This is a genomic window from Nitratiruptor tergarcus DSM 16512, assembly GCF_027946175.1.
Classification (GTDB): domain Bacteria; phylum Campylobacterota; class Campylobacteria; order Campylobacterales; family Nitratiruptoraceae; genus Nitratiruptor; species Nitratiruptor tergarcus.
In genome coordinates, this window is record NZ_AP026671.1 from 229,474 (window position 1) to 287,144 (window position 57,671).

Annotated in this window: 59 protein-coding genes and 4 pseudogenes (2 of these 63 only partly in view); 29 read left to right on the plus strand and 34 right to left on the minus strand. The window is 33.9% G+C overall.

From position 1 onward, the window contains the following. A protein-coding gene (locus NITER_RS01205; RefSeq protein ID WP_084276452.1) for an Nmad3 family putative nucleotide modification protein crosses the window boundary here: on the minus strand, nt 1-329 show its start. Its footprint begins 505 nt before the window's first position; the window shows 329 of its 834 coding nt (coding positions 1-329); its start codon is at nt 327-329; the stop codon falls past the left edge of the window. Further along, the gene (locus tag NITER_RS01210; protein ID WP_084276451.1) at nt 329-1,165 is read right to left on the minus strand and encodes an Nmad2 family putative nucleotide modification protein; all 837 of its coding nucleotides are present in this window, start codon (nt 1,163-1,165) and stop codon (nt 329-331) included. The genes NITER_RS01205 and NITER_RS01210 overlap by 1 nt, the downstream gene beginning before the upstream one ends. An 87-nt stretch (nt 1,166-1,252) precedes the next feature. Here NITER_RS01210 and NITER_RS01215 point away from each other — a divergent pair, with 87 nt between their 5' ends. Both NITER_RS01215 and NITER_RS01220 read left to right on the plus strand, forming a co-directional pair. After that, nucleotides 1,253-1,942: a hypothetical protein gene (locus NITER_RS01215; protein WP_084276450.1), complete on the plus strand. Its 690-nt coding sequence runs from the start codon at nt 1,253-1,255 to the stop codon at nt 1,940-1,942. Between the two features lie 13 nt (nt 1,943-1,955). Next, nucleotides 1,956-2,342: a hypothetical protein gene (locus NITER_RS01220; protein ID WP_084276449.1), complete on the plus strand. Its 387-nt coding sequence runs from the start codon at nt 1,956-1,958 to the stop codon at nt 2,340-2,342. Nucleotides 2,343-2,344: 2 nt separating this feature from the next. Here the strand turns inward: NITER_RS01220 and NITER_RS01225 are convergent, their stop codons facing one another. From NITER_RS01225 to NITER_RS01240, 4 genes are read right to left on the minus strand one after another with little or no spacing between them, the layout of a single operon-like run. Next, nucleotides 2,345-3,037 carry a hypothetical protein gene (locus NITER_RS01225; RefSeq protein WP_084276448.1) on the minus strand — a complete coding sequence of 231 codons (693 nt, stop codon included), beginning with the start codon at nt 3,035-3,037 and terminating at the stop codon, nt 2,345-2,347. Between the two features lie 16 nt (nt 3,038-3,053). Beyond that, nucleotides 3,054-3,971, minus strand: coding sequence for a hypothetical protein (locus tag NITER_RS01230; RefSeq protein ID WP_143779652.1), 918 nt, complete (start codon nt 3,969-3,971; stop codon nt 3,054-3,056). Between the two features lie 12 nt (nt 3,972-3,983). Further along, entirely contained in the window at nt 3,984-4,514 is a 531-nt protein-coding gene (locus NITER_RS01235) for a DNA-processing protein DprA (RefSeq protein WP_084276446.1), read from the minus strand. An 11-nt stretch (nt 4,515-4,525) separates the two neighbouring features. Further along, entirely contained in the window at nt 4,526-6,625 is a 2,100-nt protein-coding gene (locus NITER_RS01240) for an AAA family ATPase (protein ID WP_084276445.1), read from the minus strand. Between the two features lie 170 nt (nt 6,626-6,795). Between NITER_RS01240 and NITER_RS01245 the strand changes: the two genes are divergently transcribed. The 5 genes from NITER_RS01245 to NITER_RS01265 all read left to right on the plus strand — a co-directional run bounded on the left by NITER_RS01245 (nt 6,796) and on the right by NITER_RS01265 (nt 9,998). After that, the gene (locus NITER_RS01245; RefSeq protein WP_084276444.1) at nt 6,796-7,770 is read left to right on the plus strand and encodes a virulence RhuM family protein/type II toxin-antitoxin system death-on-curing family toxin; all 975 of its coding nucleotides are present in this window, start codon (nt 6,796-6,798) and stop codon (nt 7,768-7,770) included. A 58-nt stretch (nt 7,771-7,828) separates the two neighbouring features. Then, nucleotides 7,829-8,656, plus strand: a complete 828-nt coding sequence (locus tag NITER_RS01250; RefSeq protein WP_084276443.1) for an SIR2 family NAD-dependent protein deacylase — start codon at nt 7,829-7,831, stop codon at nt 8,654-8,656. 169 nt (nt 8,657-8,825) lie between these two features. Beyond that, the gene (locus NITER_RS01255) at nt 8,826-9,146 is read left to right on the plus strand and encodes a transposase (RefSeq protein WP_084276442.1); all 321 of its coding nucleotides are present in this window, start codon (nt 8,826-8,828) and stop codon (nt 9,144-9,146) included. After that, nucleotides 9,143-9,415 carry an integrase gene (locus NITER_RS01260; protein WP_143779619.1) on the plus strand — a complete coding sequence of 91 codons (273 nt, stop codon included), beginning with the start codon at nt 9,143-9,145 and terminating at the stop codon, nt 9,413-9,415. The genes NITER_RS01255 and NITER_RS01260 overlap by 4 nt, the downstream gene beginning before the upstream one ends. A gap of 22 nt (nt 9,416-9,437) precedes the next feature. Then, the gene (locus NITER_RS01265; RefSeq protein WP_281847833.1) at nt 9,438-9,998 is read left to right on the plus strand and encodes an integrase core domain-containing protein; all 561 of its coding nucleotides are present in this window, start codon (nt 9,438-9,440) and stop codon (nt 9,996-9,998) included. Nucleotides 9,999-10,071: 73 nt separating this feature from the next. Here NITER_RS01265 and NITER_RS01270 read toward each other — a convergent pair whose 3' ends face one another. From NITER_RS01270 to NITER_RS01295, 6 genes are all read right to left on the minus strand, one after another. Next, nucleotides 10,072-12,162, minus strand: coding sequence for an AAA family ATPase (locus tag NITER_RS01270; protein ID WP_084276441.1), 2,091 nt, complete (start codon nt 12,160-12,162; stop codon nt 10,072-10,074). Between the two features lie 79 nt (nt 12,163-12,241). Further along, complete coding sequence (locus NITER_RS01275) at nt 12,242-13,201, minus strand: helix-turn-helix transcriptional regulator (RefSeq protein ID WP_084276440.1); 960 nt, start codon at nt 13,199-13,201, stop codon at nt 12,242-12,244. Then, entirely contained in the window at nt 13,198-13,884 is a 687-nt protein-coding gene (locus NITER_RS01280) for a hypothetical protein (protein ID WP_084276439.1), read from the minus strand. Before NITER_RS01280 ends, NITER_RS01275 begins: the two co-directional genes overlap by 4 nt. 1 nt (nt 13,885) lies before the next feature. Continuing rightward, complete coding sequence (locus tag NITER_RS01285; protein ID WP_084276438.1) at nt 13,886-14,563, minus strand: PDDEXK-like family protein; 678 nt, start codon at nt 14,561-14,563, stop codon at nt 13,886-13,888. A 211-nt stretch (nt 14,564-14,774) separates the two neighbouring features. Beyond that, nucleotides 14,775-15,410 (minus strand): hypothetical protein, encoded by a 636-nt coding sequence (locus NITER_RS01290; protein ID WP_084276437.1) that lies wholly within the window; start codon nt 15,408-15,410, stop codon nt 14,775-14,777. A 194-nt stretch (nt 15,411-15,604) separates the two neighbouring features. After that, nucleotides 15,605-16,153: a TrmH family RNA methyltransferase gene (locus tag NITER_RS01295; protein ID WP_084276436.1), complete on the minus strand. Its 549-nt coding sequence runs from the start codon at nt 16,151-16,153 to the stop codon at nt 15,605-15,607. Between the two features lie 344 nt (nt 16,154-16,497). On the opposite strand from NITER_RS01295, the pseudogene NITER_RS01300 reads away from it, so the two are divergent. Both NITER_RS01300 and NITER_RS01305 read left to right on the plus strand, forming a co-directional pair. After that, nucleotides 16,498-17,712, plus strand: a pseudogene (locus tag NITER_RS01300) (IS256 family transposase). 282 nt (nt 17,713-17,994) lie between these two features. Next, nucleotides 17,995-18,588, plus strand: a pseudogene (locus tag NITER_RS01305) (IS256 family transposase); the annotation flags it as partial. A 10-nt stretch (nt 18,589-18,598) separates the two neighbouring features. On the opposite strand, the pseudogene NITER_RS01310 reads toward NITER_RS01305, so the two are convergent. After that, nucleotides 18,599-19,775: pseudogene (locus NITER_RS01310) on the minus strand (IS3 family transposase). Between the two features lie 64 nt (nt 19,776-19,839). On the opposite strand from NITER_RS01310, the pseudogene NITER_RS01315 reads away from it, so the two are divergent. Then, nucleotides 19,840-20,460: pseudogene (locus NITER_RS01315) on the plus strand (IS256 family transposase); the annotation flags it as partial. A gap of 157 nt (nt 20,461-20,617) precedes the next feature. Here the strand turns inward: NITER_RS01315 and NITER_RS01320 are convergent. The 8 genes from NITER_RS01320 to NITER_RS01355 form a co-directional block, all read right to left on the minus strand. Beyond that, nucleotides 20,618-22,198: a DUF3987 domain-containing protein gene (locus tag NITER_RS01320; RefSeq protein WP_084276434.1), complete on the minus strand. Its 1,581-nt coding sequence runs from the start codon at nt 22,196-22,198 to the stop codon at nt 20,618-20,620. A gap of 9 nt (nt 22,199-22,207) precedes the next feature. Beyond that, a complete protein-coding gene (locus tag NITER_RS01325; protein ID WP_084276433.1) occupies nt 22,208-23,059 on the minus strand; it encodes a hypothetical protein in 852 nt (283 codons plus the stop codon). Next, entirely contained in the window at nt 23,052-23,339 is a 288-nt protein-coding gene (locus NITER_RS01330; RefSeq protein ID WP_084276432.1) for a hypothetical protein, read from the minus strand. Before NITER_RS01330 ends, NITER_RS01325 begins: the two co-directional genes overlap by 8 nt. A gap of 67 nt (nt 23,340-23,406) precedes the next feature. Continuing rightward, nucleotides 23,407-23,601 carry a helix-turn-helix transcriptional regulator gene (locus NITER_RS01335; RefSeq protein WP_084276431.1) on the minus strand — a complete coding sequence of 65 codons (195 nt, stop codon included), beginning with the start codon at nt 23,599-23,601 and terminating at the stop codon, nt 23,407-23,409. A gap of 98 nt (nt 23,602-23,699) precedes the next feature. Then, the gene (locus NITER_RS01340; protein WP_084276430.1) at nt 23,700-24,992 is read right to left on the minus strand and encodes a hypothetical protein; all 1,293 of its coding nucleotides are present in this window, start codon (nt 24,990-24,992) and stop codon (nt 23,700-23,702) included. A 40-nt stretch (nt 24,993-25,032) separates the two neighbouring features. Continuing rightward, on the minus strand, nt 25,033-25,308 hold the full coding sequence (locus NITER_RS01345) for a type II toxin-antitoxin system RelE/ParE family toxin (protein ID WP_084276429.1): 276 nt from the start codon (nt 25,306-25,308) through the stop codon (nt 25,033-25,035). Then, nucleotides 25,298-25,549, minus strand: coding sequence for a hypothetical protein (locus NITER_RS01350; protein ID WP_084276428.1), 252 nt, complete (start codon nt 25,547-25,549; stop codon nt 25,298-25,300). Before NITER_RS01350 ends, NITER_RS01345 begins: the two co-directional genes overlap by 11 nt. A gap of 50 nt (nt 25,550-25,599) precedes the next feature. Beyond that, on the minus strand, nt 25,600-26,838 hold the full coding sequence (locus tag NITER_RS01355; protein WP_084276427.1) for a tyrosine-type recombinase/integrase: 1,239 nt from the start codon (nt 26,836-26,838) through the stop codon (nt 25,600-25,602). Nucleotides 26,839-27,633: 795 nt separating this feature from the next. Here NITER_RS01355 and NITER_RS01360 point away from each other — a divergent pair. The 13 genes from NITER_RS01360 to NITER_RS01420 all read left to right on the plus strand — a co-directional run bounded on the left by NITER_RS01360 (nt 27,634) and on the right by NITER_RS01420 (nt 43,465). Further along, entirely contained in the window at nt 27,634-28,212 is a 579-nt protein-coding gene (locus NITER_RS01360; RefSeq protein WP_084276426.1) for a hypothetical protein, read from the plus strand. Nucleotides 28,213-28,265: 53 nt separating this feature from the next. Then, nucleotides 28,266-29,342 carry an IS21 family transposase gene (gene istA, locus NITER_RS01365; RefSeq protein ID WP_281847534.1) on the plus strand — a complete coding sequence of 359 codons (1,077 nt, stop codon included), beginning with the start codon at nt 28,266-28,268 and terminating at the stop codon, nt 29,340-29,342. Next, the gene (gene istB / locus NITER_RS01370) at nt 29,335-30,123 is read left to right on the plus strand and encodes an IS21-like element helper ATPase IstB (protein WP_143779667.1); all 789 of its coding nucleotides are present in this window, start codon (nt 29,335-29,337) and stop codon (nt 30,121-30,123) included. Before istA ends, istB begins: the two co-directional genes overlap by 8 nt. 107 nt (nt 30,124-30,230) lie before the next feature. Next, nucleotides 30,231-31,271, plus strand: coding sequence for a leucine-rich repeat domain-containing protein (locus NITER_RS01375; protein WP_345741523.1), 1,041 nt, complete (start codon nt 30,231-30,233; stop codon nt 31,269-31,271). 562 nt (nt 31,272-31,833) lie between these two features. Beyond that, a complete protein-coding gene (locus NITER_RS01380) occupies nt 31,834-33,492 on the plus strand; it encodes a TolC family protein (protein ID WP_084276424.1) in 1,659 nt (552 codons plus the stop codon). Then, complete coding sequence (gene pelF, locus NITER_RS01385; RefSeq protein ID WP_084276423.1) at nt 33,479-34,954, plus strand: GT4 family glycosyltransferase PelF; 1,476 nt, start codon at nt 33,479-33,481, stop codon at nt 34,952-34,954. The genes NITER_RS01380 and pelF overlap by 14 nt, the downstream gene beginning before the upstream one ends. Before the next feature lie 7 nt (nt 34,955-34,961). Beyond that, nucleotides 34,962-36,521 (plus strand): hypothetical protein, encoded by a 1,560-nt coding sequence (locus NITER_RS01390; RefSeq protein ID WP_281847841.1) that lies wholly within the window; start codon nt 34,962-34,964, stop codon nt 36,519-36,521. A 9-nt stretch (nt 36,522-36,530) separates the two neighbouring features. Then, complete coding sequence (locus NITER_RS01395) at nt 36,531-37,436, plus strand: hypothetical protein (RefSeq protein WP_084276421.1); 906 nt, start codon at nt 36,531-36,533, stop codon at nt 37,434-37,436. A 9-nt stretch (nt 37,437-37,445) separates the two neighbouring features. Continuing rightward, entirely contained in the window at nt 37,446-38,936 is a 1,491-nt protein-coding gene (locus tag NITER_RS01400) for a hypothetical protein (protein WP_084276420.1), read from the plus strand. Between the two features lie 182 nt (nt 38,937-39,118). Continuing rightward, nucleotides 39,119-39,631, plus strand: coding sequence for a hypothetical protein (locus tag NITER_RS01405; RefSeq protein ID WP_281847844.1), 513 nt, complete (start codon nt 39,119-39,121; stop codon nt 39,629-39,631). Between the two features lie 204 nt (nt 39,632-39,835). Further along, on the plus strand, nt 39,836-41,326 hold the full coding sequence (locus NITER_RS01410) for a hypothetical protein (protein ID WP_084276420.1): 1,491 nt from the start codon (nt 39,836-39,838) through the stop codon (nt 41,324-41,326). 182 nt (nt 41,327-41,508) lie between these two features. Continuing rightward, complete coding sequence (locus tag NITER_RS01415) at nt 41,509-42,036, plus strand: hypothetical protein (protein ID WP_084276419.1); 528 nt, start codon at nt 41,509-41,511, stop codon at nt 42,034-42,036. Then, a complete protein-coding gene (locus tag NITER_RS01420; protein WP_084276418.1) occupies nt 42,002-43,465 on the plus strand; it encodes an HD-GYP domain-containing protein in 1,464 nt (487 codons plus the stop codon). The genes NITER_RS01415 and NITER_RS01420 overlap by 35 nt, the downstream gene beginning before the upstream one ends. 3 nt (nt 43,466-43,468) lie before the next feature. On the opposite strand, the gene NITER_RS01425 is transcribed toward NITER_RS01420, so the two are convergent. The 10 genes from NITER_RS01425 to lpxB are packed head-to-tail and all read right to left on the minus strand — an operon-like array spanning nt 43,469 to nt 51,361. After that, nucleotides 43,469-44,461 (minus strand): efflux RND transporter periplasmic adaptor subunit, encoded by a 993-nt coding sequence (locus NITER_RS01425; RefSeq protein WP_084276417.1) that lies wholly within the window; start codon nt 44,459-44,461, stop codon nt 43,469-43,471. After that, a complete protein-coding gene (locus tag NITER_RS01430) occupies nt 44,458-45,273 on the minus strand; it encodes a DUF3473 domain-containing protein (RefSeq protein ID WP_159445336.1) in 816 nt (271 codons plus the stop codon). The genes NITER_RS01425 and NITER_RS01430 overlap by 4 nt, the downstream gene beginning before the upstream one ends. Further along, on the minus strand, nt 45,270-46,172 hold the full coding sequence (locus tag NITER_RS01435) for a lysylphosphatidylglycerol synthase transmembrane domain-containing protein (protein ID WP_084276415.1): 903 nt from the start codon (nt 46,170-46,172) through the stop codon (nt 45,270-45,272). Before NITER_RS01435 ends, NITER_RS01430 begins: the two co-directional genes overlap by 4 nt. Continuing rightward, nucleotides 46,169-47,053, minus strand: coding sequence for a GNAT family N-acetyltransferase (locus NITER_RS01440; RefSeq protein WP_084276414.1), 885 nt, complete (start codon nt 47,051-47,053; stop codon nt 46,169-46,171). The genes NITER_RS01435 and NITER_RS01440 overlap by 4 nt, the downstream gene beginning before the upstream one ends. Next, on the minus strand, nt 47,046-47,375 hold the full coding sequence (locus NITER_RS01445) for a DUF2304 domain-containing protein (RefSeq protein ID WP_084276413.1): 330 nt from the start codon (nt 47,373-47,375) through the stop codon (nt 47,046-47,048). Before NITER_RS01445 ends, NITER_RS01440 begins: the two co-directional genes overlap by 8 nt. Then, entirely contained in the window at nt 47,372-48,055 is a 684-nt protein-coding gene (locus NITER_RS01450; protein WP_084276412.1) for a glycosyltransferase family 2 protein, read from the minus strand. The genes NITER_RS01445 and NITER_RS01450 overlap by 4 nt, the downstream gene beginning before the upstream one ends. After that, nucleotides 47,979-48,683, minus strand: a complete 705-nt coding sequence (locus tag NITER_RS01455) for a tRNA threonylcarbamoyladenosine dehydratase (RefSeq protein WP_084276410.1) — start codon at nt 48,681-48,683, stop codon at nt 47,979-47,981. Before NITER_RS01455 ends, NITER_RS01450 begins: the two co-directional genes overlap by 77 nt. Beyond that, nucleotides 48,680-49,456: a 5'/3'-nucleotidase SurE gene (gene surE, locus NITER_RS01460; RefSeq protein WP_084276408.1), complete on the minus strand. Its 777-nt coding sequence runs from the start codon at nt 49,454-49,456 to the stop codon at nt 48,680-48,682. Before surE ends, NITER_RS01455 begins: the two co-directional genes overlap by 4 nt. Further along, on the minus strand, nt 49,453-50,361 hold the full coding sequence (locus NITER_RS01465) for an AEC family transporter (protein ID WP_084276406.1): 909 nt from the start codon (nt 50,359-50,361) through the stop codon (nt 49,453-49,455). The genes surE and NITER_RS01465 overlap by 4 nt, the downstream gene beginning before the upstream one ends. Beyond that, nucleotides 50,354-51,361 carry a lipid-A-disaccharide synthase gene (gene lpxB, locus NITER_RS01470; RefSeq protein ID WP_084276404.1) on the minus strand — a complete coding sequence of 336 codons (1,008 nt, stop codon included), beginning with the start codon at nt 51,359-51,361 and terminating at the stop codon, nt 50,354-50,356. Before lpxB ends, NITER_RS01465 begins: the two co-directional genes overlap by 8 nt. 48 nt (nt 51,362-51,409) lie before the next feature. Between lpxB and greA the strand changes: the two genes are divergently transcribed. Genes greA through NITER_RS01485 form a run of 3 tightly spaced genes read left to right on the plus strand, consistent with a single transcriptional unit; the run spans nt 51,410 to nt 53,584 of the window. After that, the gene (greA, locus tag NITER_RS01475) at nt 51,410-51,901 is read left to right on the plus strand and encodes a transcription elongation factor GreA (RefSeq protein ID WP_084276402.1); all 492 of its coding nucleotides are present in this window, start codon (nt 51,410-51,412) and stop codon (nt 51,899-51,901) included. Continuing rightward, nucleotides 51,898-52,914 carry an N-acetyl-gamma-glutamyl-phosphate reductase gene (argC, locus tag NITER_RS01480; protein WP_084276400.1) on the plus strand — a complete coding sequence of 339 codons (1,017 nt, stop codon included), beginning with the start codon at nt 51,898-51,900 and terminating at the stop codon, nt 52,912-52,914. The genes greA and argC overlap by 4 nt, the downstream gene beginning before the upstream one ends. After that, nucleotides 52,874-53,584, plus strand: coding sequence for a UDP-2,3-diacylglucosamine diphosphatase (locus tag NITER_RS01485; protein ID WP_084276399.1), 711 nt, complete (start codon nt 52,874-52,876; stop codon nt 53,582-53,584). The genes argC and NITER_RS01485 overlap by 41 nt, the downstream gene beginning before the upstream one ends. On the opposite strand, the gene NITER_RS01490 is transcribed toward NITER_RS01485, so the two are convergent. Beyond that, a complete protein-coding gene (locus tag NITER_RS01490) occupies nt 53,565-54,452 on the minus strand; it encodes a hypothetical protein (protein ID WP_084276398.1) in 888 nt (295 codons plus the stop codon). The two genes, NITER_RS01485 and NITER_RS01490, sit on opposite strands and share 20 nt — an antisense overlap. Further along, on the minus strand, nt 54,436-55,347 hold the full coding sequence (locus NITER_RS01495) for a methylenetetrahydrofolate reductase (RefSeq protein ID WP_084276396.1): 912 nt from the start codon (nt 55,345-55,347) through the stop codon (nt 54,436-54,438). Before NITER_RS01495 ends, NITER_RS01490 begins: the two co-directional genes overlap by 17 nt. A 62-nt stretch (nt 55,348-55,409) precedes the next feature. Here NITER_RS01495 and serB point away from each other — a divergent pair, with 62 nt between their 5' ends. The 3 genes from serB to NITER_RS01510 are packed head-to-tail and all read left to right on the plus strand — an operon-like array spanning nt 55,410 to nt 57,285. Next, nucleotides 55,410-56,033 carry a phosphoserine phosphatase SerB gene (gene serB, locus NITER_RS01500; RefSeq protein WP_084276394.1) on the plus strand — a complete coding sequence of 208 codons (624 nt, stop codon included), beginning with the start codon at nt 55,410-55,412 and terminating at the stop codon, nt 56,031-56,033. Nucleotides 56,034-56,045: 12 nt separating this feature from the next. Beyond that, nucleotides 56,046-56,564: a YbhB/YbcL family Raf kinase inhibitor-like protein gene (locus tag NITER_RS01505; protein WP_197685336.1), complete on the plus strand. Its 519-nt coding sequence runs from the start codon at nt 56,046-56,048 to the stop codon at nt 56,562-56,564. Next, nucleotides 56,554-57,285: a DUF72 domain-containing protein gene (locus tag NITER_RS01510; protein ID WP_084276393.1), complete on the plus strand. Its 732-nt coding sequence runs from the start codon at nt 56,554-56,556 to the stop codon at nt 57,283-57,285. Before NITER_RS01505 ends, NITER_RS01510 begins: the two co-directional genes overlap by 11 nt. Here NITER_RS01510 and NITER_RS01515 read toward each other — a convergent pair. Further along, nucleotides 57,262-57,671: the 3' portion of a class I SAM-dependent DNA methyltransferase gene (locus NITER_RS01515; RefSeq protein ID WP_084276391.1), read on the minus strand. Its footprint extends 172 nt past the window's final position; only the last 410 of its 582 coding nucleotides appear in the window; its start codon lies beyond the right edge, outside the window; it ends in the stop codon at nt 57,262-57,264. The two genes, NITER_RS01510 and NITER_RS01515, sit on opposite strands and share 24 nt — an antisense overlap.

The following is a 57,671-nucleotide window of genomic DNA, read 5'->3' on the forward strand; positions in this document are numbered from 1 at the left end:
ATAAGATGCGATGCTGAAGCACCTTCTTGTCCAAAGGCTATTCCATTAAATTGATCATTTTCAAAAATCATAGGATCGAAATGGCATTTAAATTTATCTGAAAAATAATCGCAATCATGTTTTTTCCCAGATCGGATTTTTTTATTAGTCAAATCATTTAAAATTCTTTGAATAGGCTCTCCCTCATAGGTAAATTTCAAATCTTTGTAAGAAATCGATGTTTTTTTATCAGGTATAGGCACAGAAAATAGTGTTCCATCAGGAAAAATAGGACTTGCATAGCCACCATGAGATGAATCAAATCCCTTTCTACTGAAAATAATTTTCATCATGAACCCCTACAAGAAAATCGTTTTTCTTTCATTTCATTATTTGCATTCTTTGATATTTTATTGGATAGTTCACTTTTGCAAGATGATTTCTTTTCATCTATTTCGTCATTACAGCCATTATCGATACAACAATTTATCGGCTTGCCGTGAACGCCATATCCATATTTTTTTATTCGATCATCTATAAATTCTTTCAATTCTTTATATCTTTTATCGTTTGGACGGCAATATTTAAATCCTCGACTTTTAGGTGCACATTCTAATAGTTCTTGTGGAAATTTAACACCTTTGTTTCCAAAATATAGAAATTTTTTTGATATGAATACTCTATCTCCTTTTAAATCTTGCAATATGACTCCATATTTTTTTATTTTTTCTTCGTCTTTCAAATATTCATAAAGTTTGTCTTCATCAAAAAAAACATCTTCATCAGGCAAATCTCTTAAGCGTCTTGGTTCGTGTTCATGCCCCCTTATCCATTTCCACTTATTATTTTCTTTATAATAGTTGTTGTCTCCATTTTGTTCTTTCCAATTGCCATCTTTTTTGAATTTTTTAGCTTGAAACCTTGGATCTCTAAAATATTGGTCTAAACTCAAACATTCATCTATTTTGGCTGCATAAATTAGTAATTGTTCTATATCAGGATTGCAACCTTTCGCAATTCTTTTCTTTGCTAATTCTTTGCTTTCTATACCTATTATCCATTCACCAGGGTGCAAATTTGCTCTTCTATGATTAGGTGTGCAAGCAGCAACAGTTAAATAGCCCCAAAAAGGATTAGGAGTAAAACCGCCATCATAAGTCATTCTATAAATGAGATATCTTTCCATACTATACCTTCAAAATTTATAGCTATTAATTTGTACTTAAATATTTTTACTTAAAATATAATAAAAGTATATAAAAGAGGTATGGATATGAATCTAATACAAACAATTTTTGGCCAAACAAATATATCAAATCAAGGTTTTCCCGTAAACAAGAATACAATACATAAATTTCAAAAATATTGGAATATAGAAGAAGAATTTGAAAATATCAAAAAAGAGATAAGAAAAGAGGTGATGAAGGCTTTGATTAAAAAATTAAAGCAACACTATGATGTAATTTATGCCGAAGAGTTTTTAAGCGGAGAAAAATTGCAACCTCTCTTTATTTCTTATGATAAATATCTTGAAAATCTAAATGTAGATTATGCAATAGAATCTGATAAACCAAATTTTTTGAAGTTGAGGCTTGGAATCAGAGCAGATTTTTGTGATGAAAAAAAACCAATGGATAAGATTATTCAAATAACGAAGAATAAAGAGTATCAAAAGCAAGTCATTCATAAATTTTATCCAAATTTTGAAAGTGCAGAAGATTTGATAAATAAGATAAAAAGGGAAGCGAAAATCTATTTTGGCGAGAATATAGATGAAAAACCATGTTGGCTGGTAACCGGACATTTTAAGTCTTACTATGGTGACAACAGTCAAAAAGAGTTCTATTTGGAAATTTTAGAAAAAGGATTTGAAGAAGTAGCTAATGTATATCTTGAAGAGATTAAGGATTTTATCATGAAAACAGTCAATCCTTTTTCAGTGTTGAATGAAATAGAAGATTAAAAGGATAGTTGCAATGACTGTTTTGATGGTCAGCAGGTATTTTAATGATCATCCAAAAGTGTTGGATTTATTTAAAAAAGAGATTATTGCTTTTATTGACCAGTATAATGGAAACAATGTAATCCGAATGGGAAATATTTTGACAGGTAATATCAGAAAGTTTCTAGAGGAAAATGGCTATGAAATAGATGTTATATCCATGCCACGTAGAGGCAAAGGATTGTACAACAAAAATATAAAAATGATCAAAGAAGCCACTAAAGTGCTTGCAATACAGTATGAAAATAGTCCCAATATTCAAAAGTTTATCAATTATGCCAAGCAGTTACAAAAACCTATCGAAATCCTCCATCTACAAAAGTTAGATATTGATAAAAAACTTGGTAGCAGTAGGAAATAAGGCTAAGAAAGCCCTTTAAATTTCTTGAACGAAACAAGAATTGGATTCATCTCATCCTTGAAAAGTTTGATATAATCATCAGAAAGTCCGATTGTTCCAGAAGGATGAGGAAATGCAGCTATATCGCAATTTTCAAAACTTTGAAAGCCTATTTTGAATCGCTTTCCTGGAAAATCTTTTTGAATAAATTTTAAAGGTTTTGTTTCTTTACCCATAATTTTTTCAAACTCATTTTTTATATCGGGATTATTTAATACTTTTATCATTTCAGCTCCCAAAAATATTATCAATCTTGGTTTGAACTCACGAACGTGAGCCAAGAAATTATCTTTGCAATTAAGCAATTTATGATATCTATTGCCATTGAAAGCGTGATTCTGACTATCACACCAGTTGGTTTGCAAAATAGTCTTTTCAAATTCTCCATTATCTCTTTTTAATGGATGACCCCATAATCCAAACCATTTGATGATTCTTTCATCATATTGATAATAATGTTTTAGTGAGTATTTTTTATAAAGATTGACTTTGTTTGAAAATGTGGAAGGCTCTTTTTGAAAATCTATCGGATTGATTTTTCCGTTTTTATATGCTTCCTGTTCCTCTTTTGAAAATCCCCATTCATACCCACACAACATGATACCTTTTTTGTCGTTATACCCTTTGAATATTGAATTACCTACATTCCATTGCATCTTTTATCTCCTTTAATTACAATTTAAAAAACTTCTGATCATCTATTGTTATCTCACTCCAGAATGAAAGCTCTGTAGTTATGATTCTCAATCCGAAAAACTCTATCAAATGCCAAAAAAGTCGGCAAACTTCCATATTATTTAACTCTCTTAAATGATATAAAACACCATCTTCAAACATCTCTTCTGTATAAAAGAGTTCTAAAATTTGCTCATATCCTAATATTGTATCAAAAACTTTCACTTTTATCTCAATATTGTAATCACTTATTTTTTTACTTTTGATTTCTCTCAAAGACTCTTTTACTCGCTTTCCTAAATCCTCTTCTATTTTTCTAAAAATCTTGTCTTTCTTCTTTGCAATTGGTATGAGGCTCAATCTATACTCATTATATGTTTTCCAAAACTCCTCTATGCTCAAATTTTTGCCATCTTTTTGCAGTTCTAAATCTTTTGTTAATGTTACTCCAAGCTCGGTAATAGTAAATGGTAAAAGCTCTGGCTCTTTCAAAAACTCTTTTTCTTGGTTTCTTACTTTTTCAAAATCAATGATCCAATGTTTGGCATAAGGATCCATAAATATGAACTCATCATCACGATCTCTTAAAAAATATTCACAAAACTTCTCACCAAACTTTTCAACAATATTTTTAGGAATAGTAAATTTGCTATAATCCCACCGTAAAGATCTAAAAAGTTTTTCTACTTCATATAAGCTTTCTTTTGAAAATCTGAATCTCAAATAGTCATATAACTCATCCACTTTTTGCGTTTCTATTTCTATAAATTTATTATTTTCCTTCTTGAAAGGAACTATTTCAAGATCGGGATGACCCGAATAGAGTATCCAAAGATAATAGATTCCTTCTTCATCTACAAAAACACGAGTCATTTGAGAATTATTACGATTTATATTACAAATTCTTAAACTCATTCCTATATTCCACTATTTGGTTATGAGATCTAAAATATTTCCATAATACTTCCCTGCCTCTTTTGCCCGTTTTATCGTATCCATAGTGCCAGATGAATTGTATTTCATATAAGAAATTACGATATCCACCATATCAACCATATATTGATTGCGGGCAAAAAAAGAAGATCCAATGTTTTTGTATCTCTTTGAAATCTCTTCATATCCAGCACTCTTTTTCGCATATTCCAAAATTTCATCATAGCGGATGGCACTCTCTTTTCGTGCTTTGTGCCAATAGATTTTATGGGGAATTGCTGCAAAAAGAGCCAAGCCATTATTCATGGCATAGAGCGCAAATATCTCATCCACGCCCCTTGCCATTCCCGAAATAAGAACAACTTCATTTTTATCAACGGACAAGTCTTGGAAAATTCTATTCATCATCGAATCGATTTCTCCATAGACTTTATTGAATATATCTTCATCATACTTTCTGTAATCGATTAGCTTTTTGCCGTTTGCTTTTTCTATGTTTACATGTCCGGTGATCGCTATTTTCATGGACTCTCCTTTTATGAAGCGACAAATCCCATTTTTATATTTGAAGAAACGTTTTTCATCATTACTTCTTCTTGAAGCCGTTTTGCGAAATCTTCGGCATCTTTAATTGGATGGAATCTGTTTTGTCTCAAAACTGCTGCAAAATCTCCAGGGGTAAGATTTCTTAGTGATGCAACTATACAAAGAATGTCGTTGTCCGGACTTTTCAAATCCAGTATTTGACACAATTCTATGAACATAGTTTTTGCCTGATTCAGTCTCATGTAATCAAAATGCAGCTTCAAATCAAATCTTCTAAGACTGGCCTGATCGAGATTTTCCATCAAGTTTGTCGTAGCGATAAATATGCCTTCAAATGCTTCCATTTGTGTAAGCAGTTCATTTACCTGTGTCACTTCCCAGCTTCTATGTGCCTGGTGACGATCTTGTAAAAGCCCATCGATTTCATCAAATATCAAAACAGCATCATCTTTTTCGGCTTCTTGAAATGCATTGGCAATATTTTTTTCCGTGCCTCCGACCCACATACTGAGCAGATCGCTTCCTTTTTTTACAATGAAGGGTCTATCAAGTCTGTTTGCCAACCATTTTCCAAATGCACTCTTACCTGTTCCGGGAGGTCCATAGAGACAAATTCTGGCATTTGGGTTCTCAGCTATTCCTTGTGCGATATGTTCAAGATCTATAGTTGTATTTATATACGCCGGATTGTATGAAAAAGAGATTAAATTTTTTAGCTTGGACAGTGGTTTATGACCTTGGGCTTCAAGCATAGAAGATATGATGAAATGAGCTTCTTTGTCAGCACGCTTTTTTTGATTTGTTATCAAATCCAATACATTGGAAGCCTTTGAAATTGTTGCCGGAGCAATATTTTCATGTTCACTGATAATGTTAATAGTCTGTTTGGATACATATTTTCCAAGAAATTGTTCAGCAATGGCTTTTCGTTTGGATCGTGGGGGAACTGGCATATGAATTACAAGATCAAAACGTCTTATGATGGCTGGATCTATTATATCGATAGAATTGGAAATCCAAACTGTAGGAACTCTATTTTTTTCTAAAATATGGTTTATCCATCCTTTGTTTTCCTGTGTAGGACGTTTGCCTAGAAAAGCTGAGGCTAAATGGATGTCATCAAACACATCTTCAATTTCATCAAATAAAAGCATCACTGATTTTTGACCAAAGAGATATTGGGCAACTTTATAGGCTGCTATTCTTTCTTTTCCATTAATTGGCTCATCTCTCTTATCAGCATAGCTTACTTCAAAAAGTTCAACATTAAGTATTTTTGCTAAAAATTTGGCAAGTTCGGTTTTCCCAGTCCCTGGTTTACCGTAGATCAAAATGTTTGTTCCTATTCTTTTTTGTTTTATGGATGAAGAAAGGAAATCACGGAGAACTTGAATCTCATGAGAAATATGAGAAAAATCATTGTATGTCAATGTGACCGATGAGACTCTTCTGATCGCATCTTTAAATAAATCATACACATCATCATTTTCATAATCTACCATAATATCAACAAATGTACTTGAGAATGGATCCAAGTATTCATATAGCTCAGAACTTCTGTATCGAATTGTTATCAAGCCAGATAGAGAGAGTGTAGAATTTGGTGATAAAGCTTTCTTTATAGATTTTTCGCTAAGTTCTAACAATAAAGAGAGGATTTTTAAATTACTTCTTTCTTGATTTATTTTTTCCTCTAGAACAAATAAGGCGTTTTGTATTTCTGAACTATAATCCATTATTATCGCAAATTTCAATATTTCTTGCTCTGTATCTGTGAGATCAATAGTTTTATAAAGAGATGCAACATTTTTTTCCAAATTGGATGGATATGGAGATCGTGTAGTTTCAATAATCTCATGACATACTTTTTGTATACGTTCAATCACAAATTGTGGATTTTTTTCTGATTCATCTTTCAAGTCTTTCATTCCAAGAACAGATGCTAATTTTGGACGTCGAAAAAAACCAAGCGTAACATACGGTTCTATAAGATCTAATTGATATAATATATTTGCTACCCAATAGCGGATTGAGGCTATTTTTTCTTGTTCCAATGTATTTTCTTTTTCCTCTTTTATCAATGCCGCCATTGTTGCACCTCCTTGTTAAGTTCCATCGTAGTTTGACATAGAATGGCGACAACATTTTGTCGTGATAAATACTATAATCATATCAGGGAATTTGTGGAGATTGACCAAACTGCATACACTATATAAGCAGGATATAATAAGTAAATTGTGAAATATAAAAGGGTAAAAAAATGGAAAATAAGCTTATTATTTTTGAAGATAAAGATAAGAGAATTGAAGTTCAATTAAAAGAAGAGACATTATGGCTCGATGCACATAAGTTAGCCCAACTTTTTGATGTTGATAGAACAGTGATTGTAAAACACATTAGAAATATCTACAAAGATGGAGAACTTGACGAAAATACAACCTGTGCAAAAATTGCACAGGTTGCCGCGGATGGTAGAAAAAGAAAAATGAATCTATATAATCTAGATGTAATAATCGCCGTTGGTTACCGGGTAAACTCTAAAAAAGCAACAAAATTTAGAATATGGGCTACAAATGTTTTGAAAAATTACCTTGTTAAAGGGTACGCAATAAATGAAAAGAAACTTACTAAAGAAAAATTGAAAGAGCTCGAAAATGCTATAAAGTTTATAAAAGACAATATCAATACCCCTTCTTTGACAGCCTCCGAGGCAAAAGGAATGCTTGAAATTATTGAAAAATACGCTTTGGTTTGGAAATGGATAGAAGAGTATGACACAGGAAAAATAGAGGTAAAAATTACAAGAGAGGATAGAAAAAAAATAAGTTATGAAGAAGCAAAGGAGGTAATTGCAGAACTTAAAAACTATCTCATTGAACATAACGAAGCATCAGATATATTTGGAGTAGAAAGAGACAGAGGACTATTTGAGAGCGCATTAAATACTATCTATCAAAGTTTTGAAGGCAGAGAGCTTTATCCGTCATTTGAAGAAAAAGCGGCAAACTTGCTTTATTTGATTATTAAAAACCATCCCTTTGTAGATGGCAATAAACGAATAGGAGCTTTGCTCTTTTTAAAATTTTTATATGAAAATCTATCCAAAGAGGAACTGTTTCAAAAATTTAACAGCAATACTTTAACTGCTCTATGTTATCTCGTAGCAGCAAGTCCGGCCGAGCAAAAAGAGCAACTTATAAAACTTATTATGAATTTCATAGTATTTGAAGGATAAAAAAAGAAAAAGACTTAAAAAATTATCGTTAGGTGAATGATAAAGCAAAGAGAATAAGATGAAAACTGCACAAGAAATAGTAAAAGAATCGGATGTAATAATTATAACTGCTGGTGCTGGAATGGGGGTAGATAGTGGCTTGCCTGATTTTAGAGGTAATGAAGGTATGTGGAAAGCGTATCCTCTTCTTGGTAAAAAAAGAATATCGTTTAAAAAAATAGCAAATCCAAACGCTTTTAAATACAAACCTGAACTTGCTTGGGGATTTTACGGACATAGATATGACCTTTATAAAAACACGAAACCTCATATCGGATTTAATGCTTTGTTGGAGCTTGTAAAAACAAAAGAAGATTATTTTGTAGTTACATCAAATGTTGATGGACATTTTCAAAAGGCTGGATTTGATGATAAAAAAATTTATGAAATTCACGGAAGAATTAGAGTATTTCAATGCACCGTATGTAACAATATTTGGATACCATCACCAGATTTAAAATTTGATGTAAATCCTGAAACTTTAGAAATTAAAACAGAGATTCCAAGGTGTTCAAGTTGTGGAGAGATTGCAAGACCAAATATAATGATGTTTAATGATTATTCATTTAATTCAAGTATTAATTATCAACAAAAGAAGCGATATGATTCTTTTATGAGAAAATATTATAATAGTGATACAAAAATAGCTATACTTGAATTTGGAGCAGGAACAGCTTTGCCAACCATCAGAATAATGGGAGAAGAGATGCAAGAAAAAATATCAAATGCCACATTAATTAGAATAAATCCAAGAGAAGCCAAAGGACCAAAAGGAACAATTTCTATTGCCAAAGGTGCACTTGAAGCTATTTTTGAGGATATTTTTTATAATGATATTAAGGTTTAAGAAAAATTTACTGTGAAATTTTTTGTTAACAATATCTGGTATGGCTCTATTTATAGCTCCAAATAGTTTATCTAATTTTCCTTCGCTTATGTTTTATTAGTTTATACTTCCCCCCCCAACTGCACAGGATATAATACATAAAGAGTAAGAAACAAAAGGGTCAACAAGAATGGAGAAATTAAATAAAAATCAAGAAGAGATAAAGCGTTTTACAGCAAAGAAGAAAGCTTCCATAGTCATGGATATTTTTCAAGGGAAAACTACAGTATCTGAAGTTGCGAGAAAGTATGATTTGGCACCTGGAGCAATAGAGGAGTGGATGGAAGATGCACGTAGAGGTATGGAGAATCAATTAAGAGCCAGACCTAAAGATATAGCTGCCATGTATGAAGAGAAGATAAAAGATATGAAGGCAGTTATAGGTGAATTGACATTGGAGAATATCGCATTAAAAAAGTACGACGCTTCTGTAGGAAAAGAGAAGAAGTGATGCAAGTACAGAGCAAAATGAGAAGCGAGGGCTACCCAATAAGCATCACAAAACTCTGTAAGCTGTTGAATATTCCTCGCAGGAGCTTTTATTACAAGCCCGTCAAAAGAATACGGAAATTGGATGAAGAGCGTGTTAAAAAAGTCAAAGAGAAGATAGAGAAATTTCCAACGTATGGCTATCGTCGTTTAGCTTTGCTGCTTGGGATGAACAAAAAAGCAGTGCAGCGCATTCTGCAACTAAAAAGTTGGCAGGTAAAAAAGCGTTAAAGGGCATAGGCCACGAGCCAAAATGATGCCTTCGTGTTCACACTATCCCAATCAAAGATGGACTATTGATATGACCCGCATCTACAGTATTAATGATGGCTGGAGCACTTTGGCTTGTGTGATTGATACTTGTATCCGTGAAATCGTTGGATGGAGACTCTCAAAAAGCGGTAAAGCAAAAACAGCAGAAGCTGCTTTGCAAAAAGGCTTGATCTATCGATTTGGAAGACTTCAGCGATTGAAAGAGCCCATTGTATTACGAAGTGATAATGGATTGGTTTTTACCAGTAAATCGTTCACCAAAACAATCAAAGATTACAACTTCACTCAGGAGTTCATCACTCCTTATACTCCTGAACGTCCGAGCGAAGCGACAACCCCGCAGGCGAAGCCGAGGACAAATGGCATGATTGAAAGGTTCTTCCGAACCATCAAGGAAGAGTGTATCTGGCACTATAACTTCAAATCACTCAAGGAGTCTAACAAAATTATTGAAGAATGGATCAATTTTTACAATCAAAAACGAAAGCATTCAGCGCTGCAGTACAAAACACCTGTAGAAGTGTTTCACTTGGTAGCTTAGGTGTGCAGAAAAGGTGGGGTCATTACACTTTAGTCATAACGGTTCTCAAAATTTCATTTCTTTATTTAACATATCACACAAATCCCATCACATTTCTATCTTCCATATTTTTCACTTCAATCTCATCTTTTAGTCTTTGAAGTAGATCTTTTATATTTTCAATCGGTCTAAATCTACTTTGTCTCACAACCGCTGCAAAGTCTCCTGGAGTTAAGAATTGTAGATGTTCAACCTCTTTTTTTATGCTGTTTTTTGGGTTTGGAAGTCCTAATTCTTTGCAATAGGCTTTGAAAATCTGCCATGATTGGCTTTTGGTTAAAAAATCAAATTTTAGCTTTAGATCAAATCGTCTCAAACTTGCTCTATCAAGATTTTCCATAAGGTTTGTAGTAGCTATGAAAATGCCATCAAAGTTTTCCATTTGCACCAACATCTCATTGACTTGGCTTACCTCCCAAGAAGCTCTCGCATGCATTCTATCTTGCAAGAAACTGTCAACTTCATCAAAAATAAGCACTGCATCGCTCTTCTTAGCCTCTTCAAAAGCTCTTGCTATATTTTTTTCTGTGCCTCCAACCCACATGCTTTGTAAATCACTCGCTTTTTTTAAGATGAATGATTTATTTAGGCATTTAGCAATATATTTTGCAAAAGCGCTTTTGCCTGTTCCCGGAGGTCCATAAAGACAAATTCTTGCATTTGGGTGATTTTTGATTCCTTGGGTTAGTTTTTCAAGATCAGTTGTTGTATTGACAAATCTTGGATCGTAAACTTTAGGCAAAGAGGCACTATCTTTTTTTGTAGATACAATCTCCTTATGCCCTTGCGCTTTGAGTGTATTGTTTATAATACGGATAAAAGTATCTTCTTGCTCTTTTGTTTCAATGATTTTTACAACTTTGGAGGCTCTGCTTATAATTGCAGGAACAATATGTTCGTGTTCTGAGAGCACTTCAATTGCGTTTTCATTCAAAAGATTATTGATATATTTTTTTATGATCTTTTTTCTTTGATTTTTATGGGGTATAGGTAACTCCAAAACATAATCAAATCTTCTGATTATTGCATTATCGATACTATCAATATTATTTGTTATCCAAATCGTTGGCAAATCGTTATTTTCCAATGTTCTATTGATCCAGGCTTTGTTTTCCTGTCTCTTTGGTGCAAAAAAAGTATCGCTTTTGTCAAAAATATCTTCTGCTTCATCGTATAAAAGAAGGATATTTTTATTGGATAAAAGTGCTTGAGCCGCTTTTAAAGCGCGAATCCGTCTATGTCCGTCAATGGCTTCATCCTCTTCGTCTGCGTAACTTACTTCAAACAGTTCTAGTTGCAAACTTTTAGCGATAGTTTTTGCAAACTCTGTTTTTCCGGTTCCTGGAATTCCATAGAGTAAAATATTTACACCCTTTTGTCTCTTTTTTATTGTATGTTTGAGATAGTTTAAAATAGTATGAGCATCTTTTGCAATATATTCATAATCTTGCAGTGACAAAGTCTCTTTACTCTCTACTTTTCTTATTATGTCTTTGAGAAGCAATGCAATATCTTCATCAAACGTGCAGATATTTTCAACAAATTTTTCTGAAATCACCTCTATTTTGTCACTAAAATAGCCTTTATAGGGACTTATAGAAATAATTCCAGACTTAATGAGTTTGCTATTAGGTTTTAGTGCTTCATTGATATGTGAAATTGGAATATCAAGAAGAAGGCTCAAAGCTTTTCTTGTACGCGTTAGATTGAAAGTTTCATCCATCATATTTAAAGCTCTTTCCAAAATGTCATAATAGTTCATGAAAATCACAAACTCCAAAATCGCAATTTCCACCTCATTAAGATCCATTAATGCAGCGATTTTTTTGAGATTGTTTGTAAGAATCTTGTGAGAAGTAAAATCTTTTCTTTTTTCCAACTCTATATATTTTTCATGAAGCTTTTCAAAAACTTCAGATTTTTTAATATCACTGCGATTAACATACTCTTCTAAACCCAAAAAATAGGCAAGGGAGTCATGATGAAAATTACCATAGGAGTCTAAAAAAGCATTGAAACTATCAAGTCTAAATATCACTCGCAATATCCAAAGAGTGATTTTATCGCTAACCTCTTTGTCTACATATTTCCAGGAGCTAACACCACTTCTCTTTTTTATTCTCATTGCAGACTCCTTTAAGATTTCTACAAGAAGTTTGGCACAATATGATGACAACATTATGTCACTATAGAGGTAAAGGAGTTTAGAATTCGTCTAAGTAGGTTTTAATATCTTCTTTTATCATCTCATCAAGCCACTTTGGCTCCAAAACTCTGATGTGAGGTAGCCACTGTTTGATGATTGGAATGATTTCCATTTCGTGAGTTATCTTGAGTGCAATCTCAATACTTCCATCTTGATCTTCTCCAAGAATTATTTGTGATGGAGCAAGGGGTTTGTATTTAAAATATTTGGCAACTTTTCCATCAATAAAAAGTCGCACTTCAAAAGGCTCAATGTCTGGATCGAACCAGATGGAGAGAGCTTTGGAGATCTTTTCATGAAGATTTTTAGGAGGAGTAAATTTTTCATCGCTTATTTTTACTTGAGCAATTTGGCGCAAAAGATACTTTTTTATCACTCCATCTTTCATATCTTCAGCCACCAAATACCAAAATCCTTGAAAATTAGCGATTTGAAAAGGTTTGACTGTTACATTAAAAAAACTTTCTTGTATGGTGTATCTAAATTGAATGATATTGTGCTCTTTGATAGCTTTTTCAATCTCGATTAAAATAGGTAAAAAATCATCTATCTTTTCAATATCAAGCCGTGTATAGTATGGATTGAAAGAGTTGATTTTCTTTAAAATTTTGTGTGCTTTTTCGTAAAAAGCACTCCCTTGATTTTTGCTTAGATTATCGAGCATCTCCAATACTGCAATCTCTTCTTCGCTCCAGTCAATCTTTTTTTCTTTCACCCAATCAAGACTAAAAAGATCTCCATCTTTTTTTATGGGAAAATAAGCTAAACGCTCATTGACATATCTTTGAATCGTTCGTTTGGAAACTTGGCACTCTTTGGCTAACTCTTTCATAGAAAGGGTTTTGCCATCATAAAGCCTTGCTAAAATTTTTGCAATACACTCATTGACATTTTTGTATTTTTTTATTCGTGATTCTTTAGTCGTATGATGTTGTTTGTTGAAAGGATGATTTTTCAAATGAGACCTTTTTCCTTTTTATATTTTTCTATAAATTTATCAATATCATCTTGAGTTTGCTCGATTAAAGACTCCAATTCATTAACATAATATGAAGCAACTTGATCTATACCTTTCTCAAATACCTTATTATAAAATTCTTTTTGGTTCATACTCCCATATGGTTCAGTAAAAAATTTGTAAAATGGCCACCATTTAGTTGTTAGAGAAAATCCTTGTTTTCTAAATTTTTCTTGAAGTTTTTTTAACTCCTCTATATTTTCTGGAGTTTTACCTACATATGGAGTATATTCATCTTTTTTGCAAATCCCATAATACATGCCTATATAATTATTTTTATCGAACTCTAGCGCATAGCTCAATATTGGTCTTTCGTTTTTATTTATTTGCCAATTTTTTGGAAAAAATAAAAAAGCTTCCCAATGAACTCCTTTGCAAAATCCACTGTCTATAAAATCAAAACTCTTATATTTTTCTTCTTTTTCTATTTTTTCTTTCAGTATTTTACATATCTTATGTGTCACTAACGCTCTTATAGGCTTTCTAATATTGTTTTCAAAATTCTCCCAAATATCCCATGCAATTTCAAAACTCTTTTTAGCTTCCTCATCTGCAGGAAACTTGACTTTTGAAATCTTTTCTTCTCCAAAAATTATTTTTGTTATTAACTTGTCCTTATCCATCTTAAAACTCCTCCATTTCTTTGAAATTTCTCTCTATCCATTCTTGAAAATCTTTGACGAAAAATTTCACCTTTTGACTCTCACAATTTTTGTAGCACTCTTTCAGCCATGGAACTAGTAGCGCTTTATATGTTGTATTGAGAAATTTATCTGAATTTTTATGTTCTTTAGAAATACTTATAGGATCTCTTTTTGTCCCCGCAAGAAATATAAGTATAAAGTCTTTTTTGCTTTTTATTAAATAGTTGTAATAAGCTTCTAATTGCTCATCTTGTTCACCTGCCCATGGTTTATTTTCAATGGCAACAATGAAATCATCAAACTCTATTACAATATCTATTCTTCTATTCTCATCTGTTGGTTTTTCTGTAGCAATTACTACACTTTTTGTGCTATAAAATAGATCTCTTTTCGATAAATCTTTAAGTTGTTTCAAAAAAAGTTCCAAAAAAAGATTTCCTTGTCCATGCGTTCCGTTTGGTTCCAATAAAATTTTGAGTAGTATCGAGATTTTATTTTCATCTGGACTTATAATATCAATGAAATTGAAATCTGTAGATAGGTATCTATCGATTTCTCTTTTTACTTTTTTATAAAGCTCGTATTCAAAAAGTGCTTTTTGGAAAAATTTTTTTAAATTTTCTTCATATTTTTCTTGTGCAATGTATTCAGGATGCATATAATTCCTTTATTTATTTATGGCAAAAATTCATACCAGCCTACTACGAACAGAAGACAATTAAAGCATAACAAAAAAAGGAAGCATATACAACGAACAGCAAGTAATTCATAAATGCTTCCTTGTAACTGTTCCACCAAAAATAGAGGCTGGTATGGCTATTTGTCTCTAATGTTAGAGACTTTTGCTAAAACAGCAGGGCGAATAGCGGCTACCCAAGACCAACTAATTCCGCCGTACTTTTATAGATTTTAATTTCAATTTCATTTGATGCATTAAGCATAGTAATCTCTTTTTCAAGCTCTAAAATCTTTCTATTTGCTTCTATAGAAAGATTTTTTGCTGTTTCATGATTATAAAAAAGTATCTTGATATCGATACATTCAATTTCGTTGTCACTATTTTTCAAAAACTCTTTTGCTCTTTCAATTACTTTTTTGTTATCTGTTTCGCAATCAAGACACTCTCTAAACTGTTGATAATATTGGATTCTATGCTTCAATATCTCAATTTGAGATAGTTTTTGGCTAATACCAGAGTTTACATTAAATCTGAAAAGTGCTTCTTTTATAGATAACAAATCTTCTTCTAACTCCGTCGAAATCTTTCTGTATTTATATCTTTGGATAAATTGGTTTTCAAATTTTTCCAAAATTGTATCAGTATCAACATTGATATCCATCTTTTTCAAACTATGCGTTAAATTAATATCATTTGAATTTCCATTTATAACGACATCTTCATATTCCATATATTTTATACTGCTTTTTATTCTATCCATTATTTTGTGGATCTGATTTGGAGTTACTTTGATTGTTAGCCTATTTTCGAATTCGAATGGATTCATTTTTGTCCCCTTAATTTTTGTTTTATTGTATACATACTTTATGTCAACATCATGTCTTTACCATGTTTTTTGAAATTCTGTCTTTTCATTAAAATCACGATTTAAGATGTGACATATTTAAGTTATATTTGAAAAGAAGAATAGGGGGAATATTTGACTATAACCTTGTATTTGTTAAAGATTTAGCCAAAAATCTATATACAGTTTAGTCTTAAAACAGCATCCGCAATAATAATACCTGCTGCTGTAGATACGTTCAATGAATTCCCCATTCCATACATTGGAATAAAGGCAGCCATATCGCAACAATTTATAACTTCTTGTGAAAGGCCATAGTTTTCGTTCCCGAAAACATATGCGACTTTAGCATTCAATGGAATACAATTATACTGACGTGCTTTCTTAGTAAGTTCTACTGCAATTATTGTATAACCATCATTTCGTAAGTCATTTATTATTTTTTTTGTATCTGTGGTATGTTCAATATCAAGCCATTTTTGAGTTCCAAGAGCAGTTTTTTTCACTTTTTTGCTTAACAAAAGATTTCGTGTTTTGTTACAAACATACAGTTTTTCTATTTTAAAAGCTTCACATAATCTGATAATTACTCCTATGTTATACGCGTTGCTTAAATTGTCCAATACGCAAATTATTGGATGTTTAGGTAGTGAGTGAAAATTTTCTCTGTTTGCTTTTATCTCTCTCAACTCTTGTTTTGAAAGTTGATAGTCATTATTTTTCATATGTTCACCTCAAAATTTTTTTATCATTGTACTGTTTGTCAAGACAACATTGTGTCTATCTTTTATCGATGGTAGTGATAAAAATCTATTTGGAATAATCGCAAATCAGATTTCTTTAAAGGATGTTTTTTCATCTGATTGAACTTTAATGATGAAATATCAAACTTTATTATTGTTTTGATTTTGCAGATATTAAAATATATACATGAATTATTGATAGTGTACACTAATGTTCGCAATTTAACCTGAAGACTCTTTAAAGACTTTTCAAAAATTGAAAAGAGAAAAAAGAGTTGGATAGACTTCCCAGTGAGAGAAAAAAACAAACAGGAGGAAGCCTATCCATGAGCAATAATAGCAAAAAAGAGTTAAAAATTTTCAAAGAGATAATGACACAGTTTGTAGTAGAGGATGATCCACTGCTTGCAATGATGAAATGGATGATGGAGCAGTTGATGAAGATTGAATCAGAGATAAAAGTTGGAGCCAAAAAAGGAGAGCATAACAGTGAGAGAAAAAGCTATTTCAGCGGTTATCGTCCAAGAAGGTTTGATACAAGACTTGGCACTGTGTATCTTATGGTTCCAAAGATCAGAAAAGGAGGCTATATTCCCTTTTTTATAACAGAGAGAAAAAGAAGTGAGCAGGCTTTGATTTCGATGGTCAAAGAGGCATATGTAAACGGAGTTTCAACAAGGAAGATAGAGCGTTTGGCAAAAGAGCTTAGGATAGAAAATATCAGCGCATCTCAGGTATCATAAATTAATAAAGGACTCGATGAGCAAGCTGAAGCTTTTCGTAATCGTCAGCTGCAAAAAGAGTATCCATTCGTTTGGGTTGATGCTTTGTATGAGAAAGTGAGAGACTATGAAGGAAGAGTGGTATCTACCGCTATTATGATAGCTTACGGTGTAACACTAGAAGGCAAAAGAGAGGTATTGGCAATAGAGCCATTTATCAATGAGTCTTATGAAACTTGGAAAAACTTCTTTGATAAATTAAAACAAAGAGGTTTACAAAAAATAGCACTGCTTATCAGCGATGCCCATCAAGGGATCCAAAAAGCTTTCAAAGAGGTTTACCTTGGTGCATCATGGCAACGATGCAAAGTCCATTTTATGCGTAATATCCTGGTACATATTCCTCACAAAGCAAAAGGGAAATTTGCAGCAAAACTCAAACAAATATGGCTGCAAAACAGCAAAAAAGAAGCGTATCTTATAGCCCAAGCTATTATCGATGAATATGGCAAAAAGTTCCCTGAAGCCATTGAAACACTTCAAAATGGTTTGGAAGATTCACTCCAATTTTATCACTTTCCACAAATCGATAAAAGAAGGATAAGCTCGACCAATGTACTTGAAAGGATAAACAAAGAGATACGAAGACGTTCAAAAGTTGTATCAATCTTTCCATTAAGAGAGTCTTACTTAAGACTTATTGCTACATATCTGATGGAATATACTGAAGACTGGGAGGTTGATAGATGCTATATTCAACCTGACAAACTTCATCAGGTGATGGAAATTTATGAGGTGCAGCTTCAAAAAGCTGCTTGAATTGATAACTTAAATTTATGATTTGAAAAATTCACTGGGAAGGAAATTGCGAACATTACTTGACAGTATCGATAGGTCAAATGAGTTAACACTAAAAAAGAAATTATTCAAATATCTTTTATAAGAAAACATTAGTAGACACTGACAATAACTAGTAAAATGCCCATATTACAGTACTTTGAGTGTCAGAAATAAAAGGTTGACACTCGCTGACACGGTTGACGGGAGCGTTAGAAATTTTGTGTCAATCCGATAGAATATTAAATTTTAAAGGAAAGACACATGAAAAAGACATTCGATTTAGAGGAAGCTCTTGAACAGATAAAGGCAGGAGCATCCATTGACGGCAAAGATGGAGTACTTGCTCCACTTATCAAACAATTGACAGAAGCTGCTCTTGAGGCAGAACTGGAATCTCATCTTTCCAAAGAGATCCGCAATCGAAAGAACGGTAAATCCTCCAAACGTATGAAAAGTTCCGTAGGTGAGTTCGATCTTGAAGTTCCCAGAGACCGTAACGGTACCTTTGAACCCCAACTGGTTAAAAAGCACCAGACCCATATGAGCGATCAGATAGAACAGAAGATCCTCTCCTTGTACGCATTGGGGAATAGTTATGCACAGATATCTGAACATATAGAAGATTTTTATGGAATACATTTTTCCAAAGCTACCATTAGCGCAGTGACAGATAAAGTTATTCCGCTACTGAAAGAATGGCAACAGCGCCCTCTTGAAAGCGTCTATCCTTTTGTCTGGCTCGATGCCATACACTATAAGATCAAAGAGAACGGTCGTTATGTCTCTAAAGCTATCTATACGATATTGGGTGTCAGTCTTAATGGCAGAAAAGAGATACTTGGATTATATCTTTCTGGACTGACCCCTATTCGGTAGACACAAAATTAGACGCTAAAACCTCTTTCTTTTCAATGTCCGAATAATATTTTATCTCAAAATTATCTGGAGAGAGATAATTAAGATAACTGTGTCGTCTTTTTGGGTTGTAGAACATCTCGATATATTCGAAAATCTTTCGTTTCGCCTCTTCTCTGGTTTTGAAGATATATTTCGTAACACACTCTTTTTTGAGTGTCTTAAAAAACTCTCTGCTACTGCATTGTCATAACAGTTTCCTCGTCTACTCATACTGGGAATAATATTATATTTCTTTAAAGCCCTTTGCCAGTCCGAAGAGGCAAACTGCGAACCTTGATCAGAATGCAGGATCACTTTATTATGGATATTCCTGCGTACTACTGCCATATGGAATGCATTCAATGCAATCTGTCGTGTCATTCTGTGGCTCATCGACCAGCCGATTACTTTACGGCTGAAGAGATCGAGTATTATTGCTAAATAGAGCCAGCCTTCATGGGTACGAATATAAGTGATATCTGTCACCCAAAGCTCATTGGGTTTACTTGCCATAAAACATTGCTGTAGATGATTTGGATGCTTATGATGTGGTCTGCCGGCTTTATGTTTAGGCCGTTTTTTGATCATGCCTGCACCATAAAGTTTATGCAAGCTCATCAGCCGTGCTACTCTCTTTTTATTAATGCGAATACCAGACTCCACAAGATCCTTATGGATATTCCTATAACCATATGTATGATTGCTTTGCTCGTAGCACTCTTTAATTTTTCTCAAAATCTCCTTATTGTCTTTTGCTCTTGGAGATTCAAGCTCATTCAGCCAAGCATAGTAGCCACTTGGATGTACTTTGAGAACTTTGCACATTCTTCTCACCGAATATTCCAAAGCATGGGTACGAATAAACGCGTACTTCAGCTTTGGTGCTTTGCAAAGTACGCGGCGGCCTTTTTTAAGATATCTCTCTCTTCGGTAACTCGCATGAGCTCCTTTTTAAGTCGAAGAATCTCCTGGTCTTTACTATCCTCTTTTGCATGAGCAACGGGATCTTTGTACTGTTTTACCCATTTCCCCAATGAGTGGGGATGAACCCCCAAACGCTCCGCTGTCTCTTTAATCCCGTATCAGTTATCGAGCACCTGACGTGCCGCTTCCTCTTTAAACTCTGCTGTATATCTTGGTGGCATTGCTTCACTCCTTTACTGCCTTATTATAGTCTAATTAGCGAGTAAAAAAGTGTCTATGGTTTGGGGGTCATTCCATTCAGAGAATGAAGGTGCAAACTTCTGGCTGCAGGTTCTTACCGATCTGCGCAACAGAGGGGTGGAAGATATTCTGATTGCTTCAGTTGACGGTTTAAAAGGCTTCCCTGAAGCCATAAACGCCACTTTCCCACAAACAGAAGTACAGTTATGTATCATACATCAGATTAGAAATTCACTCAAATATGTAGCTTCCAAGAATCAGAAGGAATTCATGAAGGATCTTAAACAGGTCTATCAGGCGATCTCCAAAGAGGCTGCAGAACTGGAATTGGATCGGCTTGAAGAGAAGTGGGGCAAAAAGTATCCTATTGTTATCAATTCCTGGAGGAACAAGTGGGAGAACCTCTCTTACTATTTCAAGTATCCCCAGGAGATCAGACGCATCATCTATACGACCAATATCATTGAATCCGTGCATCGTCAGTTCAGAAAACTAACTAAAACAAAAGGAGCTTTCCCCAATGAAAACAGCCTATTGAAATTGCTTTATATGGGAATTCAAAATGCCCAAAAAAAGTGGACAATGCCCATTCAGAATTGGAGCCTTACCATCTCTCAATTGGCTATCTACTTTGAAGGTAGATTGGATAAGGCTCTGGAGTTGTGATATAATTCCTAACTATCGGGTGACACAAAATTCTGAACGGTCTCCGGTTGACACTTTTTATTTGTCTATACTATTGTCAATCGACAAAGGTTGACACCAAAAGTCCCATAAAATAGGCATTATTAGACTCTTTGTCAGTGTCAACCTAATTTTCCTCTCAAGAATTATTCTTTTGCTCTTTGACTATGTAGCTTTGTCCGTTTTTCTCAATCACATAATAAGGCTGAAGTATCTGCAAAGCCTCTTTTTTGCTAATTCCTTTTAATGGACGATAGATGTTGCGGAGTTTTATTGGTAATGTTTGCTTCAGCGTGTAACTTAATACTCGATCCCTTTTCTTTTCAAAATCTATCTCTTTTTGTTCCTCAAGATGAATGGCGATATTTGATGCCTCGATAGCCTGATAGATATAGAATTTAGTTATTTCGATCGCCCTATACATAATGTCCGCATCGATATAATTATATTCTTTCGGCTCATTAATAGACTCTATAGTTTGCAAAAGAATCGCCAAAGAGCCTAAAAGCTTATCGCTTTTGCTCAAAAATCCTCTAAGGATCGGATACTCTTTTGATAAATCGTTATTAAGACCCTCCATAAACTTTTTAAACATCTCTTTTGCCTCATCGTTTAGTTTAAGATAATAGAGGTCTTTAATGTGGGGATGTTCTTTTGCTTTGGTATAGTTTTCCAACTTCATATCGATAAGCGTACCTACCAGCTTTTTAAATTCGCCATAGATAAATTCGTTTTGCTCTTTATCGATAATTTGATATTTAAAATCTTTTACCACATAAATAAGCTGAAATCTATCATTAAAACCGCTGTCTATGTTGTCATCTTGTCCTAATATGAGTCTTCTATAAAGCTCTGGTTGTATTCCTCCAAATATACCTATGGTGAGTTTTTTTATATTCACATCTCCTCTATTGATTCTGCCTATTGTATATTGTTGGGCTCCATTCCAGCCCTCAAGATTAAGGCTTCTCATCTCTGGGTCTTTTTCAAAATTATAAATAAGCCTTGAAATTTCATCTTGAAAAATCAAAATACCTTGTGCATTTGTTTCCAATATATCGGTAAGCTTTTCTTTTGTAGTATCTGATAAAATAAGATATCTGCTTTTCGGCTTATTCTTTGTCTCTTTTTCAAGATTGCATATAGCATCCTGTAATTCCTCAATCTTTTCATGGTCTCCTTCTGCCTCTGCTTTGACAAGTGCTTTTCTTTTACTCTCAAGTGCCTTAACACGCATTTCATAGCGTTCTTGTTCCTCTTTGAATTTGTCTACATAGGTAAAATGTTTCTGATAAATAGGACTTGAAAAAGCTTGGAAAAGTGGCGTCTTTCTAGTTCCTTTTTCTGCAATGATGCAGCCCCATAGATTAGGGATTATTTTATATAATATATTGTTGGTTGGCACTAAGCACAACTTATCGGTAATAAGATTTGATAAAAATGCAAAGCCAACGGTTGCAACTTCTTCTAAAGGAAGATTTAGCCTTTCACTTACATCTTCAAAATATTCCTTTATAGGATGTGGTAATAATTCTGCATCGATTATCTCGTTTATGTACTCATTGACTTTTGATTTTTCATCATCTTTTGTTATACTTGAATCAGTTATTTTGTCTGTCTGGCTTACGCTTGCCCCCTTCTGAGGGGCTGTTTGCTTTTTTAATTCTTCTATGGTTTCCTCACCAAGCATCTTTACTAAACCGTTCCTATATTCTGCCATCAAACCTCCTTAGAAATAGTGTTCGCCTACAATGTGTGCGCAGGGTTGCAAATTTCCCTCAAAATCTTCAAAGGATTCAATCGGTGCAAGTGAAAAAATATCGCTGAAGTCCACTTTTTCGTGTCCTCTCGTGTATTCAAATTTCTCGTGAATGTCCCACGCGTCAATCTGATCCGCTAATGGATCAAGCTGCATCATTAAGTTTCTTATCGCCTCTCTTGAGATTTTCTTCTCGTGTGTATGCTCGTCTATCCCGTCTATATCGGGTATAAAAACGAAGTCGTACTTATGCTTATGGTGCATTTTTTGCTTTAGATGATCCATCTCTTTTGGCGTTAATTGCCTGTATCCTTTAAACGGGATTACAATGAAGTTGATGCCAACCAGCAAAGCCGTTAGATAGTCGTGAAACCCCTCGAGGATGAATACTGGCTCTAACGGGTCTTTGATTCTTATCTGTGCGTTGGCGTTGGCTCTCGTGCCTTTGTAGGCTATCCATTTGCCACTAAAGCCCCTCTTTTTCCTGTGCTTAATGGTGCGTATGGATTTGCCCTCCTCATCCATCCACTTAACCGCTATGCTGTCGTGGTACGGGTCAAACCTCACCACTTGCATAAGCTCTTTTTTATCCTCATCCCTGCATACCGCTGCAAGGTCGTAAGGCATGACTTGGTTGATGACTTCCTCAAGCTTTTGGCTGTCCAGCTCCCTTAGCTTTAGTAGGCTATTCCAATATCGCTGCAGCTCTTTCTGAGGTGTTTCGTTCTCTCTACTGGTATAATTGCGTTGTGGTGGTCTGTCGTTAGTCCCCGCCCTGTTACGGCAGGTTAAGTCTATCGGTGGCGGTAGGTGGCTAATCATCGTCTGTCCTTATGCCAAGGCATTGAGCTACCCATTTGGTTGCTTCTGGTAACGGTTCGCCTCTATGCTCGTGTATAAGGGCTAAGATGTCGCCTCCCCATCCGCTGCCAAAGTCCTTTATGTAGCCGTCCTTTGCGATTGATGCAGAGGGTGTACGTTCTTCTCTCAACTTGAATTTATAGTTTCTGTCCACTTCATACCCGAGAGCTTTAAGCATTGCAGTTACTTTCTCCCGATCCAAGCTTTGCTTTATTTCCTTTCTGATTCTTTTTAACTGCATAATTTACATCCTTTCAATTTTTTTTTTCTTTTCTGTATCGTTGTTATGTATAGCTGTCCGTTTGCTTTTATCTTTTTTGTTCTTCTATCCATTCCATAACCTTATTTAGACTCCAGCGTGAAGCTCTTGATCCTATTTTTATAGGTTTTGGAAATTGGCCTTCTCTGATGTACTTGTAGATAGTGGGCTTTTTCATTCCAATAAGAGATGAAACCTCTTTGATCGTAATGAGTTTATCTTGAGTAGTGGATGATAGTTTCATAATGACTCCTTATGGTTTTTTTGATTTACACAGAGCATTATGAAAAAAAATCTACAGAAAAGGGGAGAACAAAACTGAACAAGTTTTTGCAAGAAGTGTTAGGGGGTTTGAAGCGGTAATTCAATAATTTTATTTTCTAAATCTTCATATCTTTTAGAAGTTACAGAATTTGTAGAGATTGCATTTATTAAGCTCTTTATCTGTGATTTACTCATTCCTGTATATTTTTTAATTGCTTTATAAGGGATACGTTGGTTATATCGTTTATCTTGTTTGAAAAAATTGATTAAAGCATCAATTTCATCTATGATCTTTTCATTGTTTTGTAAATAACTCATACATTTTTTCATATTTTGTAGTTCTTTAATAACTTTTCGTTTATCTGTTGTTGATAGCAATAATCCCTTTTCATAGAATCCAATAAGGTAACCTTTGTAAAAATCTTTCAAGTATACTTTTACATCTTTATTAACTTTATCCACTTCAAAATCAATCTTATCATTAAATATTGCATTTAAATAGTGATCTGGTTGTCTAAGGGCTTGAGAGAGAGTATTTTTTTTCGATAATTTATCGTTTAAAATATTTTTATGATGCGTGATATCATTTTCCAGTTCTGCAGTATTGATTTTTATTAAACTTTCAAAATTTTTTAAATTGATATGCGATAAATTGACTTTATTTGCTTTTAAATCCTCAATAACCTTATCTAGTGTATTTTGATAATAAGTATTGATTGCTTCGATAGGATAATGTTTTACATCTGTTGCTAACATATTGTAAGTTTTGATAATAATTGTAAAGTTGTGACATACAAGATCGAACAATTTTTCATGTATCGTTTGGAAATACTTATCATCTGATAATTCTTGTAAATCTATAACAACAGTATTTTTAATAGTATTCTTTTGGTCATCTATCTCATTAAGTTCGATATCGTCAAATTTGATATTGTCTAATATTTTAAATTTTTTTATTTTATTTATTCTTAATAAGTGGACATTTTTCAATGTATTATTTTCAAAATTTTTATAAAGTATTCGTATACTTAATAATTCAAACAATATCAAGTAATACAAAATTTCAAAGGGATCGATTTTGTTCTTTAAGGCAAAATAGTTGATAAATCCGAATGCGTCCAATGCTTCATACAAGTCGTCATATTCAAAGAGTACAATAAAATATTTCTTGTTTTTCATCATTCTTTCATAATTAATATTCCATAATCCAGTTACTTTCTTAATTACAAATCCGAAAAATTTTGTCTTTGAAAAGTCTGGTTCTTGAAACAGAAATTCTTCTGAAAATTCATTATTAACCTTTTTCCACCAGTAGGGAGGGTTGCCAAAAAGTTTGTTTGAAACCTGTGGATTGTATTTGTCATCAGCCATATTAGTTCCTTAACTGTTGAATTATTTTTACATTGAACGACTAATACACTTCATCGTGACTTCCAATATCAAGCAAGATTATCTCTTTATCGGTGATAATGAGATCTATAACGATTCTATAGCTCATAGAAATTGAGACTGAGTAGTATTCTTTAAGTTTGCCTCTTAGTTTATGGAGTCTCAAGCTTGGATGGTAGGGGTTATCTTCCAGTAGATGAAGAGTCTTATTGATCCTATCCTTCATGGAAGGATTTTTCTTTATGATTTTCGCAGTCTTTTTGATAAACGTATCGTCATAGACTAATTTATAGCTCATTTTCGATTCTTTTCATCAGTTCATCTGCATTGCTTACATGGACTTTTCCAGCTTTTCTTTTCTCAATTAGCTCTTGATATGCTGCATCCAGCTCAGCTGCTCTCATCTGCTTATATCGTTCAAAATCTACAACGATATATTTAGGCTTTCCTCTAAAGGTGATAACTGCTTCATCTTTGGCTTGCAATTCACTCTCAATCGCTTTTATCCCTTTTACTTTGAGTTCATTAGCGGTAATCATTATCCGTCCTTTTAATCGTGTTGTTTATAATATTATATCAAAGTATATCATTAGCTATTAAGATATGTAGCCCACCACTCTAAAAGCTCTTTTCTATCTTCTAAAAAATCGCTTCTAAGATAGCTTTGTGTTACTTTTGAGCCTATATTGTGATGTAGTTGAGATTCTATCGCTTCAAAGCTACATCCATGCTCTTTTTGGCGTTCAAGTGCTATTGTCTCAAAGCTGCTTCTAAAGCCATGTAAGTCTTGCTCTGGTTCGTTGAGGTCTACTTTAAGCACCTTCCTAAGAGTATTGTCTGAAATTGGTTTGTGTGCATTAATAGGACTTGCAAAGACTATATCACTGTAGGGACTAGCTATTGCTTTTGCCTGCTGCAGTACTTTTGATATCTCGTCCGTTAAAGGAATGCGAAAAGGCTGATTTTTTGTTTTCATTGCTTCGGCTGGATAGACAATGACTCTTTTATCAAAATCTATATAGTCCCATTTTAAATTGGCTGCATTGCCAAAACGTACCGCAGTAAGAGCGATATATTGGAGCGGGAGTCTGAAGTAGGGATTTTGCAAAGAGCAGATTTTTTGATAGATCTTTTGTATATGGTCGTCTGTTACGGCTTTGAGGTGGATGGACTTATGTTTTGGTATGAGACTGTCGATATCTATTGGAGTTGCTGGATTGTTTTGGGTGTAGTCGTTATGTATAGCAAAATCAAAGAGATTTTTAAGCAGTCTGTAAACCTCTCTTGCTTTATAGGTTTTGCCAGTACTTCTGTTGTCTTTTTGAAGTTTTGTAGAGTATGTGTTTTTAACTATCTTGATAATATCCTGTTTTGTTACTTCATCGATTTTAATATTACCTATAAATGGAGTGATATAGTTTGCAAAGGTGTTGATGTAGTTCTTTTGTAATCTTGATTGACTTACCTCTTTGGCTTTGTGCTGGATGAAACGCTCTATTACAAAGCTTGTAAGTTTTTTGTTGGCTTCAAGCTCTTTGATACGTTTTTGTTCCTGCTTGTGTCTGTTTGGATCTATGCCGTTTTTGATAAGCTCTTTTATCTCATACTTGATTTTTCTTGCTTGTGAGAGTGATATTTGAGGATAGTCCCCTATCGTATAAGTGTTTCTCTTGCCTGCATAAGAATAATCGATTCTAAAAATCTTGCGTCCATTTGGCTTGATTAAGATATAGAGTCCTTCACCGTCTCTAAGTTTGTAATCTTTTTCTTTTTTTGGCTTTGCATTTTTTATTTGCAAATCGTTAAGAGGTTTTATACTTTTAGGCATTTGTTACCTCGTTTATTTGATTGAAATTTATGCGGTACACTACAATTTTGTACCGCAAAATGTACCGCAAAAAAATTTTACTTTGAGTAAACTTAAATATACTATAATATACTAAAAATTCGAAGAAAAGGGGATTTTAAATTAAATGATAGTCTTAAGTAAACTTATTTTAACCTTAATGCGGTGCTTCTCTGCCGCACCATTGAATTGCCTATGAGCCCCATAAAATCGATGACATAGAATTTATTAAATACAATTAGCTACTGTTTTACTTCATTTTCTTATTTTTTAATTAGCTGAATCCGGGAGGTATCTTTCTTTTAAGCTACAAGAATAATGTTGCATGGGAGTTAAATAGTTATTGTATTTAATTTACTTGTTATATTTTGTTATATTGTTCTAAATCTATACATAATTTAAATAAATTTTGTAAGTATACTGTTATGATCAAATCATAAATACAAAATGGAACATTTATGACATTTTCGGATTTAATTCATTAATGTAGTTGAAGATAAATAAAATAACAAATAAATACATGGATTGAAAAATAGTTAATCACGTCGAAAAGTTAATTAGTAGACTTATTCGGTAGATACTGAATAAGTCACTAAAATCTCTTTTAAATGTCTAAACAATGTATTTTTTTCAAAGCTCTTTGGCAGTTATATGATGAAATTGCAGCTATTGTCAATTATAATTTCTTACCAGGAGTATTTAAAAAAAATTTAATGAAAAAAAATTATAATTATTTAAAATTATAGTTTAAAATTGAAATTGAAGAAGGATAAAGATATGAAGTTTAGTCATATCTTTCTTATTGTTTTTAATTTGTTTCTAGTATTGGGTAATATTGAAGCTGATAGTAATTTTCAGATAGACTCAAAAAGCAATTTTAATAATCTTTCTTTTTTAGTAGAAAATCTTTCCAATAAAAATTTTCCTATCAATGGATATTTTTCACATTATGGTCAAGGAGCATTTGATTGGTTATATGTTTCTGCCATTAGTATGAACATTTACAAATTGGATGGTATGGATGAAAATGGTTATTTGAAGTGGACTCCACTTTCGAAATATTTTGACGAGGTTCAAGTTACGGGCAAGATAATTCATATAGGCAAGAAAAAAGATGTTTTGCATAGTTCTCAAGGTAGTGAAACAGGCAATAGTAATTCAAGCACAAGCGAAGAGATATTTTTTGAACCAGGTTTAGAGAGATGTATTAGAAAAACTCTAAATATTTCAAATACTCAGGCAATTACTAAAGATATGCTTTTGAATATAACTTCTCTAACTTGTTATAATAGCCAAATTGTCACCTGCAATGTTAAAATACACCACAGACGCAAGATGAAAATGTACCATCCATGAGATGAGGAAATATAAAAGAATATAATCGCTTCCAAAAATATTTGGAGGCAATAGTGATTACATACGAGGAGTTTGTGATGGTACATACACTTTACAGACAAGGATACAGCATAAGAGCTATTGCAAGGATGACAGGACTTGATAGAAGAACCGTATCCAAAAGACTCAAAGAGGATAAGCTTCTGCCAAGAAAACCGAGAGTTTACAAATCGAAGCTCGATCCATACAAAGAGTATATAAAAAAGAGAATAGCTCAAGGGTTGCCGGATAAAATTCCTTCAACGGTAATATACCGGGAGATTACAGCCAAAGGGTATGAGGGGAAGATAAGAATATTGCAGGCGTTTATGAGCGGGCTTTATAAAGAGCATATGAACGTAAAAGAGGAAGAGGTAGTACGATTTGAGACAGATCCGGGCGAGCAGGCGCAAGCTGACTGGACGGTGATACGAAGAGGGAAGAATCCCGTTTATGCCTTTGCGATGATTTTGGGCTATAGCAGATACGCATTTATCTGCTTTACAGACAATATGCGCTTTGATAGTTTTATAAATTGTCATAAAAAGGCTTTCGCCTTCTTTGGGGGAGTGCCAAGAACCATTCTTTACGACAACCTCAAAAGCGTGGTGATAGAGCATAACGCTTACGGGAATGCAAAACACAGATTTAATGAGAGGTTTTTGGATTTTTCCAAAGAGTATGGATTTATTCCAAAACTTTGTAAACCCTACAGGGCAAAAACAAAAGGGAAGGTAGAGAGAGTTATAGGCTATATGAAAGGAAACTTCTATATTCCTTTGAAAGCAAGACTCAAAAACTCTTCGCTTGTTATAGATACAAAGCTTCTTAACAGCCAGATATTTCAGTGGCTTGAAATCGTTCATAATAGAGTGCACGCAACAACGAAGCAAAAACCAAAAGAGCTCTTTATAAAAGAGCAAAAAGCTCTGCTGCCGCTAATAATTTCAGCCAAGCCAAAAAGCTTGCATAACAAAAATGAATATGACAATTGCATAGACAAAAAGCTTTCCTTGTCAAATAAAAAGTATAAAAACAGCATAAACATACATAATACAGCTAAGAGTTCTTTAGAGGAGTATGATGCGCTTTTGGGAGTTTGCCATGCATAAAGAGATACACAGTATAAATGAACAGATACAAGAGTATGCTGCGCTTTTTAAACTTCCTGCCATTAAAGAGAGCTTTTCATCCATAGCTCAAGAAGCAGCTAAAAAGAATCTTTCATACAGTCACTTTTTGCTTGAGCTTTTTAGATATGAACATCAAAAGAAGATAGAGCGTTCAAAAGCAACAACACTAAAAATGGCAGGCTTTCCAAAAGTAAAGACTCTGGAGATGTTTGATTTCTCATCTTCTGCGGTAGATAGAAATATTATTAATGAACTTTCTACTTTAAGATTTATAGAGAATGCCGAAAATATCCTGCTTATTGGACCAAGCGGTGTTGGGAAAACCCACCTGGCCATAGCTTTGGGATATTTGGCTACACAAGCAAGAATAAAAACAAAATTCATCACTGCAGCAGATCTGTTATTGCAACTTGAGATAGCCCAGCAGACAAACAGATTGCAGTACTATTTCAAAAAGGTTATCAATACAGTAAAACTCTTGATTATCGATGAATTTGGCTATATCAAGCTCAATGAAAACCAGGCCAATCTCTTTTTTCAGGTAATCAACAAAAGATATGAAACAGGTTCAATTATCATTACAAGCAATCTATCTTTTACAAAATTCAAGGAGGTGTTAAACAATGATGAAGCGTTAACTACTGCTGTTCTTGATAGACTTATTCACCATAGCCATATACTCAATATCCAAGGTGAAAGCTACAGGCTTAAGCAAAAAAGAAAAGCTGGTGTCCTTACTAGACTCGATAACAATTTTTAGTTTCAAAGTGGTACATTTTCACTTCGCATCTTGGTACATTTTTAGGTTGCACTTGACACCAAATCAGCGATATAAGACCATTGTCTAATCTCACTAATTTGGTAAGTTTGTATCTTCATTACAATAAAATCATTGATATAGGACTATTGTCTAATCTTACTAATTTGAAATATTTATCTCTTTCTTATAATCGAATAAGCGATATAAGACCATTGTCTCATCTTACTAATTTGAAACAGTTGGTTCTTTATGGCAATTGTATACAAGATTTTACTGCTGTGCAATTTGTTCCAAGTTGTAGTGGTTGCAGGAAAGAGTCACAGGGAGCACAATGCAATGAAACAGTCACTTTTGAACCAGATTTAGAGAGATGTATTAGACACACTCTTAATATTTCAAATACTCAGCCAATTACTAAAGATATGCTTTGGAATATAACTTCTCTAGACTGTCGAAATAATTTAATCAGCGATATAAGACCATTGTCAAATCTTACTAATTTGAGATATTTGAATCTTTCTCAAAATCAAATCAGCGACATAAGTCCGTTGTCCAACCTCACTTATTTGAAAAGTTTATCTCTTTATGGCAATAAAATAAGCGATATAAGTCCATTGTCCAACCTTATTGATTTGAAAGAATTGTATCTTTCTCAAAATCAAATCAGCGATATAAGTCCATTGTCCAACCTCACTCATTTGAAAAGTTTATCTCTTTATGGCAATAAAATAAGCGATATAAGTCCATTGTCCAACCTTATTGATTTGAAAGTTTTGAGTCTATCACAGAATCAAATTAGTAATATTAATCCATTGTCTAATCTCACTAATTTGGAAAATTTGGGTCTAAATTCCAATCAAATAAGCGATATAAGTCCGTTATCTAACCTTACTAATTTGAAAAGATTGTATCTTGATAACAATCAAATCAGTGATATAGGTCCGTTATCTCATCTTACTAATTTAAAAATTTTGTATCTTAAAAACAATCAAATCAGTGATATAAGTCCGTTGTCCTACCTTATTACTAATTTGAAACAGTTGGTTCTTTATGGCAATTGTATACAAGATTTTACTACCGTACAATTTGTTCCAATATGTAGCGGTTGTATGAAAAGGTTACAGAGAACACAATGCAACGAAAAATAAGTACAAATCCAACCATTGTTTTGATTATAAAACAAGTAACATTTTTTATACTTAGGACTCAGAACGTGATTAGTTATGCAGTAGTACTAAGAAATCTGTTGGGAAGTAATAGTGTACGTCTTTTTTATGATGATTATGCTTTCTTTATATTTGGGAACTATTACTTTTTAGCATTTATTCGAAACATCTATTAAGACTTTCCACACATAAGCTTTTTCCCAAGAAAATCCTTGTTAATAGAATTCATATCATTTATTTTAGTAATTTTATTTTTTTATGTTTGTACATTTATTATTTTTTTCTCTTTTGTCGAATTTAGTCGTAGGTAGTTCAAAGTATTTTTTTACATAGAATACCATAAGATAGTGTACACTACCTGTAAATTCTCTTAAATACTTTTCGCATAATATTATCTTCAACATGGCATAGTAAAAACTTATTACTGTCTTTCATTGAATCAAAGTAATGTTGTCAGATAAAATCCCCAAAAAATCGCTATAATTTATCCATATTTTCGAAAATTTTCGATAAACTTTAAAAAACGACAAATTAAAGAAAAGCAATGCATAGAGTAGTCGCTGTCTTAATACTTTTTTTCTCATCTGTGTTTGGTGGATGGTGTATTCAACATGCTGTGCAACGGGCTATTCATGATAATGAAGATAAAATTTTTTTCAAAACCTTTCCCAATGGGATTATATGCCAAAATAATGGATTATATAGATTTGTAACTGGCGTATATAAGAGTAAAAAAGAGGCTATTCTCTCTTTAAAATTAGCTCGTAAGACTCATCCAGATGCCTTTTTGAAAAAATGTGATATCTTACAATGCAAAAATCCAATCAAAAAAATCTATAATGATATTACTGTTGAAAAAAAACAAGCCAAAAAAGTAATTAAAAAAGAGCAAAATATCACTGCGAATGAAAGTGAAGATGCATTTGTAAAAAAGATTTTACAAACACTCGATAATAAAGAAAAAGAGAACTCTTATACGCTCGGTTTTTATGAGTTCTTAGAGAGGCTTTTTCACAACGATTACAACGCTAAAAATCTTGACTATACAAAGCAACTTGTGCAACTGGAAGCATTCCTTGATAATGTACAGTATGACTGGAATATCTATGGAAATGTTGCTTTAAGGTACAGTAAATTTATAGATTATGATCTTGCTACCGATAAAGAGTTTATAAGTGATTTTGGAATCAATATTGAAAAACGTCTCTTTGATGGAGGAATGTTAGAAAAAAACAGTATTTTCTTGCTTAAAAAGCGTCTAGCAAAGCTAGATTATCTCACAGCAAAAGATAAATTATCTCTTTACGGATTAGAGATCTATACACAAGCACTACTCTATCAGCATCTCAAAAATGTTTATCAAGAAGAGTATTTTAATCAAAAAAGTTTCTACTATCTTGTCAAAGAGCGAACAAAAGCTGGAATTGCTTCACCAGTAGATGAAATAGATGCCAAAAATGATCTGCTAGAACTTAAAAAAAGTCTTCTTGTCAAAATATATGAATATCTCTACAGTGACTATTTGCTAAGAAATAGTATAGAGCTTAATACTACTAAGCCTATTGTACTGCAAGATATAGGATTTGATATTGATGAAGAGGGCGGATTAGAAGAGTTGTATAAAAAAGCGTATGAAACAAATAGAGAGGTAAAAAAAGAGCAAACCCGTTATGCTCTTACAAAAAAGCAAATAAAAAATAGTGAGCGTGCATTTTTGCCAATTATCGATTTTAGCGGATCGCTATTTTATGAGTATAAAAAAGATTTTACCGAAACTCCTCATAAAAATGCGCATGGGCTTAATTATAATGCAGGTGTTACTATTAAGATTCCAATCTACTCATTAGAAGCAAGAAGCGAATATATACAAAAAGCTAAACTGCATGCAGTAGTGCAAAAAAACAAGATGCTTGATACAATGAAGAGAATTTCAAAAGATATCCATCGACTCTATAATGAAAACCGAAGACTCGCAAAGCATATGCGTATACTCCAGCAGCAGCTTACATTGATGAAAGAGAAGATGCATTTAGTTAAACAACGTTATCTCAATGGTTTAGCCCAATATCGCGATTTTAAAGATGCTCTGCGTAGTTACTTGGGATACGAAGAAGAAAAAGAGTCTATTAAGCTGCAAATGATTCGCAATAGCGCACAGATAAATATCTTAATAGGTAAACAGATATTTTATGGCGAGAATTAAGGTAGTTTGGACGGGGGAGGGGACATATCCCTATGCTACTGGTGGCGTAAGTACTTGGGCTGATATTCTGATCAAAGAGTTAAAAAATATAGACTTCATACTTATGCCTATTATGATGCATCCCTATATGCAAGCAAAATATGAGATACCGCCAAATGTTGTTGATACAGTTAATGTTCCACTTTGGGGGACAGAAGAGCCTACAGAGTATATTCGCAATATTGAATTTTCCCGCATTTATAAAGCAAAAATCAAAACGCAAGAACATAAAGATATTGCACGGTTTGAGCCTATTTTAATAAAACTTCTCAATCATATCTATCAAAAAGAAGAAGATTTTGAGGGCCTTGGTTATGCTTTGGTAGAGTTTTATGACTATTTTTTGGAGTATGATTACTATGAGATATTTCGTAGTGAAGAGGTTTGGGAGATATATAAGCATTATCTTATAGAGCATTATAAAGATCAAAAAAATAAATTGCCTACGGTTTTTGATATGATAGAAGGGCTACGATATCTCTTTCGTTTTTTTATCTCTTTACTTCCTGAGTTGCCAAAAGCTGATATCTATCACTCTTCAGCTGCTGCATTTTGTGGGTTGCCCTGTATTATTGCTAAAATTAAACATAAAAGTAAATTTCTTCTTACTGAACATGGGATCTATATCAGAGAACAGTACCTTTTTGCTTCAAGAAACCAGACGCCTATCAAAACAAAAGAGTTCTTGTTAGGGCTTATTAAGACGGTTTCCCGCCTCAACTACCATTTTGCTGATGTTATATCTCCGGTATGTGAGTATAATAAGCGATGGGAACGCAAATGGGGAGCTCAAGAAGAGAAGATTAAAACAATTTATAATGGAATCGATGTACTGAAATTTCAACGTTTTGAGGTGGAGCGTGAAAAGCGGCCTAGTGTTGTAATGGTAGCAAGAGTAGATCCTTTAAAAGATGTAGAGACTTTTATACGCTGCTGTGGGATTGTTGCAAAAAGAGTTCATAATGTTCATTTTAAGCTCTATGGTCCTGAAGTAGATAAAGAGTATATGTTGCAATGTAAAATGCTTGTAAAAGAGCTAGGTATCGAGAGCAATTTTTCTTTCATGGGTCCTACTTCCAATCCTGCAAGAGCATACAATGAAGCTGATGTTGTTATGCTTACAAGTATTTCAGAGGCTTTTCCTTTTGCTGTGATCGAAGCGATGGCATGCGAGCGTGTTGTTGTATCAAGTGATGTGGGAGGAACAAAAGAGGTTCTTGAAGGATACGGTTTTATAGTTAAACCCAAAGATTATGAAGAGTTTTCTAAGTATGTGATATATCTGTTGGAAAATCCTCAATTTGCCAAGGAGCTTGGTCGGCGAGCAAGGGGTAGAATTCTCAATGGTTTTACTATTGAAGATATGGTAGATAACTATTGGAAACTCTATAGAGAACTTTATGAGAGCCGTCAAAATGCTTAGGGGTGATATGATGGAAGAAAAACTCAAAAATCTCTATAGGGAAATCACTAAAGAGAGAGGTGAACCTCTTGATTTTTGGGAAGTAGCAGCACTTTTGGAAGTTTATGGGATGAGAGATGTAGATGTAAAAAAAGAGTATGGATTTGAAGATGTTTTTGCATTGGCCAAAGAGCTCATGCGCTACAAAGATATCAAAAAATATCCCGTTAAAACTATAGTGAATATGCAAAAACTTCCTCCTATCAAAGAGAGAGTAATTCAAAACTACCTCAAAGGTCTCGCCTTCGCGATACCGATGCTTATACAGATTCTTGCCACTATTATTTTAGGATTTGCATTGTGGTCAAATATTCATATTGATGAATCTGTTGCTACTATGATAGCTTTTGGTACATTTTTGGCAATGATTTTTACTGGAGGTCCAGCGCAGATTATAGGACGTAAGGGACTTTATTATCTCAAAATGAATGAAGATGTATTAGCAGCTAAAACAATTTGGGTTTTTTATATCACAAGTGTTATAGCTATAGTTATACTCTCATTGATTTTTTTTCTTTTTAATACAATTTTTCAAACTTTAGATTCCCATCTTTTTATCATTTTCCTATCAACATTTTTTCTACTTTCAATACTTTTTTTGAATGTAAGTATTTACTATGTATTTGAGGAGTATGGGACGATTGCACTCTTTTTTGTTTTGGGTGTAGTGTTTGTGATACCAATACACTATATTCTACATATCGATTTTCCCCATGCACAGTTTGTTGCCATTGCGCTTTTAGATCTCTTTATTCTCTATTTTGCTAGACGAAAACTTATAAACCTTAAATCAAATGTACAATCTGAAGGTGAACTTTTACCTCGCGTTTCGATGCTTATCTATACTCTTTTGCCGTTTTTTATATATGGAGTCTTTTATTTTCTCTTTTTGGTATTAGATAAACTTATTGAATGGAATACGAATGCATTACATCACGGTTTTTTTATATGGTTTGATGTGAAATATGAAATAGGTACCGATCTGGCACTTATTGTACTAGTACTCCTTGTTGGATTGTTAGAAGTTGTAGTATATGAGTTTTTATATAAGACAAATGAGAATGTTTTTGCCTTTTCTTTGCATGAGTATGAGCAGTTTAATGGTTATTTTCAAAAATTTTATCGCAATGTAAATAGAATATTTATAATTTTTGCATTAGGGACGATAATAGTAACAAGTATATTTTCGGCTATTCTTGTTCATTTTGTGAGTGATGAGAGACTGCCTTTTTCGGTAGATTCAGCCTATGTGTTTGTAGTAAGTGCAGTAGCATATGCATTTTTGACTGCTGGGTTGATGAATGCTTTGATACTCTTTTCATTTTCAAGACAGAAGGTGGTAGTCAAAGCTATTGTGTTAGCTACTGTGGCAAATTTTTTTGTTGGCGTTATTTTCTCAAATCTCCTATATCGCTATTTTGCGGTAATGGGATTGCTAGTAGGGAGTGCAATATTTTGGTATGTTACTTACAGTTTTTTAAAAACTATGTTCAAAAAGTTTGACTATTACTATTATTCGGCTTTTTAAAGGAAGAGAATGAGAGTCTTCGTAACGGTATTGATATTGCTATTATTTGCAGGGTGTAGTGTAAAAAATGAAAATATAGACAAAGAACTAGCTAAAGAGGTACATCTCCATGTTTATTCCAATGAGCTTCAAGATATTTGGGCACAAAGGAGTAGTCCACGAAAATTGTTATACCGTTTCCCTTTTGTAGGAGCTCCTAAAGGTGAAGACATACGGGGTAAATTCGATGATAAGTTTTATAGCAGCATTAATTTAGTATACAATGCAAAAAAAATTGAAGATGTAGATTTTTGGAAACTGCGAGACAATCCAAAAAGTTTAGATTTTATCTATGTTCGTCCTCTATGGATCAAAGAGTATCGTAAGCTGACCAAAGATCTCTTTGCAAACATTGCCTATTCTTATAATATATCAGCTAAAGAACAAGAGATTTTACGCGACTGGGTATACAATGGTGGAAAGCTTTGGTTAGAGTTTGGGGTATATTCTACCAAATATGATATGTTTAACAAAAATGGAGAGATAGATCCAAGAAAAATAGAAAAACTTATTAAAAATAGTTTTACAGGGCTCACATTTTGGAAAAAGCCATTGCGTAACTTTATCTTCAAATCAGATGATCTTGATCTCATTAACTATCTCCCTACTATTAAGAGATTTCGCATAGATGAAAGAAAATCTCAAATTAAAGGTATAAAAAGACTCAAACTCAATATCTACAACTATATGGAAAATTATGTTCTTGTAGATGGGAAAGCATTGCTAGTTGACAAACAGGGGCGAACACTAGTGACACTTAATCGTTTTGGTAAGGGATATGTGTTGAGTATGCTGCCCTTTGAGTATCAAGATGTCTATTATGATGGAGAGCTATTGCGCTGGAAGCTTCTTTTTATGCTCTATGAGCGGCGATAAGGTAAAAATTTGACAAGAGAAGATTTTATTGATTATGGAATACTGCAAAAAATATTTTTTCTCAATGTAAAAAGTGCAATTCTTCTCTTTGTTGTTGCTTATATCCTTTTTATTTATGTTCCTCGGCGCATTTTTCCTCAAAAATATACTGGCGGTGGTATAGAAAATATCATATCTAATATCATATATATGCTTGTTTTTATTGAATTGAGTGTACCGTTGATGGTTTTTTTGAAGATTTTTAATACTTTTACGTTTATAAGTGCACTAATTATTACAAAACTCTTTTTTGTAAAGTTTTATGAGCATAAAGAGATAAAATCCTATCTTAGAGATATTAAAAACCGCACTATGATTGCGATATTTGACTTTTTTGATCACTATCATGAAAAAATTGAAGAGTTTAAAAAGAGAAAAAAGGAGGAAATTTTTCTCTATTTTAAACATCTTGATTATTATCAGGTATTTAAAAAGATATTGATATTTGCAGTTTTTGCACATCTTGTTTATATTTTAGGTTATAGATGTTTTATTGCTTTAGCGAATCCCCTTCCTGATACGAGCCAGTTTTTTGAGTGGGTAGCAAATCTCCAGCAAAATGTTCTCTATGCAGATAATAAAACGGCAAAAGCAGACTTTTACGGTATTTCAGTATTTATTTTTATATTACGCATTTTTACCCATTTAGATACGATTGTACTGTTTAATATCTATCCCTTGCTTCTCATTATATTTTTGCTTCTTGGTGTTTACTTTGTTTTGAAGCGTTTTAGTGTCTCTTCACTCATTGCACTCTTTACACTTCTTATCTATGGATCTTTTTTGATTGGATCTCCTTGGAATAGTTTCATAGCTACTCCAATTGCATTGACTGAAAATCCTGAAATTATTCGTTTTTTCTCTTTTAAAATTTATCAAGTGCCATCATCTTATCTGCTTCAGCCACATCTCTATTTAGAAAATATAGCTATGACACCACTCATGCGCTATTTTAGCGGTATGGCATACGAGTTTTCTTCAGCTTTTTATCTTCTTAATCTATTTTATCTCATTAAATCTGTTGATACTGGAAAAACAAGATATCTCTTTAACTATACCTTTACACTTATGCTTGTTTTTATATTTCATGGTGGAGGGGCAATTGCTTTAATTGTTCCAAGTATTTTTATTGCTTTACATGCTTTACTTAGTGGAAAACTAAGTATTTCTCTTTTAAAGAGGGGATTTGTTGCGATTTTCAGTGCGGCGATTTTAGGGAATGGGTGGGTTTTATCTGTATTAAAATATGGTATTCCACAAGATTTTGGAAATGCAGCACCATTTTTAGATAGATTGTTTCATACGAAACAAGCAATAGTACAAATTGCAACTGCAGGAATTGAAGAGGTAACTATTTCTTATCTTACTTGGGTGCACCTTTTTCTTGTTCTGTCTGCAATTGCTTTTTTCTTGATAGCAAGAGTGTATAAAAAAGGTTCTATTTTAGTAGTTTTTTACTGATTCCCCTAGGTTTTTTTGTTGTATACTACGCTGAAAATATCGGCTTTCCAAAACTGGTACATCCCTCACGGGGTGCAGAGTATCTCTTTTTAAGTATTACAATCATCATAGCGTGTTATATAAAACTGTTTTTATGGGTTCCTCTTAAACTTTTAATAAAAAGGTATGCAAAGTATATTTTTATGATGCTACTTTATGTAGCATTACTATTTTCTGCATTTGTTGTGGAGCATTATAAAAATACTGATGAGTATAGAAAACTAATCAATGGAGTACAATACTCTGATATACCCTATTTTCTCTATAAAATAGTAAGGCAGAATAAACCATTAACCTGGACTGTTGTTTCATACGTGCAAGAGAATTCAAAGGTATTAGGTAAAGGATATATGGTCAATACAAATGAGTTTATTATTCAGTATGATCCGAGGGATAGGTATGTAAAGATACCTACACCTAAAGTCTATATTTTTGTAGAGGATATTCCTCATAAATATACTGGAAAAGATCAATGGTACTATAGGTGGAGGAAAGATATACAAGATAATCTCAAGCACTGGATAGCACTCTATAGCGCAAAACATGATAATATTAAAATCTTTGCTAAGAGTCATCTTGTAACTGTATATGAGATAGATAATAGCGGTTATATAAAAGAGCTTGAAAGGAAAAGTCGTGAAAGCAGTAATAAATAGTAAATAAGCTAAACCTGTTTAGATATCTGAAAACCTTTTTAATAATGGACTATATTTGTGAGAAACTGAAATCTGATATTTTGGTAAAGCTATGACCTTTAGACTATGGTAACAGAAAATTCTTAGCAGTTTATAACTATATAGATAGCTATATTCTGCTGGAAGCTTCTTTTTATGCTCTATGAGCGGCGATAAGGTAAAAATTTGACAAGAGAAGATTTTATTGATTATGGAATACTGCAAAAAATATTTTTTCTCAATGTAAAAAGTGCAATTCTTCTCTTTGTTGTTGCTTATATCCTTTTTATTTATGTTCCTCGGCGCATTTTTCCTCAAAAATATACTGGCGGTGGTATAGAAAATATCATATCTAATATCATATATATGCTTGTTTTTATTGAATTGAGTGTACCGTTGATGGTTTTTTTGAAGATTTTTAATACTTTTACGTTTATAAGTGCACTAATTATTACAAAACTCTTTTTTGTAAAGTTTTATGAGCATAAAGAGATAAAATCCTATCTTAGAGATATTAAAAACCGCACTATGATTGCGATATTTGACTTTTTTGATCACTATCATGAAAAAATTGAAGAGTTTAAAAAGAGAAAAAAGGAGGAAATTTTTCTCTATTTTAAACATCTTGATTATTATCAGGTATTTAAAAAGATATTGATATTTGCAGTTTTTGCACATCTTGTTTATATTTTAGGTTATAGATGTTTTATTGCTTTAGCGAATCCCCTTCCTGATACGAGCCAGTTTTTTGAGTGGGTAGCAAATCTCCAGCAAAATGTTCTCTATGCAGATAATAAAACGGCAAAAGCAGACTTTTACGGTATTTCAGTATTTATTTTTATATTACGCATTTTTACCCATTTAGATACGATTGTACTGTTTAATATCTATCCCTTGCTTCTCATTATATTTTTGCTTCTTGGTGTTTACTTTGTTTTGAAGCGTTTTAGTGTCTCTTCACTCATTGCACTCTTTACACTTCTTATCTATGGATCTTTTTTGATTGGATCTCCTTGGAATAGTTTCATAGCTACTCCAATTGCATTGACTGAAAATCCTGAAATTATTCGTTTTTTCTCTTTTAAAATTTATCAAGTGCCATCATCTTATCTGCTTCAGCCACATCTCTATTTAGAAAATATAGCTATGACACCACTCATGCGCTATTTTAGCGGTATGGCATACGAGTTTTCTTCAGCTTTTTATCTTCTTAATCTATTTTATCTCATTAAATCTGTTGATACTGGAAAAACAAGATATCTCTTTAACTATACCTTTACACTTATGCTTGTTTTTATATTTCATGGTGGAGGGGCAATTGCTTTAATTGTTCCAAGTATTTTTATTGCTTTACATGCTTTACTTAGTGGAAAACTAAGTATTTCTCTTTTAAAGAGGGGATTTGTTGCGATTTTCAGTGCGGCGATTTTAGGGAATGGGTGGGTTTTATCTGTATTAAAATATGGTATTCCACAAGATTTTGGAAATGCAGCACCATTTTTAGATAGATTGTTTCATACGAAACAAGCAATAGTACAAATTGCAACTGCAGGAATTGAAGAGGTAACTATTTCTTATCTTACTTGGGTGCACCTTTTTCTTGTTCTGTCTGCAATTGCTTTTTTCTTGATAGCAAGAGTGTATAAAAAAGGTTCTATTTTAGTAGTTTTTTACTGATTCCCCTAGGTTTTTTTGTTGTATACTACGCTGAAAATATCGGCTTTCCAAAACTGGTACATCCCTCACGGGGTGCAGAGTATCTCTTTTTAAGTATTACAATCATCATAGCGTGTTATATAAAACTGTTTTTATGGGTTCCTCTTAAACTTTTAATAAAAAGGTATGCAAAGTATATTTTTATGATGCTACTTTATGTAGCATTACTATTTTCTGCATTTGTTGTGGAGCATTATAAAAATACTGATGAGTATAGAAAACTAATCAATGGAGTACAATACTCTGATATACCCTATTTTCTCTATAAAATAGTAAGGCAGAATAAACCATTAACCTGGACTGTTGTTTCATACGTGCAAGAGAATTCAAAGGTATTAGGTAAAGGATATATGGTCAATACAAATGAGTTTATTATTCAGTATGATCCGAGGGATAGGTATGTAAAGATACCTACACCTAAAGTCTATATTTTTGTAGAGGATATTCCTCATAAATATACTGGAAAAGATCAATGGTACTATAGGTGGAGGAAAGATATACAAGATAATCTCAAGCACTGGATAGCACTCTATAGCGCAAAACATGATAATATTAAAATCTTTGCCAGGAGTCATCTTGTAACTGTATATGAGATAGATAATAGCGGTTATATAAAAAATCTTGAAAGGATAAATTGTGAACAGCATACTTCTGCAGCAAAAACTAAGTGATGCAACATTTTATATAGCCATCAATTTTTGGTATGTTTTTTTAATAATTGCGATTCTCTTTTTTCTACTCTCTATAAAACTTTTTAAAGATAAAGCTATTTTGAAATATAAACTACGGAATCAAAATGATGCTTTTGAAAAGCTTTCACATCTAAGAAAAATTGGTGAAATAGAAGCATTTTTGGGCTATTACTGTAAAATTATAGAAGCTGATGTTTTAGCACTCTATCTACGCAGAGGTGACATTTATATTTTAGAGAGTAAGAGTAATGAACTAAAAGATATCGAAGTACCACCACGTGTCTATAAACGTGAACTCAAAGAGTATAAAAAACTCTCTTCTTATCATATCTATTACCTTGAATCTCATTATGAAAAAGCATTGTTAGCTATTTTTACTAAAAAAGAGTTGGCAATAGAAGAGATAAGAGGATTTTTGGATATGTTCTTGGCCTATTATGAGCGTCTGAATGAACTGTATAAAGAGATTAATCTCACTACTATTTTTGATAGTTCAAAAAACCTTTTAACAAATATTATGAAATACCAACATGGCACTGAGACTTTTTTAAAGTTTGTTGTCTCTTTGTTACTTAAAACAACACATGCTACTGGAATGGTGCTTAAAAACAGGGAAAACCCTAAAAAGATAGATATTTTTAAACATCCTCAAGAGTACCGTTTTAAAAAAGATTTCTATATTCGCAACACTCCATATATTTTGGAAATTTATACTAAAGATCCTATGAGTGAAAAAGAGATTACAGAAGTTGGTTCTTTTCTTGATTTGGCAGGGAGCTATTTTGAAAATCTTGATGCCAGCAGTAAGATGGTGGCAAATTATGTAGATTTTCTCAAACTCTCCAATAAAGCTTTAGAGATGCAAAGCAAATACTTTAGGAATCATGCACAAAAAGTGAAATTGGTAAGCATTGAAATAGGAAAGAATCTCTTTTTAGATGAGGCGAGTATCGACATACTTGCTTTGGGTGCAGAACTACATGATATAGGAATGATAGGCAAAATAGAAAACTTTCTTGATAGTGGAAAAATAGATAAAAAAGAGCTGGATCTCATTCGTTACCATCCTATTGTTGGAAGTGTTATAGTTGAGCCCATTAACAATGTTTATCCCATTGCACCTATTATCAAATATCATCATGAACGTTTTGATGGAACAGGTTACCCCTATGGCCTCAAAGGTAAAGATATTCCTCTCTTAGCGCAAATAGTAGCATTGGCAGAGTACTATATAGGAGTAACAAGTCCTCGAGCTTACCGCAAAGCTTATTCGCATGAAGAAGCACTAGCAGATATAAAGAAACAAAAGGATAAACTTGTTGAAGGAAATATTATCGATGCTTTTGTGCAAAATCATGAAGGCATTAGAGAAAAATTACAAGTTTTACAAACAAAAGAGAATTTATAAAATTTAGTAATTAAATGATTTGACTTCATAAACTGTTTTTTTGGGATTTTCAAGGAAATTATTTTTGATAAATTCCTGCTCTTTTTTTGTGAGATATACAGTTACAAGAGCTTTTGTTTCTGGCTGTAATAGATAGTTTTTATTAGGAATAACTATTTCAGCAGTCATTCGTTTAAAGTCAGGATCTACTATCATTACTACACGAGAAATTTTTGCTTCTACATGATAGGGAGGTGTAGTAATAAAATCGATGCGTACCTTTTTACCTTTTTTAATAAAAGGGATGAGTCCCGGGGCTATACCAGCTTTAACGATAACTTTATCAAGATTGACGATATGGCCAAGTTTTGTTCCCTTTGCAACATAATCACCTACTTGCATTTTTAAATCTGCCACAAAACCATCTATATCACTGCGTATTTCACTCAGAGCGAGCCGGTGTTGCAGTTTTTTTAACTCATTTTTTGTAATAGCTATACGTTCATCCAAAAACTGCAATTTTTCTGCTTTAGACTCACCTTCGCTATATTTTGAATGAAGACTTGATGCATAAAGGGCTTTTGCATTGTTATACTCTATACTATTTGCTAGTCCTTGCGATTTTAGTTTTGAGAGTTTTTCAAGTTTTTCTCTTGCAATATTTACAAGAGCAAGATTGACATTGTGTTTTTTGCTATGTTTGAGAAATTTTTTGAGTTGTACGAGATACTCTAACTCTTGTTGCGTTTTTTCAATATCAAATTTTGTGATTACTGTGTGGAATTTTGCAAGAAGTTTTCCTTGTTTTACACGATCGCCAGATTTGACGAAGATTTGTTTGATTCTTCCTGTAGTAGGTGCAATAATATCTTTCTCATTACTTGGATAGACTGTACCTTCTAATCTAATGGAGATACCATTTTTGCTTTTTTTAATCTCTTTTTCTTCTACTGTTTTTGCACATCCCAAAAAAAGAAGTGGTATGAGTATAAAAAAAGTTAATGTTTTTACATTCATATTTTATCCTTGCAAAACTGCTTTAAAATTTTATCAAATCTTTGCAAACTATTTTCAACAGCAAAAAATGTTAAAAAGTATGCTACATCAAGCTTCACATCTTTTCTAAATCGAGTAAATAGATGTGGCAATAGTTCATACGGATGTGTATAGATTATCGGCTTATGACCTTGATTTATTAAGTTTGCGAAAAGTCTTTGGATAAGAAAAAAGGGAAGGACTCGCATATAAAATCCTCCACTAAAAGGGATTATATTTTTAAGCAGAGGAATTTCTGTAATGGTTCCTGCTGGGGTTGTAATGACAAAAGGGCTTTTTTTATCGATGCTATTGCCGTACATATAGGTTTTGAATGGAAAATAGGTAGAAGTGAAGCGAAAGCCTGACGCTACTAGTGCTTCGTAATATTTTTTTTCAAAAGGCATACTCCAGCTAGGAGCTCGATATCCAATAACCTCTTGGCCTATTATATCTTCAAGGATTTTTTTAGCATCTTGTGTTTCTCTTTGCCACTCATCAAAAGGAAGATTATAAACAAGTTCATGTCTAAGTCCATGGCAAGCAATTTCATGGCCATTTTTGTGAAGTGCTTTGATTATGTGAGGGTATTTTTTGGCAAAACTCCCTAAAACAAATGCTGTTGAAGAAATATTGTGTTTTTGACAAAAAACTATCCATTTATTTATAATGGCTGCATAATCGATCCGTAATGGATGCTTTGGTGTTATTCCAAAATTAGCATCTTCTACCTCTTCTACGTCTATAGTCAACCATATTGGGTATTTGGTGTAGTTGTATGGTAAGTACATCATAAAAACTCTTTTGTCATAAATAAATAGATACTGTAAAGTGTTGCAGGTAAGATATAAAGGAATTGTAACACAATTGAAGCACTCAACGCACTCTCTTTTGGTATACCGTACCATCCAAGTACAAGAACGAAGGCCGCTTGAAATGTACCTATTCCACCAGGAGTTATTGGTATGGCAGAAACTGCAAAAGCGAGTGTAGAGGCGATAAATATTTGTGAAAAAGTGAGATGAAAATCTGTTGCAAGAGTGAAAAATACAAAATTATTGAGATAGTAACCTCCCCATACAGCAAGTGAGAGGAGAGTAAGTATAACAATCTTTTTTATATTCATAAAAGATTGAAGAGATTTATATATTTGATAGAGTGAAAGGCGTAATTTTCTCCAAGGAATTATCTGCAGCAATCTATAAAATCTTTTTGGCTGTAGAAGAAGGTAGAAAAAAATTAGAGTGATAAAAGCTATAAAAATTACTAAAATATAGGCTTTTGGTTCCGGATATATAAAAAGTGTACTAAAAAGTATCAAAAATCCTAAAATGATCACATCAAAAAATCTTTCAATTAAAAACATGGCAGTAACATCTTTGATTTTTGCACTCTCTTTTTTATGAAGATAATAGATTTTACTCAAATCTCCAAGTTTTGCTGGAGCAAATATATTGAGGAAAAAGGCGAGCATATTGGCTTCTAAACTTGTAAGAAAACTATAGCGAAAGAGTCCTAAGTAGTACCATCGATAGGAGATGATAATATCACTGAAAAATACTGTCAAAAAAGTAAGGATTATGCCTATAATATTGAGATGTTGTAGACTAGTAAAGAAAAGATACCAATCAATATCATAAAAAAGCCAGAGAAGTAGTAAAAATATAATAGTAATTTTGATGACTGTTTTCATAGATCCACAAGGTATTTAGTAAGTTTTGGTCCAATTAAATCAGTTAATGGTTTAGGAAGTTTTTTCCAAATTTCTGCTGCTAATTTATAGCTTTGATAAACATTTTTTTGATGATTTGTAAGGATATCAATTTTTACAGGCTCTGCACCAAAACGCGTCTTAAAAAAATAGGTACCACTATTGTAACCAGATCTACCAAAATCTACTATATCTATATCATATTTGCTTATAATATCCACAAGAATTTTATGTTGAAAATAGTATCCATTGTGGCGTTTTTTGAATTTATTGAGGATTCCACCAAGCTGGAATGTTAAAATTTTGTTATCTACAAAAACCATGTAGCTACCAAGAACTTCTGAGTCTTCAATGAAAGTATAGAAATGAATTTTATTGCCAAGATACTTATGTAGATTAATGATGAATTGTTTTGGAAAAATAGGAGTCCCATGATCTTTATACATAGCAGAGATCAATGCATAAAAGAGATCAAGATCGTGATCTATTTTTATTTCAATTTTGTTATTTTTTCTATCTTTTTTAATACTTCTTTGGGCGAGTTTACGGTAGCTTTTTATCAACTCCTCTTCATCATAAGTTTTCAATAATATACGAAGAGTAACTGTGTCGAGCTCTTTGAACTCTTTATAAGTGGGGTTGAGTGTACGTATTTGATAATTTTGATCTTTTGCAAGTTCGAGGAGATCACTTACTTGATCAGAGGTGCGATCTGTATAATTTAACATAGGTAAATAAGTGAGATATTTACTTCCAGTGATTGTAGGTTGAATAAGAAAATCCATATACTCTTCAAATCCATACGTATCAATGAGAGCTTTTTTCCATGCTTGTACAAGCTCTTTTGAGTAGACTCTATTCATTACATTCCCTCGATTTCATAATTGCTATATCGCGAACAATCTTTGTGATAGCACGCTCATTAATTTTTGTTTTTGCATAGAGTATTGCTGCTATGAGAGAAAGTATAGCAATAGAGAGATATATGACAAGATCCACACCCCGTCCAATACCGAAAAATGCTGCTACCTTATCAGCTTTTTGTGGAAAGAGAATGAGAAATGCTAAAAAAAGATAAAAGAGTATAACACTAATGCGCTGGTATGTGCGAAAGCGACTAGAAAAACTTAAAAGCAAAAAAACAGCTGTAAGAATTGCAATGAGAAGAGCTTTGACAAAAATCATTTAATAGCCTTTCCAAGAATAAACTCAATAATAATGTTGACGCTATTCATTAGCGACTGTCCCTTACTAAGTGAGTACTCACTATATCTAATAGTACATGGCATCTCTTTATAGCGCATTTTGAGTTTTTTAATAAGATCAATAATTTCTGAAGCATGAGACATACGATTTTGTGTAATGACAAAGTCTGGAAACTTTGCTACATTAATAGCACGAAATCCATTGTGCACATCAGTAAGTTTTATACCTGTAAGCACTCTTTCTACCAAAGCAGCGATACGTAAGAAGTTTTTCCTTAATGGAGGAATATTTTCTGCTTTTCCTAAAAATCTTGAGCATAAAACTATATCTGCTTCATCTTTTCGTAAAACTTCTATGAATTTTTCAATATCATCTGCGCAGTGTTGGCCGTCGCTATCGAAAGTGACTACATATTTGCAACCGAGCTTCTTAGCAAAATCGATTCCAGTTTGAAGCGCTGCACCTTGTCCAAGATTAATGATATGGCGTAACAGATATACTCCAGGCACGCAAGCTTCGTAATAGCTACGGTCTTTTGAACCATCATCTACAACTATAATAGTATCATTAGGTCTTTTGTTTTTAAGATCCTGTAGTGTCTTGCGTATCACTTTCTCTTCGTTGTAGAGTGGTATGACTATTGCCACTTCTCTTTTCATTAAGTACTCTTTCTATTGTTTTAGCACAAATTGCCAGTCCAAAACTTCCAGTTACACCTACAAAACTCCCTTTTGTAGTACATTTTGGCGATTCAGGACTAAAAATCGCCAAAAAATCCCCCTTAAATCCACTCTTTTTAAGCTCATAGCGAATCTTTCTTGCAAAAGGATCCCCATGTGTTTTCCAAATTGATGCGGTTTCGATTTTTGTCGGGTCGCATTTTCTCGCGCTGCCCATGGATGCTATGAGCTTATGAGCGCACTTATGTGCTAGGGCTATTTTTGCTTTTATATCATCTATTGCATCTATGACTACATCATATGGAGAAAAATCAAAATTCTCCACCCATTTATTATCGACTTTTGCATTAATTGTTTTAATACCTGGATAGAGCTTGCCAAGAACTTCTACTTTGACTTCTCCTATATGCTCGCTTCCAATTTGGCGGTTTTGATTGGTGACATCATAGCGGTCAAAATCAACAATGGTAATATCACTTATTCCACTACGATAGAGACAATCAAGGGCAAAGCTACCAACACCTCCAACTCCTAAAATTAAAATTTTTGCTTTTTGGAGTTTTTCAAAATCGTTTCCAAAAAGTATACGGCATCTATCAAATCTCATAGCCAGTTCTTTAGTTTATTTAACTCTTCATATGCTGTTAAGTCTGCTTTGATGGGAGTGATAGAGACATAACCCTCATACACTGCTTCAAAATCGCAATCTCTTGCTTCGCTTCTTTCCCACTCAAGTGGATGGAGTCCTAACCACCAGTACTCTAATCCTCTTGGGTTTCTGTGAAGGTGTGCTTCGTTTGCATAGAGTCTATATCCAGCTTTTGTAATCTTATACCCTTTTATATTTTTTACTGGTGGGATATTGATATTGAGTAGTTTTCTGCGTTCCAAAGGAAAACCCTCATGCAAGATCTTTTGAGCGATTTCTCTCGCTACTTTTTTAGCATTGTCATAACCTATTTTTATCTCTGTCTCTTCGCAATTGCTATTGCATACTTGGCTAAGAGCTACAGCTGGAATATCATAGAGGGCTGCTTCCATAGCACCTGCTACAGTGCCAGAATAGGTAATATCTTCTCCCATATTGGCACCTCTATTGATGCCGCTCAGGATAAGATCTGGCTTTATGCCATCAGGATAGAGAGCATGGAGAGCTAAATAGACGCAATCACTTGGAGTACCATCTTCGAGCTTATAAAAATTATCAGCAAGCTCAACAAAGCGAAGAGGTTTTGTAAGAGTAAGACTATGGCCACAAGCACTCTTTTCACTTGCTGGCACTACTACTAAAATTTCACCAAGATCTTTTACTGCTTCAATAAGAGCTTGCAGTCCTAATGACTCAAATCCATCATCATTAGTGATTAAAATTCTTCTCATCCCATCCTTTCAATAATTTTGATATACAGAGGTAGAAGTGGAACAAAAAGCACAGTAGTAATAAATATAAGAGCGGTAACAACAAGCTCTTTGCAGTGGTAAAGCGCTGCAAGATTGACATTTGCTACTGCTAGAGGCATCATTATTTCCATAAAAATGATCTTCTTTGTAAGAGGTTCAAGATCTATAAATGACAAGAAAACAAAACTTACGAAAGGTAATACAGCAAATTTCATCACTGTAACAGCTATGGTGAGTCTTTTATCTAAAATACGTAAAGAGATTTTAGCTAGATAGAAACCAAAAATAAGAAGTTGAATCACAATAGCAGTGTAAGCTCCCATTTGCAAAAACATGTCAAAATTTTTTGAAGGGCGAAAGCCTTGGAGATTGAGCAATATAGCAAGGAGAGCAAACCATAAAATAGGAAGTTTGATGGTATTGAGGAGTGATTTTTTCACATCAAAGCTACCCCTCGAATAGAAATAGGCTCCAAAGCTATAAACCATAAAAACATTGGCAAGATTAACAATCGTGGTATAAGGAAGGCTCATTTCACCAAAAAGAGCAATACCTAAAGGTACTCCTAAATTACCAGTATTGCCTATGACAGAGGAGACGATGAAGATGGATTGCTCTTTATTATCTGCAAAGAGTATTTTTGCCAAAAAATAGTTGATAGCGATAATAGTAAGACTCAAGCCAAAGAAAATAAAAGGAGCAATTGCAAGATTAAAATCAAAATCTTTTTTGAGCAGCCCCCAAAATGTCAAAAATGGTTGGAAAATATAGACTGAGAGTATTACAAGACTCTTTTCATCTATTTTTTGCTGAAAGAACTTCTTGGCAATAAATCCAATAAAAATAAAGAGATAAACAAAGAAAACTGCCTCGAAGCTATGCATTGATCTCCCTTGCAGCTTCTGCTGCACTGCCATGAGCAAGGTATTGTCTCAGTTTTTTGGATTTTTGCAAAAACTCTTTTGGGTTGGCGTTTTTATAAGCTTGTAAGAGATTTTCTTTGGTAACACTCTCTTGTAAAAATTCTGGATGCATATCTCCAAGCATGATGTTTGCAAGTCCCGCGCGATCAATTTTTGCAAACTGCTTGGCAAGAAAATAATCAAGTGGTTTAGCAATGTAGCAAAGTGCAAGAGGCGTGCCAATCAAAGATGCTTCGAGTGTTGCAGTACCGCTGCAAATAAAACCAAACTCTGCTTCATAGAGCGCCTTATGCGCATCGTGAGTAACAGTAAAATCACTTATATCCCCATAGATAGTAAGATCAAAGTTTTGTGGTATAACGAGCAGCGCCTCTTTATCGATGGCTTTTCTTACCTCTTTGAAAATTGGCATGAGAGATTGGATCTCTGCTCTTCTGCTACCAGGCATAAAAACTACTTTGTCACTCTTTGTAGGAGTCTCTTTGAAAGTTTTTATCTCATCTAAAAGGGGATGCCCTACATATTTAATATTGTAGTTTGGGCTATAGTACTTCTTTTCAAAAGGAAGAATGGAGAGGGCTTTGTCAACATACTTTTCGATTGTTTTAATTCTACCCCTTCTCCAAGCCCAGGCTTGGGGAAGAATATAGTAGATAATCTCTTTGTTTGGATACTCTTTTTTAATAGCTTTTGCTAAAGGAAGATTAAATCCACTTGCATCTATGAGGAGTACTTTATCTGCTTCTTTGGCTAATTTGACCATCTCTTTTTTAAGCTGTAAAAAGAAGGGAAGTTTTTTTGCTGCATCTACAAAGCCCATGACTGCTAACTCTTGCAAATCTACAAGAGGATCCCCAAGGCTTTTGTCAAAGATCCCGATAGGTTTATACTTTAAATGAGGCAAAAGATAGCGTAAATGCAGATTTGCAGACTTTTCAAAGGCGCTTATAGCTATTTTCATAAAGGCTCCTAAAAGTTGGTATAATTATAGCAAAAAAGGGACTTGCGCATGGAAAATAAAGAGCCTATGACAGAGCATGGGTATAAAAAACTGCAAAAAGAGTTTGAGGCACTCAAAGAAGAGAGACCACGCGTGGTAGAAGAGATAGAAAGAGCAAAAGAGCATGGAGATTTAAGAGAGAATGCTGAGTATCATGCAGCAAAAGAGCGCTTAGCTTTTATAGATGCAAGACTCACTGAGCTCTCAGACTTGCTTGCTAGAGCCCAAGTGATCGATCCAAGCAAGCTTCCTCATACAAAAGTTGGATTTGGATCTACTGTGAAGCTCTTAGATATCGAAGAGGATGAAGAGATAGAGTATACAATAGTGGGATCTACTGAGAGCGATCCAGAGCATGGTCTCATCTCATACAATACTCCTCTTGCAAGGCAACTTCTTGGTAAAGAGGAGGGTGATGAGATTACTGTGAAACTGCCAAAAGGTGAGATCGATTTTGAAGTGCTTGAAGTTTTTTATAAACCAATAGAGTTTAGGGATTGAGTGTGCAGTATAATGTAGCAGTAGTGGGTGCTGGAGGATATACAGGGGTTGAGCTAATAAAGATATTACTAGATCACCCCCATTTTAATCTTGCATATCTCTCTAGTAGCCAAGGGGGTGAAGAGATAAGTGATCTCTATCCAGCACTAAAAGGTGTTTTTTCTTATAAACTCAAAAAAACAGATGTAAAAGAGATTGCTGATACATGTGATCTTGCATTTTTAGCTCTTCCTCACAAAAATGCAATGGAAGTGGCTAAACCTCTTTTAGATCTTGGTGTAAAAGTAGTTGATCTCTCCGCTGATTACAGATTGCGCTTAGAAAACTATGAGGCCTTTTATACGCGCCATAGCGATAATGAGCATCTTAAAGAGGCTGTGTATGGTCTTGTTGAGATTTACAAAGATGAGATCCAAAAAGCGCGCCTTATAGCAAATCCTGGCTGTTATCCTACAGCTACACTTTTGGCTCTCATACCATTTTTACCTTATATCGAGAGCAGACATTCTCTAATAATTGATGCAAAAAGTGGTGTGAGTGGGGCAGGAAAAAAATGCAGCCAAAAGACACACTATGTAAGCATAAATGAGAATATTTTTGCCTACAATCCTCTCAAGCATCGCCACGCAATTGAGATAAAAGAGAAGTTGGAATTGCTTGGCAAAGAGATCTACCATATCAATTTTGTTCCCCATCTGCTACCTCTTACACGTGGAATGCTTGTAAGTATCTATGCTCAGCTTCAAACAGATATCGATCCACTGGAAGTTTTGGAAGATTTCTATGCAAATGAGGAGTTCATACGTATTAAAAGAGAGCCTGTAGATGTCAAATCTGTTGCTGGGACGCACTTTTGTGATATTTATGCGCAAAAGCATGGAAATACCCTTTTTATTAGCAGTGCTATTGATAATCTTTTACGTGGAGCAAGTTCACAAGCTGTTGCCAATGCCAATTTAATGATGGGACTTGATGCATCAATTGCAATGCCAAAAATCGCCGCTATCCCTTAAAGAAGGGGCGATTTTTATCTCTGATGCCCACTATCATCCAGGGTTGCGTGAAGAGTTATTAGGATTTTTAGAATGGGTAGATGCTCCACAAATCTTTTTTATGGGAGATATTTTTGACCTTCTTGTAGGAAAAGTTACCTTTACCAAACAGAGCAACAAAAAAGCTATCGATCTGCTGCAAAAGCTTTCACAAAAAACGCAATGCTTCTATCTTGAAGGAAACCACGATTTTTTATTACACGATCTTTTCCCTCAAATGCAAGTTTTTAGCCGCTACAATCAGCCAGTAATGTGCCAAGTGGGGCAAAAGAGTGTGGCACTTGCTCATGGGGATATATACATAGGCGGTTTATATAAGTTCTATATTGATTTGCTTCATAAAGATGCAATAATTACTACTTTAAATCTCATGGATATCAAAGGATGGATAAGTAAAAAGATCCAAAAGTATAACGGGGGTAAAAATCTTTGCAAAGAGATAGCAGATTTTGAAAATATTGCATTGCAGCGTTTGCAGCACTATGATGTAGATATTGTCATAGAAGGCCATTTTCATCAGCGAAAAATTTTTACTTTCGGAAAGCAAAAATATATTAATCTTCCTTCATTTGGCTGCTCTTTAGAGTTTTTACGCTATGAAAGAGATGAGTTTAGTTTTTCTCGAATGTAATCCCGATCTTAAATGTCACTCTCCAGCTTGGATCAAAGCTATTATCTCTGCGCCATAAAATAGCAGGTCCAATTTGATAAAAGAGCCATTTGCGATAGAAGGTGTCTTGAAAATCGAATCCTAAGTAATAGTAGTTGATTTTGTAACTCTCTTCATTGTTTGCATAAAAAAAACATTCAGCTCTTGGTATCAAAAGGCTCCTCTCTCCAAAAGAGTGGTATATTTTAAGAGCGTGTGTTACTTGATGCTCCCCAAAAGGACGCTCTTCGTAGCGATAGCTGTTTTCGAAAGAGAAAAGTTTATAATTGTTGAGTTTGTATTGAAAGTTTGCGAATAACTTGTTGTCTATATGTCGGTGGAGAAAGTAGCGCAATTCGTCACCATAGTAGATCCAAGCATGTTTGAAATAGTGGGTACGCTCCCAGCCCAATGCAATGAAGGGATCGGGTGTGATTTTATGGAAGCGAATTCCAGCTCGATAGCGTATATTACCTTTGCTCATATATTGCAGACCAAAAAGAAAAGAGGTATTACGAATAGAGTCTTCAATATTTTGTCCACTCACTTCATCTACAGAATTTTGTTTTTTAAAATCTTGAATAAAGAGATGGAGACGCTTTTGTGTACGGGGGAATTCAAGATTGGCGCGTATATTAAATTTAAACTGCGGTGTCTGTTTGGTCTCAATAATTGTATCGATAGAAGAGCGTATTGAAAAATTTTGCTTGACACTTTCATTGGAATCACTCATATAAATATCAAGGAGGCGTAATTTTTCACTAATCCACTCGTTGATATTTTTATAGTCAAGATCGAGATTAATTGCCCAAAGAGGGATTACAAATAAGAGGCTAAGAAAGTATCGCATGAGCCAAATCGAACCTGTTTGCAGTCATGATATGTACTTTGGGATGGAGAGCCATTATATTGGTAAAGAGCTCTTTGCTCAGAGCAAATCCTACTTCATACTCTTTCTCTTCTCCATCTTTATGTGCTTTGTAGAGTTCATCGATCCAGCTTCTAGGTACATTGATACCAGGAACGTGAGATGCAAGAAATTGTGCAGTTTTGAGTCGTGTGATGGGGAAAAATCCTACAATAAGCTCTGATTTAGCTCTTTCGTTTTCAAAGTTGTTTCTAGCCTCTTCAAAAAGTGTTAAAAGGTTTTTGAGATTTTCTATATCGAAAACTGGTTGTGTGATTACTCCAACTGCACCATGCTCTATTTTCTTTTTGAATTTTTTCAAGAGTGTATTGGGATTCTTGGCATAGGCGTTACTTACAGCAAAGGGGTAGATACGCTTTGGTTTGATTTTAAACTCTTTACCAGCATAATCGATACCAGCATTGAAAAAGCGAATGATATCCAAAAGAAGTGTACTATCACCTTCAAAGCACCCTTTAGTATTTGGCTGATCGCTTATTTTTGCCGGGTCTCCTGTAAGAGCCAAAATCGCTCTAATATCAAAATCGTTAGCTCCTAGAAGATCTGATTGCAGTGCGATTTTATTGCGATCGCGCATACTCATAGTGGCAATAACAGGCTTGTTGAAACGTTGTTGTAGTTTAATAGCAGCAAGAATAGCATTATATTTCAGCTTTGCCAATGGATTATCGGTAGTGGTAAAAGCATCTACCTTCTTATAAAGAGCAAACTCATCCAGTTTTGAGAGGATATTGTTGATTGTAGGTAAATGGCCTGGAGTTGTCTCTAAAGTGATGTATGTTCCGCTGCGCAGTTTTTCAATAAGCTCTTCAAACATCCTGTGCCTTTTTGCCTAATTTTAATGAAAAGTTGGTTAAACTTCGGTAAAAAAGGAGAAGAATGAAGCTCTTTGTTTTTGATTTTGACTCTACATTGATGGATGGTGAGACAATAGATTTTTTGGCTGGAGCTTTAGGGCTAAAGGAAAAAGTAGCTGAGATCACAGAGATGGCAATGCGAGGGGAGCTCGATTTTTTTGAGAGTCTTATAACTCGCGTTAAACTTCTTGAAGGATTGGAAGAGAAAAAGGTGAATGAGATATGTCACAATCTCCCCTTTATGCCAGGAGCCAAGGAGACAATAGAAGAGCTTAAAAAACTTGGCTACAAAGTGGTGGTATTTAGTGGGGGATTTCGCAATGCTACAAATCATGCAAAAGATGTTTTAGGACTTGATGCAGATTTTAGCAATATTTTACATGCCAAAAATGGGCGTCTTACCGGTTTGGTTGGTGGAGATATGATGTTTGATTTTAGCAAAGGTGATATGCTCCAAAGATTGCAAAAACTTTTAGGAGTCTCCCAAGAAAACACAGCAGTTGCTGGTGATGGTGCAAACGATCGGAGTATGTTTACATATGCAAAAACAAAAATTGCCTTTTGTGCAAAAGATATCCTCAAAAAAGAGGCTAATGTGGTTATAGAGAAGAAGGATTTAAGAGAGATTTTAGAGTATGTGTCATAAAATGGATGCATTATGAAGGTTGTAGCTTTAATCTTGACTCTTCTTCTTACACTTTATAGCTCAACAAAGGAGCATGCAATGCAACTTCTCTCGCCAGCATTTGAAAACGGGAAACTCATCCCTGTGAAATATACATGTGATGGAGAGGATATCTCTATTCCTCTTATTTTTCAAAATGTGCCATCTGAGGCTAAAAGTATAGCTATTATTATGGATGATCCGGATGCACCAATGGGTGTGTTTGTGCACTGGGTGATTTATGATATCCCAACAAATCTCCAAGGACTGCCTGAAGGAGTACCAAACTATCCAGAGCTTGAATATGGAATCAAACAGGGGCGTAACGATTTTGGAAAAATAGGATATGGAGGACCTTGCCCTCCAAATGGAGCGCACCGCTATTTTATCAAAGCCTATGCACTTTCAAAAGTATTAGGTGTGCAACCAGGACTTACAAAGCAGGAGCTACTTGAACTCATAAAACCATATATTATTGATGAAGCGGTTTTGATGGGAATATATGAGCGCTAAAGCCTATATTGGCACTAGCGGATTTTATTATGAACATTGGAGAGGGATCTTCTATCCCCAAGATCTGCCAAAAAAAGAGTATCTTCGCTACTATATGGAGCACTTTAATACAGTGGAGATGAATGCTACTTTTTACCATCTTCTAAAAGCTAAGACAATTGAGCACTGGCTGCAAGAGGCAAAAGAGGGATTCTTCTATAGTCTCAAAGCCTATAGAGGCATAACCCATTATAAAAAGCTCAAAGACGCTAAAGATGAGATCTATCGCTTTTTACATCTTATCAAACCTTTGAAACCTCATCTTGGAGTAATACTCTTTCAGTTACCTCCCTCTTTACATAAAGATTTAGATCTCCTGGCCTCTTTTTTGCATATATTGCCACCTTCCTATCGCTATGCAATCGAGTTTCGCCACAATAGTTGGTATGAAGAGGATATTTACGAGCTGCTTCGTAGATACGATGTTGCATTTTGTATCCACGATTTTGGCAAAAAGAGTACACCAATGCAAAAAACAGCAGATTTTGTCTACATAAGGTTTCATGGAACCAACGGGAGATATGTAGGCTCCTATGATGATGAAACACTTTTAGAGTGGGCAAACAGGATTGAAGGGTTTTTGCAAACAAACAGTGATGTATTTGCCTACTTCAACAATGATTTTGGAGGAGATGCTGTAAAGGATGCAAAAAGGCTATTATCCTTTTTGCATGCAAAGTAGAAAAACATCGAAAGCTTTGTGTTTTTGGATGGTGTAGACTATTTTTTGACAAATTTTTTTAAAGCCTTTATGCTCAAATTTTTTTGTAAGCTCTTCAATATCAAAACCAAAATGGTGTACTCCGCTATTATCATTATGAAATGAACCATCCTCTTTGACAAGATCTGCTACACATATTACGCCGCCTGGTTGTATTTTTGTGCGGAGTTTCTCTATTATTGCATCGATATCTTTAATATGATGGAAAGTCATAGAGCTCACGATAAGATCGAATTTTTCTTCAATTTCATCAATATCTTTGCAAAATGCTTTGATAGCAGGGGTTGTAGATTTTGCGTTGAACATCTCTACCATTTTTGGTGAGGTATCGATACCAGTTATTGAGT

Excerpts from the sequence above, each read along its gene's own strand:
- NITER_RS01325 (WP_084276433.1), bottom strand. The coding sequence starts at position 23,059 with ATGATTAGCCACCTACCGCCACCGATAGACTTAACCTGCCGTAACAGG.
- NITER_RS01225 (WP_084276448.1), bottom strand. The coding sequence starts at position 3,037 with ATGCAATGGAATGTAGGTAATTCAATATTCAAAGGGTATAACGACAAA.
- NITER_RS01320 (WP_084276434.1), bottom strand. The coding sequence starts at position 22,198 with ATGGCAGAATATAGGAACGGTTTAGTAAAGATGCTTGGTGAGGAAACC.
- pelF (WP_084276423.1), top strand. The coding sequence starts at position 33,479 with ATGGCGAGAATTAAGGTAGTTTGGACGGGGGAGGGGACATATCCCTAT.
- NITER_RS01380 (WP_084276424.1), top strand. The coding sequence starts at position 31,834 with ATGCATAGAGTAGTCGCTGTCTTAATACTTTTTTTCTCATCTGTGTTT.
- NITER_RS01245 (WP_084276444.1), top strand. The coding sequence starts at position 6,796 with ATGGAAAATAAGCTTATTATTTTTGAAGATAAAGATAAGAGAATTGAA.
- istB (WP_143779667.1), top strand. The coding sequence starts at position 29,335 with ATGCATAAAGAGATACACAGTATAAATGAACAGATACAAGAGTATGCT.
- NITER_RS01235 (WP_084276446.1), bottom strand. The coding sequence starts at position 4,514 with ATGAAAATAGCGATCACCGGACATGTAAACATAGAAAAAGCAAACGGC.
- NITER_RS01390 (WP_281847841.1), top strand. The coding sequence starts at position 34,962 with ATGATGGAAGAAAAACTCAAAAATCTCTATAGGGAAATCACTAAAGAG.
- NITER_RS01505 (WP_197685336.1), top strand. The coding sequence starts at position 56,046 with ATGAAGGTTGTAGCTTTAATCTTGACTCTTCTTCTTACACTTTATAGC.
- greA (WP_084276402.1), top strand. The coding sequence starts at position 51,410 with ATGGAAAATAAAGAGCCTATGACAGAGCATGGGTATAAAAAACTGCAA.
- NITER_RS01240 (WP_084276445.1), bottom strand. The coding sequence starts at position 6,625 with ATGGCGGCATTGATAAAAGAGGAAAAAGAAAATACATTGGAACAAGAA.
- NITER_RS01250 (WP_084276443.1), top strand. The coding sequence starts at position 7,829 with ATGAAAACTGCACAAGAAATAGTAAAAGAATCGGATGTAATAATTATA.
- NITER_RS01430 (WP_159445336.1), bottom strand. The coding sequence starts at position 45,273 with ATGATGTACTTACCATACAACTACACCAAATACCCAATATGGTTGACT.
- NITER_RS01495 (WP_084276396.1), bottom strand. The coding sequence starts at position 55,347 with ATGTTTGAAGAGCTTATTGAAAAACTGCGCAGCGGAACATACATCACT.
- NITER_RS01340 (WP_084276430.1), bottom strand. The coding sequence starts at position 24,992 with ATGGCTGATGACAAATACAATCCACAGGTTTCAAACAAACTTTTTGGC.
- NITER_RS01215 (WP_084276450.1), top strand. The coding sequence starts at position 1,253 with ATGAATCTAATACAAACAATTTTTGGCCAAACAAATATATCAAATCAA.
- NITER_RS01285 (WP_084276438.1), bottom strand. The coding sequence starts at position 14,563 with ATGCATCCTGAATACATTGCACAAGAAAAATATGAAGAAAATTTAAAA.
- NITER_RS01510 (WP_084276393.1), top strand. The coding sequence starts at position 56,554 with ATGAGCGCTAAAGCCTATATTGGCACTAGCGGATTTTATTATGAACAT.
- NITER_RS01350 (WP_084276428.1), bottom strand. The coding sequence starts at position 25,549 with ATGATTACCGCTAATGAACTCAAAGTAAAAGGGATAAAAGCGATTGAG.
- NITER_RS01290 (WP_084276437.1), bottom strand. The coding sequence starts at position 15,410 with ATGAATCCATTCGAATTCGAAAATAGGCTAACAATCAAAGTAACTCCA.
- NITER_RS01280 (WP_084276439.1), bottom strand. The coding sequence starts at position 13,884 with ATGGATAAGGACAAGTTAATAACAAAAATAATTTTTGGAGAAGAAAAG.
- NITER_RS01395 (WP_084276421.1), top strand. The coding sequence starts at position 36,531 with ATGAGAGTCTTCGTAACGGTATTGATATTGCTATTATTTGCAGGGTGT.
- NITER_RS01295 (WP_084276436.1), bottom strand. The coding sequence starts at position 16,153 with ATGAAAAATAATGACTATCAACTTTCAAAACAAGAGTTGAGAGAGATA.
- NITER_RS01435 (WP_084276415.1), bottom strand. The coding sequence starts at position 46,172 with ATGAAAACAGTCATCAAAATTACTATTATATTTTTACTACTTCTCTGG.
- NITER_RS01485 (WP_084276399.1), top strand. The coding sequence starts at position 52,874 with ATGCATCAATTGCAATGCCAAAAATCGCCGCTATCCCTTAAAGAAGGG.
- NITER_RS01335 (WP_084276431.1), bottom strand. The coding sequence starts at position 23,601 with ATGAAACTATCATCCACTACTCAAGATAAACTCATTACGATCAAAGAG.
- lpxB (WP_084276404.1), bottom strand. The coding sequence starts at position 51,361 with ATGAAAATAGCTATAAGCGCCTTTGAAAAGTCTGCAAATCTGCATTTA.
- NITER_RS01210 (WP_084276451.1), bottom strand. The coding sequence starts at position 1,165 with ATGGAAAGATATCTCATTTATAGAATGACTTATGATGGCGGTTTTACT.
- NITER_RS01490 (WP_084276398.1), bottom strand. The coding sequence starts at position 54,452 with ATGCGATACTTTCTTAGCCTCTTATTTGTAATCCCTCTTTGGGCAATT.
- NITER_RS01415 (WP_084276419.1), top strand. The coding sequence starts at position 41,509 with ATGATGCTACTTTATGTAGCATTACTATTTTCTGCATTTGTTGTGGAG.
- NITER_RS01440 (WP_084276414.1), bottom strand. The coding sequence starts at position 47,053 with ATGAATAGAGTCTACTCAAAAGAGCTTGTACAAGCATGGAAAAAAGCT.
- NITER_RS01465 (WP_084276406.1), bottom strand. The coding sequence starts at position 50,361 with ATGCATAGCTTCGAGGCAGTTTTCTTTGTTTATCTCTTTATTTTTATT.
- NITER_RS01255 (WP_084276442.1), top strand. The coding sequence starts at position 8,826 with ATGGAGAAATTAAATAAAAATCAAGAAGAGATAAAGCGTTTTACAGCA.
- NITER_RS01270 (WP_084276441.1), bottom strand. The coding sequence starts at position 12,162 with ATGAGAATAAAAAAGAGAAGTGGTGTTAGCTCCTGGAAATATGTAGAC.
- NITER_RS01345 (WP_084276429.1), bottom strand. The coding sequence starts at position 25,308 with ATGAGCTATAAATTAGTCTATGACGATACGTTTATCAAAAAGACTGCG.
- surE (WP_084276408.1), bottom strand. The coding sequence starts at position 49,456 with ATGAGAAGAATTTTAATCACTAATGATGATGGATTTGAGTCATTAGGA.
- NITER_RS01220 (WP_084276449.1), top strand. The coding sequence starts at position 1,956 with ATGACTGTTTTGATGGTCAGCAGGTATTTTAATGATCATCCAAAAGTG.
- NITER_RS01450 (WP_084276412.1), bottom strand. The coding sequence starts at position 48,055 with ATGAAAAGAGAAGTGGCAATAGTCATACCACTCTACAACGAAGAGAAA.
- NITER_RS01445 (WP_084276413.1), bottom strand. The coding sequence starts at position 47,375 with ATGATTTTTGTCAAAGCTCTTCTCATTGCAATTCTTACAGCTGTTTTT.
- NITER_RS01265 (WP_281847833.1), top strand. The coding sequence starts at position 9,438 with ATGATGCCTTCGTGTTCACACTATCCCAATCAAAGATGGACTATTGAT.
- NITER_RS01360 (WP_084276426.1), top strand. The coding sequence starts at position 27,634 with ATGAAGTTTAGTCATATCTTTCTTATTGTTTTTAATTTGTTTCTAGTA.
- NITER_RS01355 (WP_084276427.1), bottom strand. The coding sequence starts at position 26,838 with ATGCCTAAAAGTATAAAACCTCTTAACGATTTGCAAATAAAAAATGCA.
- NITER_RS01425 (WP_084276417.1), bottom strand. The coding sequence starts at position 44,461 with ATGAATGTAAAAACATTAACTTTTTTTATACTCATACCACTTCTTTTT.
- serB (WP_084276394.1), top strand. The coding sequence starts at position 55,410 with ATGAAGCTCTTTGTTTTTGATTTTGACTCTACATTGATGGATGGTGAG.
- NITER_RS01455 (WP_084276410.1), bottom strand. The coding sequence starts at position 48,683 with ATGAGATTTGATAGATGCCGTATACTTTTTGGAAACGATTTTGAAAAA.
- NITER_RS01230 (WP_143779652.1), bottom strand. The coding sequence starts at position 3,971 with ATGAGTTTAAGAATTTGTAATATAAATCGTAATAATTCTCAAATGACT.
- NITER_RS01405 (WP_281847844.1), top strand. The coding sequence starts at position 39,119 with ATGATGCTACTTTATGTAGCATTACTATTTTCTGCATTTGTTGTGGAG.
- NITER_RS01330 (WP_084276432.1), bottom strand. The coding sequence starts at position 23,339 with ATGCAGTTAAAAAGAATCAGAAAGGAAATAAAGCAAAGCTTGGATCGG.